Annotated in this window: 50 protein-coding genes and 1 tRNA gene; 32 read left to right on the plus strand and 19 right to left on the minus strand. The window is 64.1% G+C overall.

The window, feature by feature from the left end:
• The first annotated feature begins 221 nt into the window (after positions 1-221).
• Positions 222-599: a copper homeostasis periplasmic binding protein CopC gene (gene copC / locus BMW76_RS12820; RefSeq protein ID WP_090865512.1), complete on the plus strand. Its 378-nt coding sequence runs from the start codon at positions 222-224 to the stop codon at positions 597-599.
• A complete protein-coding gene (locus tag BMW76_RS12825) occupies positions 596-1525 on the plus strand; it encodes a CopD family protein (protein ID WP_090865513.1) in 930 nt (309 codons plus the stop codon). The genes copC and BMW76_RS12825 overlap by 4 nt, the downstream gene beginning before the upstream one ends.
• A gap of 117 nt (positions 1526-1642) precedes the next feature.
• On the opposite strand, the gene BMW76_RS12830 is transcribed toward BMW76_RS12825, so the two are convergent.
• Positions 1643-1945: a hypothetical protein gene (locus BMW76_RS12830; RefSeq protein WP_090865514.1), complete on the minus strand. Its 303-nt coding sequence runs from the start codon at positions 1943-1945 to the stop codon at positions 1643-1645.
• Positions 1946-2249: 304 nt separating this feature from the next.
• Positions 2250-3398, minus strand: a complete 1149-nt coding sequence (gene dgoD / locus BMW76_RS12835; RefSeq protein ID WP_090865515.1) for a galactonate dehydratase — start codon at positions 3396-3398, stop codon at positions 2250-2252.
• 262 nt (positions 3399-3660) lie between these two features.
• Here dgoD and BMW76_RS12840 point away from each other — a divergent pair, with 262 nt between their 5' ends.
• The gene (locus BMW76_RS12840; RefSeq protein ID WP_090865516.1) at positions 3661-4353 is read left to right on the plus strand and encodes a FadR/GntR family transcriptional regulator; all 693 of its coding nucleotides are present in this window, start codon (positions 3661-3663) and stop codon (positions 4351-4353) included.
• A gap of 34 nt (positions 4354-4387) precedes the next feature.
• Here the strand turns inward: BMW76_RS12840 and BMW76_RS12845 are convergent, their stop codons facing one another.
• Positions 4388-5926, minus strand: coding sequence for a DHA2 family efflux MFS transporter permease subunit (locus tag BMW76_RS12845; RefSeq protein WP_090865517.1), 1539 nt, complete (start codon positions 5924-5926; stop codon positions 4388-4390).
• 136 nt (positions 5927-6062) lie between these two features.
• On the opposite strand from BMW76_RS12845, the gene BMW76_RS12850 reads away from it, so the two are divergent.
• On the plus strand, positions 6063-6506 hold the full coding sequence (locus BMW76_RS12850; protein WP_090865518.1) for a MarR family winged helix-turn-helix transcriptional regulator: 444 nt from the start codon (positions 6063-6065) through the stop codon (positions 6504-6506).
• Between the two features lie 101 nt (positions 6507-6607).
• Here the strand turns inward: BMW76_RS12850 and BMW76_RS12855 are convergent.
• The 4 genes from BMW76_RS12855 to BMW76_RS12870 all read right to left on the minus strand — a co-directional run bounded on the left by BMW76_RS12855 (position 6608) and on the right by BMW76_RS12870 (position 11003).
• Positions 6608-6684: transfer RNA gene (locus BMW76_RS12855), tRNA-Met, on the minus strand.
• Positions 6685-6767: 83 nt separating this feature from the next.
• The gene (locus tag BMW76_RS12860) at positions 6768-8426 is read right to left on the minus strand and encodes an MFS transporter (RefSeq protein WP_090865519.1); all 1659 of its coding nucleotides are present in this window, start codon (positions 8424-8426) and stop codon (positions 6768-6770) included.
• Between the two features lie 228 nt (positions 8427-8654).
• Entirely contained in the window at positions 8655-10202 is a 1548-nt protein-coding gene (locus tag BMW76_RS12865; RefSeq protein ID WP_090865520.1) for a sensor histidine kinase, read from the minus strand.
• Positions 10203-10211: 9 nt separating this feature from the next.
• Entirely contained in the window at positions 10212-11003 is a 792-nt protein-coding gene (locus BMW76_RS12870; RefSeq protein WP_090865521.1) for a response regulator transcription factor, read from the minus strand.
• Between the two features lie 248 nt (positions 11004-11251).
• Here BMW76_RS12870 and recA point away from each other — a divergent pair, with 248 nt between their 5' ends.
• From recA to BMW76_RS12910, 8 genes are all read left to right on the plus strand, one after another.
• Positions 11252-12331: a recombinase RecA gene (gene recA, locus BMW76_RS12875; protein ID WP_090865522.1), complete on the plus strand. Its 1080-nt coding sequence runs from the start codon at positions 11252-11254 to the stop codon at positions 12329-12331.
• Positions 12332-12338: 7 nt separating this feature from the next.
• The gene (recX, locus tag BMW76_RS12880; RefSeq protein ID WP_090865756.1) at positions 12339-13148 is read left to right on the plus strand and encodes a recombination regulator RecX; all 810 of its coding nucleotides are present in this window, start codon (positions 12339-12341) and stop codon (positions 13146-13148) included.
• A gap of 170 nt (positions 13149-13318) precedes the next feature.
• Positions 13319-14068: a DUF2889 domain-containing protein gene (locus BMW76_RS12885; RefSeq protein WP_090865523.1), complete on the plus strand. Its 750-nt coding sequence runs from the start codon at positions 13319-13321 to the stop codon at positions 14066-14068.
• A gap of 55 nt (positions 14069-14123) precedes the next feature.
• Positions 14124-15293: an ADP-forming succinate--CoA ligase subunit beta gene (gene sucC, locus BMW76_RS12890; RefSeq protein ID WP_090865524.1), complete on the plus strand. Its 1170-nt coding sequence runs from the start codon at positions 14124-14126 to the stop codon at positions 15291-15293.
• 113 nt (positions 15294-15406) lie between these two features.
• Positions 15407-16288 (plus strand): succinate--CoA ligase subunit alpha, encoded by an 882-nt coding sequence (sucD, locus tag BMW76_RS12895; RefSeq protein WP_090865525.1) that lies wholly within the window; start codon positions 15407-15409, stop codon positions 16286-16288.
• Positions 16289-16447: 159 nt separating this feature from the next.
• Complete coding sequence (locus BMW76_RS12900) at positions 16448-17170, plus strand: TerC family protein (RefSeq protein WP_090865526.1); 723 nt, start codon at positions 16448-16450, stop codon at positions 17168-17170.
• A 138-nt stretch (positions 17171-17308) separates the two neighbouring features.
• A complete protein-coding gene (locus BMW76_RS12905) occupies positions 17309-17926 on the plus strand; it encodes a pilin (protein ID WP_090865527.1) in 618 nt (205 codons plus the stop codon).
• 181 nt (positions 17927-18107) lie between these two features.
• The gene (locus BMW76_RS12910) at positions 18108-19901 is read left to right on the plus strand and encodes a PglL family O-oligosaccharyltransferase (protein ID WP_090865528.1); all 1794 of its coding nucleotides are present in this window, start codon (positions 18108-18110) and stop codon (positions 19899-19901) included.
• A 50-nt stretch (positions 19902-19951) separates the two neighbouring features.
• Here BMW76_RS12910 and moaC read toward each other — a convergent pair whose 3' ends face one another.
• The gene (moaC, locus tag BMW76_RS12915) at positions 19952-20428 is read right to left on the minus strand and encodes a cyclic pyranopterin monophosphate synthase MoaC (RefSeq protein ID WP_090865529.1); all 477 of its coding nucleotides are present in this window, start codon (positions 20426-20428) and stop codon (positions 19952-19954) included.
• A gap of 232 nt (positions 20429-20660) precedes the next feature.
• Here moaC and BMW76_RS12920 point away from each other — a divergent pair, with 232 nt between their 5' ends.
• Positions 20661-22349 (plus strand): M48 family metalloprotease, encoded by a 1689-nt coding sequence (locus BMW76_RS12920; protein ID WP_090865530.1) that lies wholly within the window; start codon positions 20661-20663, stop codon positions 22347-22349.
• Here BMW76_RS12920 and BMW76_RS12925 read toward each other — a convergent pair.
• The 6 genes from BMW76_RS12925 to BMW76_RS12950 form a co-directional block, all read right to left on the minus strand.
• On the minus strand, positions 22346-22960 hold the full coding sequence (locus BMW76_RS12925) for a DUF2946 family protein (RefSeq protein ID WP_090865531.1): 615 nt from the start codon (positions 22958-22960) through the stop codon (positions 22346-22348). The genes BMW76_RS12920 and BMW76_RS12925 overlap by 4 nt on opposite strands.
• Positions 22953-24038 (minus strand): hydrolase, encoded by a 1086-nt coding sequence (locus BMW76_RS12930; RefSeq protein ID WP_177200369.1) that lies wholly within the window; start codon positions 24036-24038, stop codon positions 22953-22955. The genes BMW76_RS12925 and BMW76_RS12930 overlap by 8 nt, the downstream gene beginning before the upstream one ends.
• Positions 24039-24104: 66 nt before the next feature.
• A complete protein-coding gene (locus BMW76_RS12935; RefSeq protein ID WP_090865533.1) occupies positions 24105-24551 on the minus strand; it encodes a nuclear transport factor 2 family protein in 447 nt (148 codons plus the stop codon).
• Positions 24552-24956: 405 nt separating this feature from the next.
• Positions 24957-25982: a lipopolysaccharide heptosyltransferase II gene (gene waaF, locus BMW76_RS12940; protein ID WP_090865534.1), complete on the minus strand. Its 1026-nt coding sequence runs from the start codon at positions 25980-25982 to the stop codon at positions 24957-24959.
• 188 nt (positions 25983-26170) lie between these two features.
• Positions 26171-26365, minus strand: coding sequence for a zinc-finger domain-containing protein (locus tag BMW76_RS12945; RefSeq protein WP_007590092.1), 195 nt, complete (start codon positions 26363-26365; stop codon positions 26171-26173).
• A gap of 80 nt (positions 26366-26445) precedes the next feature.
• A complete protein-coding gene (locus BMW76_RS12950; RefSeq protein ID WP_090865535.1) occupies positions 26446-27369 on the minus strand; it encodes a branched-chain amino acid transaminase in 924 nt (307 codons plus the stop codon).
• A gap of 284 nt (positions 27370-27653) precedes the next feature.
• Between BMW76_RS12950 and BMW76_RS12955 the strand changes: the two genes are divergently transcribed.
• The 9 genes from BMW76_RS12955 (at position 27654) to BMW76_RS12995 (ending at position 37363) form a co-directional block, all read left to right on the plus strand.
• Entirely contained in the window at positions 27654-28400 is a 747-nt protein-coding gene (locus BMW76_RS12955; RefSeq protein ID WP_090865536.1) for an AzlC family ABC transporter permease, read from the plus strand.
• Positions 28397-28720, plus strand: a complete 324-nt coding sequence (locus BMW76_RS12960) for an AzlD domain-containing protein (protein WP_090865537.1) — start codon at positions 28397-28399, stop codon at positions 28718-28720. The genes BMW76_RS12955 and BMW76_RS12960 overlap by 4 nt, the downstream gene beginning before the upstream one ends.
• 205 nt (positions 28721-28925) lie before the next feature.
• Complete coding sequence (locus BMW76_RS12965) at positions 28926-30119, plus strand: phosphoglycerate kinase (protein WP_090865538.1); 1194 nt, start codon at positions 28926-28928, stop codon at positions 30117-30119.
• 539 nt (positions 30120-30658) lie between these two features.
• Positions 30659-32095 (plus strand): pyruvate kinase, encoded by a 1437-nt coding sequence (gene pyk / locus BMW76_RS12970; protein ID WP_090865758.1) that lies wholly within the window; start codon positions 30659-30661, stop codon positions 32093-32095.
• A gap of 239 nt (positions 32096-32334) precedes the next feature.
• A complete protein-coding gene (gene fba, locus BMW76_RS12975; protein WP_090865539.1) occupies positions 32335-33399 on the plus strand; it encodes a class II fructose-bisphosphate aldolase in 1065 nt (354 codons plus the stop codon).
• A 165-nt stretch (positions 33400-33564) separates the two neighbouring features.
• Positions 33565-34455: a phosphoribosylaminoimidazolesuccinocarboxamide synthase gene (locus BMW76_RS12980; protein WP_090865540.1), complete on the plus strand. Its 891-nt coding sequence runs from the start codon at positions 33565-33567 to the stop codon at positions 34453-34455.
• Positions 34456-34483: 28 nt separating this feature from the next.
• Positions 34484-35002, plus strand: coding sequence for a 5-(carboxyamino)imidazole ribonucleotide mutase (gene purE / locus BMW76_RS12985; protein ID WP_090865541.1), 519 nt, complete (start codon positions 34484-34486; stop codon positions 35000-35002).
• Between the two features lie 96 nt (positions 35003-35098).
• Positions 35099-36307, plus strand: a complete 1209-nt coding sequence (locus tag BMW76_RS12990; protein ID WP_090865542.1) for a 5-(carboxyamino)imidazole ribonucleotide synthase — start codon at positions 35099-35101, stop codon at positions 36305-36307.
• 12 nt (positions 36308-36319) lie between these two features.
• A complete protein-coding gene (locus tag BMW76_RS12995) occupies positions 36320-37363 on the plus strand; it encodes an L-threonylcarbamoyladenylate synthase (RefSeq protein WP_090865543.1) in 1044 nt (347 codons plus the stop codon).
• Positions 37364-37536: 173 nt separating this feature from the next.
• On the opposite strand, the gene BMW76_RS13000 is transcribed toward BMW76_RS12995, so the two are convergent.
• The 3 genes from BMW76_RS13000 to dacB all read right to left on the minus strand — a co-directional run bounded on the left by BMW76_RS13000 (position 37537) and on the right by dacB (position 41637).
• Positions 37537-38739: an SGNH/GDSL hydrolase family protein gene (locus BMW76_RS13000; RefSeq protein ID WP_090865544.1), complete on the minus strand. Its 1203-nt coding sequence runs from the start codon at positions 38737-38739 to the stop codon at positions 37537-37539.
• 137 nt (positions 38740-38876) lie between these two features.
• Positions 38877-39797: a sterol desaturase family protein gene (locus tag BMW76_RS13005; RefSeq protein WP_090865545.1), complete on the minus strand. Its 921-nt coding sequence runs from the start codon at positions 39795-39797 to the stop codon at positions 38877-38879.
• Between the two features lie 214 nt (positions 39798-40011).
• Complete coding sequence (dacB, locus tag BMW76_RS13010; RefSeq protein WP_090865546.1) at positions 40012-41637, minus strand: D-alanyl-D-alanine carboxypeptidase/D-alanyl-D-alanine endopeptidase; 1626 nt, start codon at positions 41635-41637, stop codon at positions 40012-40014.
• A gap of 399 nt (positions 41638-42036) precedes the next feature.
• On the opposite strand from dacB, the gene BMW76_RS13015 reads away from it, so the two are divergent.
• From BMW76_RS13015 to BMW76_RS13040, 6 genes are all read left to right on the plus strand, one after another.
• Positions 42037-42699 (plus strand): response regulator, encoded by a 663-nt coding sequence (locus BMW76_RS13015; protein ID WP_090865547.1) that lies wholly within the window; start codon positions 42037-42039, stop codon positions 42697-42699.
• 4 nt (positions 42700-42703) lie between these two features.
• Positions 42704-44005, plus strand: coding sequence for an ATP-binding protein (locus BMW76_RS13020; RefSeq protein ID WP_090865548.1), 1302 nt, complete (start codon positions 42704-42706; stop codon positions 44003-44005).
• Positions 44006-44119: 114 nt separating this feature from the next.
• The gene (locus BMW76_RS13025) at positions 44120-45634 is read left to right on the plus strand and encodes a DegQ family serine endoprotease (RefSeq protein ID WP_090865549.1); all 1515 of its coding nucleotides are present in this window, start codon (positions 44120-44122) and stop codon (positions 45632-45634) included.
• A gap of 225 nt (positions 45635-45859) precedes the next feature.
• Positions 45860-46354, plus strand: coding sequence for a hypothetical protein (locus BMW76_RS13030; RefSeq protein ID WP_090865550.1), 495 nt, complete (start codon positions 45860-45862; stop codon positions 46352-46354).
• A 407-nt stretch (positions 46355-46761) separates the two neighbouring features.
• Complete coding sequence (locus tag BMW76_RS13035; protein ID WP_090865551.1) at positions 46762-47226, plus strand: DUF427 domain-containing protein; 465 nt, start codon at positions 46762-46764, stop codon at positions 47224-47226.
• Positions 47227-47259: 33 nt separating this feature from the next.
• The gene (locus tag BMW76_RS13040; protein WP_090865552.1) at positions 47260-48006 is read left to right on the plus strand and encodes a CoxG family protein; all 747 of its coding nucleotides are present in this window, start codon (positions 47260-47262) and stop codon (positions 48004-48006) included.
• 62 nt (positions 48007-48068) lie between these two features.
• Here BMW76_RS13040 and BMW76_RS13045 read toward each other — a convergent pair whose 3' ends face one another.
• The gene (locus tag BMW76_RS13045; protein WP_245763206.1) at positions 48069-49121 is read right to left on the minus strand and encodes a helix-turn-helix domain-containing protein; all 1053 of its coding nucleotides are present in this window, start codon (positions 49119-49121) and stop codon (positions 48069-48071) included.
• 148 nt (positions 49122-49269) lie between these two features.
• Between BMW76_RS13045 and BMW76_RS13050 the strand changes: the two genes are divergently transcribed.
• A complete protein-coding gene (locus tag BMW76_RS13050; RefSeq protein ID WP_090865554.1) occupies positions 49270-49899 on the plus strand; it encodes a cysteine hydrolase family protein in 630 nt (209 codons plus the stop codon).
• 105 nt (positions 49900-50004) lie between these two features.
• Here the strand turns inward: BMW76_RS13050 and BMW76_RS13055 are convergent, their stop codons facing one another.
• Positions 50005-50640, minus strand: a complete 636-nt coding sequence (locus tag BMW76_RS13055; protein WP_090865555.1) for a TetR family transcriptional regulator — start codon at positions 50638-50640, stop codon at positions 50005-50007.
• Positions 50641-51069: 429 nt separating this feature from the next.
• On the opposite strand from BMW76_RS13055, the gene BMW76_RS13060 reads away from it, so the two are divergent.
• Genes BMW76_RS13060 through BMW76_RS13070 form a run of 3 tightly spaced genes read left to right on the plus strand, consistent with a single transcriptional unit; the run spans position 51070 to position 57061 of the window.
• Positions 51070-52320 (plus strand): efflux RND transporter periplasmic adaptor subunit, encoded by a 1251-nt coding sequence (locus tag BMW76_RS13060; RefSeq protein ID WP_090865556.1) that lies wholly within the window; start codon positions 51070-51072, stop codon positions 52318-52320.
• Positions 52321-52338: 18 nt separating this feature from the next.
• Positions 52339-55533: an efflux RND transporter permease subunit gene (locus BMW76_RS13065; RefSeq protein ID WP_090865557.1), complete on the plus strand. Its 3195-nt coding sequence runs from the start codon at positions 52339-52341 to the stop codon at positions 55531-55533.
• Between the two features lie 10 nt (positions 55534-55543).
• Positions 55544-57061, plus strand: a complete 1518-nt coding sequence (locus tag BMW76_RS13070) for an efflux transporter outer membrane subunit (RefSeq protein WP_090865558.1) — start codon at positions 55544-55546, stop codon at positions 57059-57061.
• Positions 57062-57190 lie beyond the last annotated feature (129 nt).

A 57190-nucleotide genomic window follows, 5' to 3' on the forward strand; every position in this document is an offset into this window, starting at 1 on the left:
CGCATTTGCATCGGTGGCGGTCGCTTGCCTGCGATGTCTCGAGCGCTTCGCTTTCACGATATTCACGCGCGGCGCTTCGTTCGCGAAGTGATGCTGATGCACCGCGGCGCGATGAACGGCGCGGCATCGTTGAACTGAGTCAGCCGTGAGATATCGAAGCGTACTGTTTCGACCGTCCTTGCCGTCCTTGCATTTTCCAGCGTTCCACTCATAGCCACCTTATGACTCTTTCCCTGCCATTGCGCTCGCCACTTCGCTGGCGTGCAGCGTGCGGCGTGTCGCTCGTCGTCGCGTCGAACGCCTTCGCTCATGCAACGCCGACGTCGCGCGAACCCGCGCTCAATGCCGAGATCGCAGCGCCTTCCGCGGTGACGATCCACTTCAGCGAGCCGCTCGAACCGGCGTTCAGCACGATCGCGCTCGTCGATGCGCATGGCAAGCCGGCGGCATCCTCTGCTTCCGAAGTCGATGCAGCGGACACCAAGACCATCCATCTCGCGTTGCAGCCGCTTGCACCGGGGCGTTATACGGTGAAATGGACGGCTGTCGCCGAAGACGGACATCGCACCAAAGGCAGCTACGCCTTCAGCGTCAAATGAGAGTCGACGGATTGTGGATCGGGCAGGTCGCGATGGCCGCGCTCATGAACATCGCGTTTGCGTTCGCTGTCGGATCGGCGTTGCTCGGCGCGTGGCTCGCGAACGATGCGCAGGCGAAGATCGCGCCCGCGCGCCCCGCCTGGTTGCGCGCGCAGCGATCGATGCAGGCTGCCGCGATCGTGCTCGTGCTGGCCGATCTCGGCTGGCTGCTCTATCAGGCGGCGGAGATGGCGGGCGTCAGCTTGCCTGAGGCAATCGGCGTCGTGCCGACGATGCTGTCGCAGACGCATGTCGGTTTCGGCTGGAGCATCGCGTTCGTCGGCGCGCTCGTGCTCGCGCTCGTATCGTTTGCACGGCAGACCAACATGCTGCGCAATGCGCTGCTGTGGCTCGCCGTGATCGCGGTTGCGGGCGGCAAGGCATCGCTCGGTCATGCGGCGGATGCGGGTGTTGCATCTGCCGCGATCGGCATGCAAACGCTGCACGTGCTCACGACTTCCGTGTGGGGCGGCCTCGTGCTCGCGGCGGGCTTCTCGGTGCTGCCGGCTCTCGGCACGTCGATCGCGCGCGGCGTGATGATACGCACGGCGTCGCAGTTGTCGAACGTATCGCTCGTCGCTGTCGTGTTCGTGCTGCTCTCGGGCGCGTTCAATGCCGCGCGCGGTGCGGGCGGATCATTCGACGCGATCACGGGAAGCACGTGGGGTCATGTGCTCACGCTCAAGCTTGTGCTCGTTGCGCTCGCGCTTGCGTTGGGCGGACTCAACCGGTTTGCAGCACTGCCGAGATTGCGCCGCACCGCCGCGACGATGGATGCGCATACGTTCTCGAATGTGCTGTATCTCGAGGCGCTTGCGATGCTCGGCATCTTTGCGGCTGCGGCTGTGTTGTCGCACAGCGTGCCGGGGTATGTCGCGTTGGGTTGAACGCTTGAAATGCTAGAAGCGCTTAAGGGCGTTGAAGCAGTTGAAGCGCGCCGGATCATCACGCACGAATGCGCTGCACGACCCGACGTGCGGCGCCGTTGCAAGCCGATCCACGTATCACTCGTAGCCCAGCTTGTGCCCGACGATAGGCGCACAAAAAAGTCCGATCGCGCAGCCCGCCGCCTTGCCTTCGAGTTCTGCCGCTGCTGCATGTGAGCTTGTCATGTACATCAGCAGATCGAAGGGTTGCGGAATGCAATAAAGAAACGCTGCAGCGAGGAAACACTTTTCGACCGTCGCAATGCGCCAGCCGCGCTCAAATGCGATCGCCGCGCCGATCACGCGCAACACGCCGAATACCACCAGTGCGCCGACGGCCGCCTGTTCGCGGATCAGATAGTCGGGAAGAAATTCGCCCATTGCGTCCTCTGCTTGAACGGATGTTTGCGTCACATTCAGCAAGGAGTGAGCCAGAGGTCGCGAAATTTGGTTTTGCGGAGCAAGGAGCCTTGTCCTTCAAGGGGCTTCGCGACGGTTGCGACGCGCGCGAAGGACTGCAACGCGCTTGTATGGCCAGTTATGTAACGTTACTGAAACGCTGTATGTGGCGACCCTCGACGTAACGTCGGTGACGAAACGAACGGTTGTCAAATGACAAGCGCGATGACAAACGCCGCCCGAAGGCGGCGTCTGCTTTTTCATTCGCGATACAGCGCGAGCTTGCTTACCACTCGGCGACGCTGCCGTCGGCGTGACGCCAAACCGGATTGCGCCAGCGATGGCCGATCTTCGCCATTTCGCGCACCTTGTCCTCGTTCACTTCGATGCCGAGCCCCGGACCTTGCGGGATCGACACGAAGCCTTCGTCGTATTTGAAGACTTCAGGGTTCTTGATGTAGTCGAGCAGATCGTTGCCCTGATTGTAGTGGATGCCGAGGCTCTGTTCCTGGATGAACGCGTTGTAGCTCACGGCGTCGATCTGCAGGCAGGTCGCGAGCGCAATCGGTCCGAGCGGGCAGTGCAATGCGAGCGCGACGTCGTAGGCTTCCGCCATCGACGCGATCTTGCGGCATTCCGTGATGCCGCCCGCGTGCGATGCGTCCGGCTGGATGATGTCGACATAACCGCCCGCGAGAATGTGCTTGAAGTCCCAGCGCGAGTACAGACGCTCGCCGAGCGCTATGGGCGTGCTCGTCTGGTTGACGATGTCGCGCAGCGCCTCGACGTTCTCCGACAGCACAGGCTCTTCGATGAACATTAGCTTGAACGGATCGAGTTCCTTCGCGAGCACCTTCGCCATCGGCTTGTGAACGCGGCCGTGGAAGTCCACGCCGATGCCGACGTTCGGCCCGACGGCTTCGCGCACGGCCGCGACGTTGTTGATGACACCTTGCACCTTGTCGAACGTATCGATGATCTGCAGCTCTTCGGAGCCGTTCATCTTCACGGCCTTGAAGCCGCGCTCGACGACGGCGCGCGCGTTGTTCGCGACATCGCTCGGACGGTCGCCGCCGATCCACGAATACACCTTGATACGGTCGCGCACCTGGCCGCCGAGCAGCGTATGCACAGGCACGCCGTGAAATTTGCCCTTGATGTCCCACAGCGCCTGATCGACGCCCGCGATCGCGCTCATCGAAATCGGGCCGCCGCGATAGAAGCCCGCGCGATACATGACCTGCCAGTGGTCCTCGATGTTGCGCGGGTCTTTGCCGAGCAGATAGTCGGAGAGCTCGTCGACGGCTGCCGCGACGGTATGCGCGCGTCCTTCGACGACGGGCTCGCCCCAGCCGACGAGGCCTTCGTCCGTCTCGATCTTCACGAAACACCAGCGCGGAGGAACGATGAATGTTTCGATTCGGGTGATCTTCATGGGGTGTCTCCTTTGCTGGCAAGGCCGGTTGCAGTTGATGGGCGCCTCGTTCCACCGACGGCTTGAACGCGGCGCGGCAGTCGAGGAGCCACATGCTACAGCAAAATCGCGTTAAAGTAGTATTAATAGTATTATTTGGCGCAAGTTTTTATCGACGAGACGGGATTCGCGTTGGGTTTCGCGGGCCCGATCGCCGATAATCGCGGGCGGTCCGCGCCGCTTCCTCACGCGATGCCGCGTAACGGACCCACCGACAATCCGCATCAGGAGAACCGACATTCAGCGAGATCTGCACGGCCGCGTCGCGTATTTGCTGGCGACGGCCATTCTGCGCGGCGACTATGCGCCGGAATCCATTCTGCCGCGCGAAGCCGACCTGATGGAGACGTTCGGCGTGAGCCGCACCGTGCTTCGTGAAGCGCTGCGCACGTTGACGTCGAAAGGGTTGATCGAGTCGAGGCCGCGCGTCGGTACGCGTGTGCGCCGGAAGACCGCGTGGAATCTGCTGGATGCGGATCTGCTCGACTGGTATTCGCGCGTCGCGCCCGCGATGGATTTCGCGTTGAAGTTGCAGGAAATGCGCGAGATGATCGAGCCCTACGCGGCCGCGCTCGCGGCGGCGTCGCACAGCGACGAATCGTTCAGTGCGCTCGATGCCGCGCATTCGGCGATGGCCGCGGCGCGCAACGTCGACGAATGGGTGCGCGCCGACCTGCAGTTCCATCTGAGCGTGCTCGCCGCGTGCAGCAACGAATTGCTGATACCGCTCGGCACGTTGATCGAGCGCACGCTCGAAGCGCAGTTGCGTCTGAATGCGAAACGCGCCGACGTGTTCAATGCGTCGCTAGGCGAGCATACGGCCGTGTACGAAGCGATCCGCGACCGGGATGCGCCGCGCGCGCGTCACGCGATGGCGTCGCTGCTCGGCGTGACGCGAGGGCGGATCGAAGGCTGACGTGGGTGACGGCTGACATTTTCCGTACGCGCGCTCAGTCCATGGCCGCATGCGCGGCGGATTCGCTGCCTGCTCCGCGCGACGGGCGAATCAGCAGCACGAGGGGAATGACGGCCAGCGTCGCGACGAACATCAGCTTGAAGTCGTTCAGATAGGCGATCATCGCGGCCTGCTGCGTGATCGAGGCATCGAGCACGGCGACATCGACGCGCGAACCCGTGGCGAGTATCGGCTGCACGATGGGATTGAACAGGTTCACGTTCGCCGCGAGGTCCGAATGCGCGACCTGCGTATTGCGCGTGAGCAGTGTCTGCACGATCGAGATGCCGATACTGCTGCCGATGTTGCGCATCAGGCTATAGGTCGCGGTGCCGTCGGCGCGCAGCGAGGGCGTTAGCGTCGAGAAAGTGAGCGCGCTCAGCGGCACGAACACGAGTCCGAGACCGAAGCCCTGGATCACGCCCGGCCACACGATGTCCGATGCCGACAACACGATCGTGTAGTGCATCATCTGCCAGAGCGCGAATGCCGACACGACGAAGCCGGTGAGCAACAACACGCGCGCGTCGATGTACTTGAGCAGCCGCCCCGCGAGCAGCATCGCGAGCATCGTGCCGGCGCCGCTCGGCGCGGTCACAAGGCCCGTCGTCGCGACGGGGTAGTTCATCAGGTTTTGCAGCATCGGCGGCAGCAGCGCGCGCGTCGCGTACATCACCGCGCCGATGATGAAGATGAAGAACGTGCCCGTCGCGAAGTTGCGGTCCTTCAGCAACTCGTACTTGAAGAACGACGACTTGCCGACAGTTGCCGTATGCGCCATGAAGAACGCGAAGCTGATCGACGCGATCAGCGCCTCCGCGACGATTTCATGCGAGCCGAACCAGTCGAGCTGCTCGCCGCGGTCGAGCATTGCCTGCAGCGCGCCGATCGCGAGGCCGAGCGTCGCGAACCCGAAGGCGTCGAACTTCGTGTCGTGCTTCGGTTCGCGCGACGGCAGAAAAGTCAGCACGCCAAAGAGCGCGAATGCGCCGATCGGCAGATTGATGAAGAAGACCCAGCGCCAGTTGTAGCTATCGGTAAGCCAGCCGCCGAGCGTCGGGCCGAGAATCGGGCCGACCATCACGCCCATCCCCCAGACGGCCATCGCCTGTCCTTGTTTCTCGCGAGGATTGATGTCGAGCAGGATCGACTGCGACAGCGGCACGAGCGATGCGCCGAAGATGCCCTGCAAGAGACGCGACGCGACGATCTGCGTCAGCGTTTCGGACAGCCCGCAAAGCGCCGACGCGACCGTGAACCCGCCGATCGCGAACATCAGCAGACGCTTGACGCTCAACCGGTCGGACAGCCAGCCGGTGAGTGGCGTCGCAATCGCGGCCGCGACGATGTACGACGTGAGCACCCAGGTGATCTCATCCTGCGACGCCGACAGACTGCCTTGCATGTGCGGCAGCGCGACGTTGGCGATGGTGCTGTCGAGCGTCTGCATCAGCGTCGCGAGCATGATCGCGATCGTGATCATCGGACGGTTTAATGCGACGGCGGGCTTTGCTGCCGGCAAATCGGGGGCCATAAAGCGATAATTTTGAGATAGTAAGCATGCTTATTGTATAGTCGGCCGCTTTTTATGGAAACGCTGAATCTCCCGGACACTTGGTTCGCGGGACGTTTCGGGCCGGCTGAGCGGCGCCTCTTCGTATAATCGCGCGATGAAAACCCATTTCGACGAGCGCTTCGGCTTTCTCATTTCCGATGTCGGCAGGCTGGTCGGCAAGCGGTTCGACGACCTTGCGCGGCTGTCGATAGACCTGACGCGCGCTCAATGCCGGGCGCTCGCGTATCTGTCGCACTACGGCGATATCAATCAGGCGCGGCTCGCGGATCTGCTGGAAGTCGCGCCCATTTCGGCCGGCCGGCTGCTCGACCGGATGGAGGAGGGTGGATGGATCGAGCGCATTGGCAATCCACGCGATCGGCGCGAGAAACAGATTCGTTTGACCGAGAAGGCCGAGCAGACGCTGGACGATGCGAAGAAAGTCGGCGATCAGATCGCGGCGGAGGGGCTGAGCGGTCTGACCGATGACGAGGTGAAGCAACTCATCACGCTGCTGCAGAAGGTGCGGGGGAATCTGACGAGGATCGTGGAGCGGTGATAGCGCACACAGCCCAATTGGTTGCGCGGCCATCGATCCGTTAGATCGACGCTGGAAATGAAAAAGCCGCTGTTTCGTGAGAAACAGCGGCTTTTTGCATTTGGTGGCGAATCAGGGACTCGAACCCCGGACCTGCGGATTATGATTCCGTCGCTCTAACCGACTGAGCTAATTCGCCGAAAGAAGCGAAATTATGAAGATGCCGACGGAGGCTGTCAACCCCCGCCGGCATCTTTTTGCGACCCCTCGTCTACGCGGCGCTCAGTCCTGCGCGTAGATATTGGAGTCCTTGGTCTCCCGCACGAAAAGCAGGCCGATCACGAAGGTGCCCAGCGCAATGATGATCGGATACCACAGCCCCGAGTAGATGTTGCCCTTGGCCGCAACGATCGCGAACGCGGTCGCCGGCAGGAAGCCGCCGAACCAGCCATTGCCGATGTGATACGGCAGCGACATCGACGTATAGCGGATGCGCGTCGGGAACATCTCGACCAGCATCGCCGCGATCGGCCCGTACACCATCGTCACGTAGATCACGAGGATCGTCAGGATCACAACCGTCATCGGCCAGTTGATCTGCGACGGGTCGGCCTTTGGCGGATAACCGGCAGTCTTCAAGGCGGTGCTCAGGGTCTTGTCGAACGTCGCACCAGCTTCCTTGGCGCCCGCGGCCTTGCCGTCATACGTGTCGATCGTCGTGTCGCCGACTTTGATCTGCGCAAGCGTGCCCGCCGGCGCAGCCACGTTGTCGTAGTTCAGGCCGGCCTTCGACAGCGCGCTCTTCGCGATATCGCAGGACGTCGTGAACTTGGCCGTGCCAACCGGGTTGAACTGGAACGAGCACTCGTCCGGATTCGCAATCACGACGATGGGCGCCTTTTGCGTCGCGGCTTCGAGAGCCGGGTTCGCGTAGTGCGTCAGCGCCTTGAACAGCGGGAAGTACGTCAGTGCCGCGATCAGGCAGCCCGCCATGATGATCGGCTTGCGGCCGACGCGATCGGATAGCGAACCGAAGAACAGGAAGAACGGCGTGCCGATCAGCAGTGCGAGCGCGATCAGAATGTTCGCGCTCGCGCCATCGACTTTCAGCGTTTGCGTCAGGAAGAAGAGCGCATAGAACTGACCCGTGTACCAGACAACTGCCTGGCCGGCCGTTACGCCGATCAGAGCCAGAATCACGATCTTCAGATTCTTCCATTGACCGAACGCTTCTGAGAGCGGCGCCTTCGACGTCTTGCCTTCAGCTTTAATCCGCTCGAATGCCGGCGACTCTCGCAGCTGCAGACGGATCCACACCGAAACGCCCAGCAGGAACAGCGATGCAATGAACGGAATGCGCCAGCCCCAGCTGCCGAACGCTTCTTCGCCCATCGCCGTACGTACGCCGAGGATCACGAGCAGCGACAGGAACAGGCCGAGCGTCGCCGTCGTCTGGATCCACGCGGTGTAGAAGCCGCGCCGGTTGGCAGGCGCGTGTTCGGCGACATAGGTCGCCGCGCCGCCGTACTCGCCGCCGAGGGCAAGGCCTTGCAGCAGACGCATCGCGATGAAGATCACCGGTGATGCGAAGCCGATCGCTGCATAGCCGGGCAGGAAGCCGACCACGCAGGTCGACAGACCCATGATGACGATTGTGATCAGGAACGTGTACTTGCGGCCGACCATGTCGCCGAGCCGTCCGAACACCAGCGCGCCGAACGGCCGAACCGCGAAACCGGCCGCGAAGCCGAGGAGGGTAAAGATGAAGGCGGCCGTCGGATTGACGCCGGAGAAGAAGCTCTTGCTGATAAAGGCGGCCAGCGAACCGGCCAGGTAAAAGTCGTACCACTCGAAAACCGTGCCCAACGACGACGCGAAAATCACCCGTTTCTCGTCTTTCGTCATCGGCGCGTGCGAGATTTGCCCGCTTACGCTAGCCATATGTCGTCTCCATATTGATATCAGTCGCGGTCCGCCTGGACAGACGTACCCCGTGTAGCGATTATTGGAGCGGAAACTTACGGCGTTCTGACTCGGAGTGTATGTTTTTGAGAACGCTTGGATGCGGCTAACGTAGGCCAAGTACAGCCTAATTGCGTCTATTTATATGCGAACTGCTTGAAAACCGTCCGCATTCGATTGCTGACGGAAACGAGCGAAACTGATGCATTAGGGTAAGTCCCGTGCACGATCTATCATCCGCAGGCTGACACGGACGAGCGTCCCGGCGAGGCGCGGTGACGTCTGATACACGTTGTCGTCGATGCTGAGCTTCCCGCCATGCATCGTCGCGATTTCGCGGACGATCGCGAGACCGAGGCCGCTGCCGTCTCCTTCGCGGCCGAGAATCCGATAGAAGCGCTCGAGCACGCGCTCGCGCTCGGCGGGGGGAATGCCCATGCCCGTGTCTTCGACTTCCAGGTGGGCCATCCCCGCGATATCGTCGCGCCGCACCCGCACGGTGATGCGTCCGCCCGCGGGTGTGTAGCGGATCGCGTTGTCGATCAGATTGGACAGCATCTCGCGCAGCATGACCGGGTTGCCTTCCACCTCGATCGCTTCTTCGGGCGTTTCCGGTCCCTCGTAGCCGAGATCCATCTGCTTCGCGAGCGCCGCCTGGACCCAGTCGCGCACGGCGCTGCGGGCGACGTCGCCGATCTCGACGGGCGTGAAGATCTGCCCGGACATGCGGTTCTCCGCGCGCGCCAGCGCTAGCAGCTGCGTGACGAGCCGGGCGGCGTGTTCGGAACTGGTTGCGATCTGTTCGAGCGAACGATGCACTTCCGCCGACGCATCCTGCCGCAGCGCCAGTTCGGCCTGAGTGCGCAAGCCGGCGAGCGGCGTCTTCATCTGGTGCGCGGCGTCGGCGATGAAGCGCTTTTGCAGCTCCATGTTCTGTTCAAGGCGCGTCAGCAGGTCGTTGAACGATGTGACGAGCGGCTCGATTTCGGGCGGCGCGCGGCGCGCTTCGAGTGGCGACAGGTCGTCGGGGCGGCGCGCGCGGATATGCGCCTGCAGCGCATGCAGCGGCGCGAGGCCGCGCGACAGCCCAAACCACACGAGCAAAATTGCGAGCGGCAGGATCACGAACTGCGGCAGGATCACGCCCTTGATGATGTCGTTGGCGAGCGCGCTGCGTTTGTCGAGCGTCTCGGCCACCTGCACGAGCACGGGCTGCGCGCCGGGCGTCTGCGGAAACTCGACGGTCGTATAGGCCACGCGGATGTCGTTGCCGCGCAGCAGGTCGTCGCGAAACTCTACGATGCCGGGCTGCGGCCGGTCCTCTTCACGCGGAAGCGGCATGTCGCGATCGCCGGCGACCAGTTCGCCGCGCGTGCCTAGCACCTGATAGAACACGCTGTCGATGTTGTCGGCGCGCAGGAAATCGCGCGTCGACTCGGGCAGCGTCAGTTCGGCGACGCCGTTGACGGGATGAATCTGTCGCGCGAGCACGTACGCGTCGGTTTCCAGCGCGCGGTCGAACGGCCCGTTCGCAATCGACTTCGCGACCAGATACGTGACGGCAAGACTCATCGGCCACAGCAGCAGCAGGGGCGCGAGCATCCAGTCGAGGATTTCGCCGAACAACGAACGCGGACGCGTCTCCGCCGCCGCTTCGGTTTCGTCGGGCGGCGCGAACGGATTCGCGTAACGGGCATCGCGGACTTCGTCGATATCCGCCGCGTGCGCCGTGGCGCGTGGTGCGCGGACGGACATGGAGCGCCTTTACTTGAAATGGCGGCTGGCGGGCATCGCCGCCGACGCGGTCGCCTCGGATTGCTGTGGCGCCTGCGTTTGCGGCGATGCCTGCTCGCCAGCCGTTTGTGGTTGCGTTTGCGCCTGCGGCGACGGCGCGGCTTTCTCGAGACAATAGCCAAGCCCACGCACGGTGATGATGCGTACGCCGCTCGGTTCGATCTTCTTGCGCAGCCGGTGCACGTACACCTCGATCGCGTTATTGCTGACTTCCTCGCCCCATTCGCACAGGTGATCGACGAGCTGTTCCTTCGATACCAGCCGCCCGATCCGCTGCAACAGGACTTCGAGCAATCCTAGCTCACGCGCGGACAGATCGATAACCTGATCATTGGCATAGGCAATTCGACCTACCTGATCGAACGACAGCGATCCGTGCCTGACGACGGTCGGTCCGCCGCCCGCGCCGCGCCGGGTCAGCGCGCGCACGCGGGCTTCGAGTTCGTTGAGCGCGAAGGGCTTGGCCATGTAGTCGTCGGCGCCGAGGTCCAGTCCCTTGACGCGCTCGTCGACGCTGTCGGCTGCCGTGAGGATCAGCACGGGCAGGTTCGAATTGCGCGCGCGCAGGCGCCGCAGCACTTCGAGACCGGACATTTTCGGCAGCCCGAGATCGAGAATCAGGAGGTCGAAAGTCTGCATCGACAGCGCGGTATCCGCTTCCGCGCCCGTCTTCACATGGTCAACGGCGTATGCCGATTGGCGGAGTGATCGGACGAGACCGTCCGCGAGTATGCTGTCGTCTTCGGCAATGAGAATTCGCATGATGCGCCCTGCCCGGCCGGCACCGGGGCGCTCCGGCGCACAGCGTCTCCGAAAATTTTTTGTGGGTAGCGAGTGTGGCCCGCTTCGCACATGTGGACGTCCGCATGTGATTCGGGCTTGCCAAAACTACTGTTTTTTTATACAGTGTCTGCGTTTAGCGTGCTGGCTGTTCATACCGTGTTCAAAGCGGTGTCGAATCAGCCGGTGCACCTGCCTCAGACGCCGTTCATCATAGCAAAGGACGATTCATGGAAGAAAGCAAGAAAGGCTCGGCTGGACTGACTGCGGAAAAGAGCAAGGCACTTGCTGCCGCGCTTGCGCAGATCGAAAAGCAGTTCGGCAAGGGGTCGGTCATGCGGCTCGGCCAAGGTGAGGCAGTTGAAGATATTCAGGTGGTCTCGACGGGATCACTGGGCCTCGACATCGCGCTGGGCGTCGGCGGTCTGCCGCGTGGCCGTGTGGTGGAAATCTACGGGCCGGAGTCGTCGGGCAAGACCACGCTGACGCTGCAGGTCGTCGCCGAAATGCAAAAGCTCGGCGGCACGGCGGCGTTCATCGACGCGGAACACGCGCTCGACATCCAGTACGCGCAAAAGCTCGGCGTGAACGTGAGCGACCTGCTGGTCTCGCAGCCGGACACGGGCGAACAGGCGCTCGAAATTGCGGACGCACTGGTGCGTTCGGGTTCGATCGACATGATCGTGATCGACTCGGTTGCGGCGCTCGTGCCGAAGGCTGAAATCGAAGGCGAAATGGGCGATTCGTTGCCGGGCCTGCAGGCGCGTCTGATGTCGCAGGCGCTGCGCAAGCTGACGGGCACGATCAAGCGCACGAACTGCCTCGTCATCTTCATCAACCAGATCCGCATGAAGATCGGCGTGATGTTCGGCAACCCGGAAACCACGACGGGCGGCAACGCGCTGAAGTTCTACGCGTCGGTGCGTCTGGACATTCGCCGTATCGGTTCGATCAAGAAGAACGACGAAGTGATCGGCAATGAAACGCGTGTGAAGGTCGTCAAGAACAAGGTGTCGCCACCGTTCCGCGAAGCGATCTTCGACATCCTGTATGGCGAAGGCATCTCGCGTCAGGGCGAAATCATCGATCTCGGCGTGCAGGCGAAGATCGTCGACAAGGCCGGTGCCTGGTACAGCTACAACGGCGAGCGTATCGGCCAGGGCAAGGACAACGCGCGTGAATTCCTGCGTGAAAATCCCGAGATCGCACGCGAAATCGAAAACCGTATCCGCGAATCGCTCGGCGTGAATGCGATGCCGACGGATGCCGCAGTGAGTGCGGACGCAGAAGTCGCGGGCGAAGAAGAATAATCGTCGCGTGATACGCAAGGGCCGCCCCGTTTCTTCGCGCCCTGCTTCCACCAGGGATGCAGGACACGATGCGGGCGGCCCGCGTGACGACGAGGTATTCGAATCGACGTCACGCTCATCTTCATCGTCGTCAGTTTCATCTGCGTCTGTGGCCTCGTCGCGTACACACGAGTCATCATTGGACGATTTCGACCCATTCGAATCGTTCGATGCCCACGATCGTGCCGCGGGGCTCGGTCCGTCTACCCGTCCGTCTCTTCCGAACCGTTCAGGCGACGGCAGCGGCGAGACCACCTACACACGATCACGTCGCCAGCCTGGCGAACCGAAATCCGCCGATACGACAAGTCGCGTATCACAACGTCCCGCACGTTCGCTCAAAGGCCGCGCGCTCGGCTACCTTTCGCGCCGCGAATACAGTCGTGCGGAGTTGTCGCGCAAGCTCGCGCCCTACGCGGAGGAGGGCGAATCCATCGACGGGCTGATGGATTCGCTCGAAAGTGAAGGCTGGCTGTCCGATTCGCGTTTCGCGGAAAGCCTGATCAACCGGCGCGCGTCGCGCATGGGCGCGGGCCGTATTGTCGGCGAACTCAAGCGCCATTCGGTCGGGCAGGCGCTAGTCGAAGAAGTCAGCGCGCAATTGCGCGAAACAGAACTGGCGCGCGCTCAAGCCGTGTGGCGCAAGAAGTTTGGCCAACTCCCCGAGACGCCCAATGAGCGAGCGAAGCAGGCGCGCTTCCTTGCTGCGCGTGGTTTTTCGCAGGCGATCATCGGGAAGATTCTCAAGGGTATCGACGAAGACTGGGCGTCGGAATAGGGCGAGTAAATCGCGCGCCCCAAGATAGTCAAGCCGGACGAAACACTCGTGAGATCTGTACTGCAACTCCGCGCAAGGCACGTCGCAACAAGCCCCGGCGGGCTTCGGCCAGTCTCAAATACCCAGTATGCTAAAATTCAACGGTTCTTCAATCCGGCCTTTTTTCTCGCATGCCGCTCTCCCCGCCAGTGTCCCGACAATTGCGCCATCGCCGCGCAATCCGAGTGGACGCATACGAGCGTGAAGATGGCCTGTGGGATATCGAGGCGTGCCTCACCGACGAAAAGCCACGTGACGTGGCGCTTCCGTCGGGTGTCCGGCCGAACGGCCTGCCGATCCATGAACTCTGGCTCCGCATCACGATCGATCGCAAGCTCAATGTCGTCGACGCCGAAGCGTCGTCCGACTGGGTGCCGTATCCCGGTCTGTGTGAAGCCTCCAATCCCGCCTATCGGGCCCTCATCGGGCTCAATCTGTTCCGCAACTTTCGCCGTGATGCCGCCCGCTTGCTGGCGGGCACGGCTGGTTGCACGCATCTCACCGAGTTGTGCGCGGTCCTGCCGACGGCAGCCATCCAGGCGTTCGCCGGCGATGTGTGGGACACCGCGAGGGGAAAGCCGGGCGATGGGCGGCAAGCAGGTTCGCAAAACGGATCGGCAGACGGTTCGAGCCAGCGCGCACAAGGCGGCAACGGACAGGACGCGCAAAACAACGCTTCGGACGAACACGCGAGCGGTCAGGCAAGCGAGCAATCAAACGACAAACCGCCATTCCAGTTGGGCCGCTGCCATGCGCTGCGATTCGACGGCGAGGCGGTGCGCCAGTTTTATCCGCGCTGGTATGGCCACGCGCCGCGTTCAGCGGATCGCGCGGACGCCGCATCCGACGGACATGCCGTGAAGACGGTCCGTCCCGAGTAAGCGGCCCAGGCGGAAGCGAAGTTCAATCCAACTCTCAGACTGAAGGGAATCACGCATGAAGATTCACGAGTACCAGGGTAAGGAAATCCTGCGGAAATTCGGAGTCGCGGTACCGCGCGGCAAGCCGGTCTTCTCGGTGGATGATGCGGTCAAGGCCGCTGAAGAGCTCGGCGGCCCGGTGTGGGTCGTGAAGGCTCAGATTCACGCGGGTGGCCGTGGCAAGGGCGGCGGCGTGAAGGTCGCGAAGTCGCTCGACCAGGTCCGCGAATACGCGAACCAGATTCTCGGCATGCAGCTGGTCACGCACCAGACGGGCCCGGAAGGCCAGAAGGTGAATCGTCTGCTGATCGAAGAAGGCGCTGACATCAAGAAGGAACTGTATGTCGGTCTCGTGATCGATCGCGTGTCGCAGAAGGTCGTCGTGATGGCCTCGAGCGAAGGCGGCATGGACATCGAAGAAGTCGCTGAGAAGACGCCGGAAGCGATCCACAAGGTGGCCGTCGATCCGTCGAAGGGTCTGCAGGATTCCGAAGCCGACGATCTCGCGAAGAAGATCGGCGTGCCCGACGCATCGATTCCGCAAGCGCGCGCAATCCTTCAGGGCCTGTACAAGGCATTCTGGGAAACGGACGCATCGCTGGCCGAAATCAACCCGCTGATCCTGACGGGCGAAGGCAAGGTGATCGCGCTGGACGCCAAGTTCAACTTCGACTCGAACGCACTCTTCCGTCATCCGGAAATCGTCGCTTACCGAGATCTGGACGAAGAAGATCCCGCTGAAGTCGAAGCATCGAAGTTCGACCTCGCATACATCTCGCTCGACGGCAACATCGGCTGTCTCGTGAACGGCGCGGGCCTCGCGATGGCGACGATGGACACGATCAAGCTGTTCGGCGGCGAGCCCGCGAACTTCCTCGACGTCGGCGGCGGCGCGACCACGGAGAAGGTCACGGAAGCCTTCAAGCTGATGCTGAAGAACCCGAACCTGACGGCGATTCTCGTCAACATCTTCGGCGGCATCATGCGCTGCGACGTGATCGCGGAAGGCGTGATCGCGGCTTCGAAGGCGGTCGATCTGCAAGTGCCGCTCGTCGTGCGCATGAAGGGCACGAACGAAGACCTCGGCAAGAAGATGCTGGCTGACTCCGGCCTGCCGATCATCTCGGCGGACAGCATGGAAGAAGCTGCGCAGAAGGTCGTCGCGGCTGCCGCAGGCAAGGCCTGATCGCCCCGGCGCTTATCACCGGATTACGAATGGCGGCGTGCGAGCGGCGCGGGTAGAGAGTGTTTGCCGCAAGACGCTAAAGCGCATGTCGCCAAACGAACAGAGGTCAATACATGTCGATTCTGATCAACAAAGACACCAAGGTCATCACGCAGGGCATCACCGGCAAGACCGGTCAGTTCCACACGCGCGCATGCCGTGAATACGCAAACGGCCGCGAAGCGTTCGTCGCGGGCGTGAACCCGAAGAAGGCTGGCGAAGACTTCGAAGGCATTCCGATCTACGCGAGCGTCAAGGAAGCGAAGGCAGAAACGGGCGCGACCGTCTCGGTCATCTACGTGCCGCCCGCAGGCGCTGCTGCTGCAATCTGGGAAGCCGTCGAAGCCGATCTCGATCTCGCGATCTGCATCACGGAAGGCATCCCCGTTCGCGACATGATCGAAGTGAAGGACCGCATGCGCCGCGAAGGCCGCAAGACGCTGCTGCTCGGACCGAACTGCCCGGGCACGATCACGCCGGACGAACTGAAAATCGGCATCATGCCGGGCCACATCCACAGGAAAGGCCGCATCGGCGTCGTGTCGCGTTCGGGCACGCTGACGTACGAAGCAGTCGGCCAGCTGACGGCGCTGGGCCTCGGCCAGTCGTCGGCAGTCGGTATCGGCGGCGACCCGATCAACGGTCTGAAGCACATCGACGTGATGAAGATGTTCAACGACGATCCGGATACGGACGCCGTCATCATGATCGGTGAAATCGGCGGCCCGGACGAAGCGAATGCGGCGTACTGGATCAAGGACAACATGAAGAAGCCGGTGGTCGGCTTCATCGCCGGCGTCACGGCGCCTCCGGGCAAGCGCATGGGCCACGCCGGCGCGCTGATCTCGGGCGGTGCGGACACGGCCGAAGCGAAGCTGGAAATCATGGACGCCTGCGGTATCAAGGTTACGAAGAACCCGTCGGAAATGGCCCGCCTGCTGAAGTCGGTCCTGTAAGACGTATGGCCATGGCGCCGGAAACGCCGGCTGGCTGCGGCGTTTTTTGATACTCTTACGAAATTCTTTCGTAAGACGCAGTTCAAAGCGAGGGAGCGAGCGATTGCTCCCTCGCTTTTTTGTTGCCTGCAGCTTTCGCCACCTTTTATTCTGCTTTCCATGCTCGAGTTCCTCACCACGCTCCATTGGGGCGCCGTTTTTCAGATCATCGTCATCGACATCCTTCTGGGTGGCGATAACGCGGTTGTGATCGCGCTCGCCTGCCGCAATCTGCCGGCGGCGCAGCGCACGAAGGGCGTGCTGTGGGGCACGCTGGGCGCGATCCTGCTGCGCGTGGTGCTGATTGCGTTCGCCGTCGCGCTGCTCGACGTGCCGCTGCTCAAGTTCGCGGGCGGCATGTTGCTGCTGTGGATCGGCGTGCGTCTGCTCGCGCCCGCACCCGACGCGCACGCGAATGTCAAACCCGCCGACAAGCTGATCACGGCGATCAAGACGATCATCATCGCCGATGCCGTGATGAGCCTCGACAACGTGATCGCGATCGCGGGCGCGGCCGAAGCCGCCGAGCCGCATCACCGGATTGCCCTCGTCGTGTTCGGGCTGTTCGTCAGCATTCCGCTGATCGTGTGGGGCAGCCAGCTCGTTCTGAAGCTGCTGGACCGCTACCCGGTCGTTGTCACGATCGGCGGCGCGCTGCTCGGCTGGATCGCGGGCGGCCTCATCGTCAACGATCCGGCAGGCGACCGCTGGCCGATCCTCGACACACCCATTGCCGAGTACGGCATGCGGATCGGCCTTGCGCTGTTCGTCGTGATAGCCGGCTACGCGCTGAAGCGGCGAAACGCGGCGCGTATCACGGGCACGCCGCCGGGCATGCACTGACGCCGTTCACTGTACCGATGCATTCGCCAACGCACCATTAGCCATTCGGCTGACTGCCGGCGCCATTCACGGCTCGCTACGATCGAAGCGCCTGTCCTGATTCCCGGGGCAGGCGCTTTCGTTTTGAGGAGTCTGCCGATGATTGCTACTGTTGCCGTTGCTTCGTTGTCCACGTTTCATGTCCCCGGACGGCGCGCCCGTTCGATGCGCCCATGGTCCGCCGCGCTCGCGCGCATTGGCCGATTCTGGGGCTTCACGCTGATCGAGCTGATGATCGTGCTGGCGATTGTCGGCGTGATCGCGGCGTATGCCATTCCCGCCTATCAGGACTACCTCGCGCGCAGCCGCGTCGGCGAGGGGATGTCGCTGGCGGCGGCTGCCCAGCTGACCGTAGGCGAGAACGCCGGCAGCGGCAACGCGTTCGGCAGCGGTTATGCTTCGCCGCCTGCCACGCGCAATGTCCAGTCGATCCACATCGACGACGACACGGGGCAGATCACCGTCGCGTTCACCACACGCGTCGCCGAAGACGGCGCGAATACGATCGTGTTCGTACCGTCCGCGCCCGACAACGCGGACACACCGACTGCGCGCGTCGCACTTGCGAAGGGCGCGGTGCAGAAGGGCACGATTACGTGGGAATGCTTCGCGGGCGGCAAGGCCGCATCGTCGCTGCCCGCGCCTGGCGCCGGACCCGTGCCCGTGGACGCTCCGACGCTAGCGTCGAATCTCGCGCCGCCGGAGTGCCGCGGCTGACGGGAACTCGATGATGGGAACTCAATGACAGGCGGCGCGTCCCGAATCTGTTGAACACCGTAAAGCGTCACGGCAAATGCTTTCGCGCCGTGGCCCGATTCGAGGTTATTTCGGCCGGCCGGCGCACAGCGCAAGGATTTTTTTGTATAGTGCGCCGGTTGCTGAGATCCCCCGGTCACTCATGTCCAACCCCTTTGCGCGTTACCTGTCCTTATTCCTGTTGGCCTGTGCGTTGATCCTGCCGTATGCCGTAGTCAACCACACGTACCCGATCCCGACGTTCTATGCCGAATTCACGGCGCTGTCGCTCTATCTGCTGCTGGGTGCGGGCGTCGCCTTTCTGGTGTCGACGGCGCGGCCGCGCGTGGCGTTCGCGTCTCCCGTGGTGGCGCTGGTGCCTCTGGCGTTCGGGCTCGTGCTGATCGCGCAGTCGATCGTGCTGCCCGTCGCGCAGCCGTCGATGAACTGGCTGGGCGCGGGCTTCCTGCTTGCTGCGTTCATGGCCGTGCATGCGGGCTATGGATTCAGCCGGGCGAACCTGTCGGAAACCGTGGTGACAGTGGCCGCCTTCGCGCTGGTGGTCGGCGGGCTTTTTGCCGTCTTCTGCCAGGTGATCCAGTTGTTCCACCTGGAGGTGAAGGTGACGCCGCTCGTCGTCGCGTACAACGTGACGTCGGAGCGCCGGCCGTTCGGCAACATGGCGCAGGCCAATCACCTTGCAAGCTACATCGCGTTCGCGACGGCGGGCGCGATGTACCTCGTACAGACGCGGCGTATCAACGTGTTCATCTGGCTGCTCGTTTCGGCTATTTACTCGGGCGGGCTTGCGTTGACCGTGTCGCGCGGTCCGTGGCTGCAGATGGGCGTGATCGTCGTCGCGGGCTTCTGGATGGCGTTCGCCGAGCAGCGCCGCAATGCGTCCCGACGCCGCGCCAGTAGCGAGTGGCTCTTGCCCGTGGTGCTCGCCGTGTTGTTCTTCATGGTGAATGCGGCAATTCGCTGGGCGAACCTGCATTACGATCTCGGTCTCGCCCAGTCCGCGGCGGAGCGCATGAAGGACGCGAGCCAGATCGCGCCGCGTATCGCGCTGTGGAAATACGGCTTGACGATGTTCCGCACGCACCCGTTGCTCGGCGTCGGCTGGGGCGAATTTCCGCGCTATCAGTTCGATCTGGCAAAAGCGCTAGGCGGCGTCGAGATCGCGAACAACTCGCATGACATTTTTATCGATCTGCTCGCCAAGACGGGTCTGATCGGTCTCGGCATCGTGCTGCTCGGGCTGGGCGCGTGGTTCGTGCGCGTCGTGCGCGTACCGCACACTGCTGCGCGTGTGTTCGGGCTCGCGATGATCGGCGTGCTCGTGATGCATGCGCTCGTCGAATATCCGCAGCAGTACATGTTCTTCCTGTTGCCCGCGATGTTCGTGTTCGGCCTGCTCGATACGAAGCCGCTGCGTCTGATTCCGGGCGGCGTGTCGTTCGGCGCCTTCGTCGTGATCGTGTTCGGCGGACTGGCTGCGCTCTATCCCGTCTATCGGGATTACGCGCGTTCGGAGGTGCTGTACTACGGCTCGCGTCCGTTCGACCAGTATCGCGAGGACCCGTCGTTCCTGTTCGGCGCGTGGGGCGAGTACGGCATGGCGACGCTGCTGCCGATGAACGCGCAGGATCTGCCGCACAAGCTCGCGATGCATCGTCAGGCGATCGCGTTGCTGCCGGGCGAAACGGTGTTGCGTCGCTATGCGGTGCTGCAGGCGCTCGCCGGCGACACGAACGGCGCATTCGATACCGTCGAGCGCCTGAAGATTTTCGCGGAAGAGTTGCACGACTGGCCTTCGCAACTCGCGTATCTGTACGATCTGTGCGATCAGCAGAAGACGCTGGCCGCGTTCAAGGCGGAGCTGCTGAAAAAGTATGGAACGCCGCCGAAGGGCATCAACGACAATGACCAGGACGATGGCGACGACGAAAGTTGAGTCGCCCGTTCCAGTGTCGTAGAAACGCGAGCGGCGCGCTCAGCGCGCCGTCACTGCGCCACCCAATCCCCCGACTTCCCGCCATGCTTCTCCATCACCTTCACATCGGTGATGGTCATCCCGCGATCCACCGCCTTGCACATGTCGTAAACAGTCAGAAGGCCGACCTGGACGGCCGTCAGCGCTTCCATCTCGACACCCGTGCGCCCTAGCGTCTCGACCTGCACGCGGCAATGCACGGCGGGCACCGTCTCGTCGAGTTCGAAATCGACGGCGACGCGAGTGAGCGCGAGCGGATGGCAGAGCGGAATCAGATCGGCAGTGCGCTTGGCGCCCTGGATCGCGGCAATGCGCGCGATGCCGATCACATCGCCTTTCTTCGCTTCGCCTTTGCGGATCAGTTCGAACGTCGCGGGCAGCATGCGGATCGAACCGCGCGCGACCGCGATGCGTTTCGTTTCCGCTTTGCCGCCGACATCCACCATATGCGCCTGGCCGGCCGCGTCGAAATGAGTGAGTTCGGACATGGTTGGCTCCTTCAGAGGGCGCCTATCATAGCAGCGCAGGATGCCGCCGGGCTCCCGGGCGCGGATTACCATCAGCTCACGATAACCCACATCGCGTAGCCGCGCTCGATCGCGCGTGAGCCGCCGCTCAGGCGTTTCAGGAAGCCTGTGCATCCGTTGCACTCGGTACAATCGCAACAGGCCCGTTCCTTCCGGCTCCTTACGCCGCTTTCGATTTCGCCCATCGTCCGCAATGCGTCTGAAACGGTTTATCGCTGCGTTGTTGTCCGTCACGCTCGCCGTTCCGCCCGCGATCATCGCGCAGCCGTCGAATTCCTCTGAGCTGCCGCTCGTCACGGGGCCGCTCGACGCGTATGGCGATGCGTCCGTGCCGCACGACATCGCGCAAGGCGTGTTCGGCATGTACGGCGGCGCGCAGGCGCGCCTCTCGGGCAGCCCCGGCGGCAATGCGAGCCTGCGCGCGCCGATGTCGACCCAACAGCTGCCGGACCTCGGCGACGGCTCAGGCGGAACGCTCACGCCTCAGGCCGAGCGCAAGCTCGGCGAGCGCGTGATGCGCGAAATCCGCGCCGATCCCGACTATCTCGACGACTGGCTGGTGCGCGACTATCTGAACTCGATCGCCGCGAAGCTCGCCGCGGCGGCGGCCGCGCAGTACGTCGGCGGCTATCGTCCGGACTTCGATCTGTTCGCGATGCGCGATGCGCAGGTCAACGCGTTCTCGCTGCCGGGCGGCTTTATCGGCGTGAACACGGGTCTGGTCGTCGCGACGCAGACGGAATCGGAGCTCGCATCGGTGCTCGGTCACGAAATGGGCCACGTTTTACAGCGGCACATCGCGCGCATGATCACGGCGGGCGAGCACAGCGGCTACGCGGCGCTGGCGGGCATGCTGCTCGGCGTGCTGGCAGGCGTGCTCGCGCACAGCGGCGATCTGGGTAGCGCGATCGCCGTCGGCGGGCAGGCCTACGCGGTCGACAACCAGTTGCGCTTCTCGCGCGCGGCCGAGCACGAAGCGGACCGCGTCGGCTTTCAGCTGCTCGCGGGCGCGGGCTACGATCCTTACGGGATGGTCGCTTTCTTCGAGCGGCTCGATCGCGCGTCGATGAGCGACGCCGGCGCGCCGGCCTACGCACGCACGCACCCGCTGACGGGCGAGCGTATCGCCGACATGTCCGACCGCGCGCGCCGCTCGCCGTATCGGCAGCCCCGCCAGTCGTCGGAATACGCGTTCGTGCGCGCGCGGGCACGCGTGCTGCAGGACCGCTCGCGCAGCGAGTACGCGGACGGCATTTCGCGCATGCGCTCGGAGATCGAGGACCGGACCGCGATCAACGTGGCGGGCAACTGGTACGGCATCGCCTACGCGCAGACGCTGCTCGAACGTTACGACGACGCAGTCGCATCGCTCGCGAATGCGCGCGCGGCGTTCGAGTCGGCCGAGCGCGCGGAGGGCGACACGACGCGCAGTTCGCCGAGCCTCGACGTGCTGGCCATCGATATCGCGCGGCGCGCCGGTCGCAACGACGAAGCCGTGCGCCTCGCGGAAATCGCGCAAAAACGCTGGCCGCAATCGCACGCGGCTATCGACATGCATCTGCAAACGCTCCTCACCGCGCGCCGTTTCAGCGAGGCGCAAACGCAGGCGCTGCGCGAGACGCGGGCCGATCCGCAGCAGCCCGTCTGGTGGCGCTATCTCGCGCAGGCGAGCGTCGGCACGGGCGATGCGCTGACGCAGCATCGCGCGCTCGCGGAGAAGTTCGCGCTGGAAGGGGCGTGGCCGTCGGCGATCCGGCAGCTCAAGGAAGCGCGCGACATCAAGTCGGTCGGCTATTACGACCTGTCGACCATCGACGCGCGTCTGCATGAACTGGAAGCGCGCTACAAGGAAGAACGCGAAGACGAAAAGAACAGCAGCTAGCGCGCGGACTTGTCCAAAGCAGCGGCTGTCTCTGCCGCCGCGCGTGCGGCGGGACTTGCGACGAATCCAAAGCGCTTCTCGACTTCAGCCTTGCGCACCGGCTCTAGCTGAAACGCGATGTCGTCGCGCCAGAGGAACTGGCCGCTGAGGCCGTCGCCGCCGAGTTCCGCATGTTCGGAGAACAGGTCGAGATCGTGATCGTGCAGGACCGCGATGCGCGCGGGCGCTGATTTGTCCGCGAAAACAATGCCGCCTTCGTCGTCGAGATACGCGGCGGCGGGTTCGAACGCTGCGCCCGCCTGATTGGTCAGCGTGAGCGTGCCGGTCGCGTCGTCGGTGGCGAGCCGCACGACGAACGGCGTGTAGACGAGTTCGACGTACACGCGCTGCGGGCCGTTCTGGAAGAACCATTGGCCCTGGTCGTCGGCTTCGTAGTTGCGGTTGATGAAGCCGAGTAGCGCCGTATGGCGGATCGGCTCGCCGAGCGCGCCCGCCGCTTGCGCCGCTTCGTCGCGCATGCGCCAGTTGCCGCGCCTGTCGAGCAGCAGCCAGCCGGTGCAATGCGGCACGTTCGGCCATTTGGCGAGTGCCTGCCTGACGATGTCATCCATGATGCGTGAACGGATCGAAGTAGCCGAAGACGCGGCGCGAAAGCCAGTCGATACGGCCGGGGAAAGGGCCCGTCATGAAGCCGACGTGTCCGCCATGCTCCGGTTGATCGAGTTGCACCGCCGATGATACCTCGCTGCGCGACGGCAGCACGGCGCCCGGCAGGAAAGGGTCGTTGCGCGCATTCAGCACGAGCGTCGGCACCGTGATTTCCGGCAGCAGCGGGCGAGTGGTCGCGCGGGTCCAGTAGTCGTCGGCATTGCGGAAGCCGTGCAAGGGCGCCGTCACGACGTCGTCGAACTCATACATCGTGCGGCTCGCGAGCACATCGTCGAGATCGAACAGGCCCGGGTACTGCGCAAGCTTTTGCTGCGCCTTCTGCTTGAGCGTCTTCAGGAAGCCGCGCGTATAGATCATGCCCAGGCCTTGCGACAGCGCGCGGCCCCCGGCGTGCACGTCGAGCGGCGCTGAGATCGCCGCGGCCGCCGCGATGATCGACGCGTCCTCGCGGCGCTCGCCGAGCCAGCGCAGCAGAACGTTGCCGCCCAGCGATACGCCCGCCGCCACGATCGGGCCCGTGTGCATCTCCCGCAGACGGCGCAGCACCCAGTCGACTTCATTGCTGTCGGCGAGATGATAGAAGCGCGGCAACAGGTTCATCGAACCGCTGCAACTGCGAAAGTGCGGCACGACGCCAAGCCAGCCACGCGCGTAGGCGGCCGCCATCAGCGTGCGCGCGTAATGCGAGTCCGAGCTGCCTTCGAGTCCGTGAAACAGCACGAAAAGCGGCGCGTCAGCGCGCGCGCGATAGCCAGTGCGAGGATCGGGCGCGAGCCAGTCCAGATCGATGAAATCGCCGTCGGGCGTTTCCCAGCGCTCGCGCCGGTACGCGACCACGGGACGGCGGCCGAACAGGGCGGGAACGATCGTCTGGATATGGCTGTTGGGCAGCCAGAGCGGGGCGCGGTAGAGCAGGTCGACGGTCGCCTCGACGGGCGCTCCCATCGCAGCCTCCAGGGCCGCCGCTGCTGCATCGAGGGCCGGTCTGGAGGAAGCTTTCTTGTCGTGGGTCGTGCTCATGCCAACACCGGTATTCAAGCGAAGCCCAGAGGCGTGGCTTCGGCAAAGCGGGTCTCGCGGCGCGCGTCAGTGCAGCGCGCCCTGACCATGTCTCATTTTGGCAGCAAACTGCGTGGCCGTTTCGTTCGGCATCGCACTCGCGTGGATATGCGCGATCTTCCACTCGCCGCGCTCGTGGACCATCACATAGGTCGTGAAGATCATCGACGGAATGGCTGCCGGGTCCGCCGGACGATGCGCTTCGGCAATCGCATAGACGACGGTGCCCAGGCTGTCGTAGACGCGGATGTCGAGCGGTTCGATCGACACGGGCTGTGCTTCGAGCTGAAGCGTGAGGCCCGCGCGAATCGCGTCGAGGCCGTGCAGATGCGAGCCATCGGCGCAGATGCAGCTGACGAATTCCTCGTCGATCCACAGGCCCATCAAGCTGTCGATATTGACCTCCGCGACCGCCTGGTAGTAAGCGTTCAACGTGTCCGCAGCGGCTTCGAAGATGTGGGCAAAACGTGGCATGGCTCGTCAGTCTCTTGCGCGCAAGGCGCGCGGTTGCGGGTCAGTGGTCGGCATCTCGTGCCGTCGGCGGCAACGTTCGCGCAGGCTGGCTCGTGGCGCGGATGCACAGGCTTTTTCCACGCCTTCTCCAGAACAGTTCCGGGCCGCTTCCGGGTAGATACCAAGTCGATTCCAGGTCAACTTCCCGGCCTGTTTTCAGGCGATTTTCCGGGCCTTTCCCAGCGCGCCTGCAAGGCCATCCGCCAGCATGCCCGCGCTGCAAGACGCGAGCATGACGCGAGCATGACGCATCGAGCGGACGCGGCGCGCTTCGCACAAGACACGACCAATGGCCGCCGACCTGCCCGCGACGCTTTCCAGCCGAACACACAACAGGCGTTTCGACAGGCGGCGCGGCCCGAACGCTCAGCGCTGCGCGAGCAGCATGCCGCGCAGATCGTCGAATACCTGTTCGGCGCTCAGTTGCCGCAGGCAGTTCAGATGACCCAGCGGGCATTCGCGCTGGAAGCACGGACTGCACTCGAGATGCAGCCATTGTACCTTTGCGAGGTCCGACAAGGGCGGCGTGTGGCGCGGATCGGTCGATCCGTACACGGCGACGAGCGGACGGCGCAGCGCCGCTGCGACGTGCATCAGCCCTGAGTCGTTGGTCACGATGGCGCTCGCCCGCGAGATCAGCGCGCTCGCTTCGCCGAGCGCCGTCTGGCCGCACAAGTTGCGCACGTTCGGCGCACGGTCGGCAATCGCCTGCGCGATGGGCGCGTCTTTCGGCGAGCCGAGCGCGACAATCTTCGTGTACGGAAACGACTGGCCGACCATCTGCGCGAGCGCCGCGAAATGCTCGGGCGGCCAGCGCTTCGCGGGGCCGTACTCGGCGCCGGGACAGAACACCAGCAGCGGCACGCGCGTGTCCAGGTTGAAGCGGCTCGAGACGCGCGCCGCTTCGTTCAGGTCGGCATCGAGCCGGGGCTGCGTCAGGTCGTCGGGCACTTTTGCGCCGGGCGCGTAGGCGAGCGCCGCGTACTTGCCGACCATCGGCGGACGCTCGTCCTTGCGCGGGTTTCCGTGCCGCACGTTCAGCAGACCGTAGCGGCTTTCGCCCGTATAGCCGATGCGCAGCGGAATGCCCGCCATCCACGGAATCAGCGCGGACTTCAGCGAATTCGGCAGCACGTACGCAGCGTCATAGCCGACGTCGCGCAGATCGCTCGCCAGTTGCCATCGGCGCAACATCTGCAGCTTGCCGTGCGCGAGATCGGTCGCGTAGACGTCGCGGATTTCAGGCATCCGTTCGAGGATGGGCGCGACCCAGCTGGGCGCGACCGCGTCGATCGCGATACGCGGATGCAATTTCACGAGGCGCGCGAACAAAGGCTGCGCCATCAATGCGTCACCGATCCAGTTCGGTGCGATAACCAACGCGCGACGCATCAGGGGGAGTTTCCGATGTCGAAAATAAAGCGCCGCGCGCACGAGGCGCGCGGGGCCGGGATTGTCAGGAACAGTGGACTGCGGCTCAGGCTATTTCGGCATGCGTGACGGGAAGTCCGGCTTCCCGCGCGGATTGCCGAACGACGCGTGACGCCGCAGCCCGTGCCGCAGACGAAGCGGCGCGCGAATCAGTGACCTTTGATCACTTCGCCGTCGCGCAGCTTGTAGCGCGTGCTGCAGTAAGGGCAGCGTGCTTCGCCGTGCGTCACGTCGATAAAGACGCGCGGATGGTTGCTCCAGCGCGGCATCGACGGGTTCGGGCAGTACGCAGGAAGATCCTTCGCCGACAGTTCGACCAGCGGCATTTCCTTGATTTCACTCATAGGGACTTTCTCGTTGTATGCAAAAAGCAGGCGCGGCTGGCGTTTGCCTTCACGTGTGGCTGCCGCCGCGCCTGCGGAATTCAGATCTTCGTGAGCCAGTGTGCGTACTTCTGGCTCTTGCCGTTCACGATGTCGAAGAACGCCGATTGCAGCTTTTCCGTGATCGGGCCGCGCGCGCCCGAGCCGATCGTGCGGTTGTCGAGTTCGCGGATGGGCGTGACTTCGGCGGCCGTGCCGGTGAAGAACGCTTCGTCGGCCGTATAGACTTCGTCGCGCGTGATGCGCTTTTCGATCACTTCGATGCCCGCGTCCTTCGCCAGCGTGATGACGGTGTCGCGCGTGATGCCGTCGAGGCACGACGACAGGTCGGGCGTGTACAGCTTGCCGTTGTTCACGAGGAAGAAGTTCTCGCCCGAGCCTTCCGACACATAGCCGTCGACGTCGAGCAGCAGCGCTTCGTCGTAGCCGTCGGCGGTGGCTTCCTGGTTCGCGAGGATCGAGTTGACGTACCAGCCCGACGCCTTCGCGCGGACCATCGACACGTTCACGTGATGGCGCGTGAACGACGACGTCTTCACGCGGATGCCCTTCTTGATGCCGTCTTCGCCCAGATACGCGCCCCACGGCCATGCGGCGATCGCGACGTGAATGGTATTGCCTTTCGCCGACACGCCCAGCTTTTCCGAGCCGACCCAGATGATCGGGCGCAGATAGCACGACTCGAGCTTGTTCTCGCGCACGACTTCGCGCTGCGCCGCGGCGAGCGTTTCGTGGTCGAACGGAACGTCCATCTGGAAGATCTTGGCCGAGTTGAGCAGGCGCTTCGTGTGCTCTTTCAGACGGAAGATCGACGTGCCGCCGTCGACCGTCTTGTACGCGCGCACGCCCTCGAAGACGCCCATACCATAGTGCAGCGTATGGGTGAGGACGTGGATTTTGGCGTCGCGCCATTCGATGAGCTTGCCATCCATCCAGATCTTGCCGTCGCGGTCGGCCATTGACATACGGTTCTCCAGGCAGTGCGGGTTCGGGTTCTAACGTTCCAACGTGTACGGACTTGTTGTGACGCGCGATGCGCGTGGCGCGCCGACTACACAATGCGCCGGGGACACGCGGCAAACGCGATATTTTACCGTCATTTGCACAGGCAACGGGCATTCGCGGGCACCCTGGACGCTATAATCCGGCGGTCGCTGAAAACAAAACCGCATGCGCCAGCGGCTGCTTCACGATCTGGCGCTGACCTACAGCCGTCGCGGCGTTCCTCGCGCCGCATTGCCTTCGCCTCATGCTCGCTCGTCTGTCCGATCCCGATCGCCGTGCCTTCCGTGATGGCATGCGCGCCTACTCGCCGACCTTGATGGCGATCTTCTCCTGGGGCCTCGTGACGGGCATCGCGATGAGCAAATCGGTGATGACGGTGCCGCAATCGCTCGGCATGTCGCTGCTGGTCTATGCGGGCTCGTCGCAACTGGCCGTGCTGCCGCTGATGCTCGCCAAGCTGCCCGTCTGGACCATTCTGCTGACGGCCGCGATGGTCAACACGCGTTTCATTATCTTCAGCGCCGGCCTCGCGCCGCATTTTTCGTATCTGCCGCTGCACCGGCGGCTGCTCGTCGGCTATTTCAACGGCGATGTCATCTATCTGCTGTTCCAGAAGAAGGCTTTCCAGACGGGCTACGTGCCCGGCAAGGAAGCGTATTTCTGGGGCATGGCCGTCTCGAGCTGGCTGTCGTGGCAGGTGTCGTCGATCGTCGGCATTCTGCTCGCGAGCCTCTTTCCCGATAACTGGGGCCTTTCGCTCGCGGGCACGCTCGCGCTGATTCCCGTGATGGTGTCGGCGATCTCGTCGCGCTCGACGCTCGCGGCCGTGAGCGTCGCGGGCATCGTCGCGCTGATCGCGTTCGACCTGCCGTACCGGCTCGCGCTGCCGCTCGCCGTCCTGACGGCGATCGTCGCCGGCAGCGCCGCCGATGCGATGGTCGAGCGCGCCGACTTGCGCCGCATCCGCAACAGCACGGAGAACCCGCGATGACCACGCTGCAGATCTGGCTCGCGATCATCGGCATGACGTTTGTCACAGCGCTGACACGCGCGCTGTTTCTGATCGGGGGTGAGCGCACGGTATTGCCCGAGCGCGCGCAACGGATGCTGCGCTACGCGCCCGCCGCGGCGCTCGCGGCCGTCGTCGTGCCGGACGTGCTGGTGACGGACGGCGGCGTGTCCGTCGCGCTGTCGAACCACGAGCTGTACGGCACGCTCGCGGGCCTCGCGTGGTTCCTCTGGCGGCGCACGATGCTGGGCACGATCGTCGTCGGAATGCTCGTGTTCACGGCGTTGCGGCTGATCTTCTGACGCGCGCGGGGATGTTGCGGTGCAATAACGTGCCGGGCCCCGCTGGCGCCGCCAAATACCGGGATTCTCGCGCCACGGGTTAGATCGGTCTGTCGATCGGTTAAAATAGCCGTCTCCCGGAACACGCGCGAAGCCGCCGGCACCGTTCGCGAGAGGCCGTTCGCGCAGCGTCCGCACCGCCTTCCAATCAACTCGCATACGAATCATGAAACAGGTATTGCGTCTCTCCGATCTGATCGCCGAAGGCAAGCTATCCGGCAAACGCGTCTTCATCCGCGCCGACCTGAACGTGCCACAGGACGACGCCGGCAACATCACCGAAGACACCCGTATCCGCGCATCAGTACCCGCCATCAAGTCCGCGCTGGACGCTGGCGCGGCCGTCATGGTCACGTCGCACCTGGGCCGCCCGACGGAAGGCGATTTCAAGCCCGAAGACTCGCTCGCGCCCGTTGCGAAGCGCCTGACCGAACTGCTCGGCCGCGATGTGCCGCTCGTGTCGCAGTGGGTCGAGAACGGCGTGAACGTCGCGCCGGGCCAGGTCGTGCTGCTCGAAAACTGCCGCGTGAACAAAGGCGAAAAGAAGGATTCCGACGAGCTCGCGCAGAAAATGGCGAAGCTCTGCGACGTCTACGTGAACGACGCGTTCGGCACCGCGCACCGCGCCGAAGCGACGACGCACGGCATCGCGAAATACGCGCCCATCGCGTGCGCGGGCCCGCTGCTCGCCGCCGAACTCGAAGCGCTCGGCAAAGCGCTTGGTTCGCCGAAGCGTCCGCTCGTGGCGATCGTCGCGGGCTCGAAGGTGTCGACCAAGCTGACCATCCTGAAGTCGCTGGCCGACAAGGTCGACCAGCTGATCGTCGGCGGCGGCATTGCGAACACGTTCATGCTCGCGGCCGGTCTGAAGATCGGCAAGTCGCTCGTCGAAGCGGATCTCGTCGACGAAGCGAAGGCGATCATCGAATCGGCGAAGGCGCGTGGCGCGTCGGTGCCGATTCCGAGCGACGTGGTCACGGCCAAGGAGTTTTCGCCGACGGCCAAGGCCGAAATCAAGAAGGTCGCCGATGTGCAAGACGACGACATGATCCTCGACATCGGACCGGAAACGGCAAAGGCGCTCGCGTTGCAGCTGGAAACGGCGGCGACGATTGTCTGGAACGGCCCTGTCGGCGTGTTCGAGTTCGACCAGTTCGGCAACGGCACGAAGACGCTGGCCGACGCGATCGCGAAGTCGTCGGCGTACTCGATCGCGGGCGGCGGCGATACGCTCGCGGCCATCGCCAAGTACGGCATCCACGACAAGGTCAGCTATATCTCGACGGGCGGCGGCGCATTCCTCGAGTTCCTCGAGGGCAAGAAGCTGCCGGCAGTCGCTGTGCTGGAATCGCGGGCCTGATAATGGCGACGCGCTCCCCCAACAAGCCTCAGAAGACGCGCAACGCGTCGCGCACGGCAGCGGCAGGGGGGCGCGCAGCGCGCTCCGCAAAAGCGCTGCAACCCGAGGCCGCCGCGCGGGCGGCTTCGCAACCTTCCGCGAGCGCGCCAGCGGCACAGGACGCAGCCGTTGCCGCAGAACGCCCAGATCGCGCAGATCGAGCGGAACAGAATACGGAACTGGCCACGGAAGCCGTCGCCGCAAACGCAGCGACAGACGCGCAAGCAGAGGCCGGTTCGAGTGCAACGGTGTCTCCCGCCTCGCGCACCGAAGCCGATGATGAGTCTTTGTCCGCGGCCGATCAGCCGTCGCCGCGGGTTTATGCGCAAGTTCATGCGCAGGTTCATGATTTCGCAGCAGTCCCCCACGATACGACGCCGGGCCTTCAAGGTTCGAAGGGAACGAACGGCGCACCACCCCATGTAGCACCTGTCGTTGCGCAGCCTCCGCATCCGACTCCTGACGTTCATCCCAGCGATCTCATCCAAACGAGGAGACTCATGCATCGCGCCACCAAGATTGTCGCAACCATCGGGCCGGCTTCCAGCACGCAGGAAATCCTGCAGCAAATGATCGAAGCGGGCGCCGACGTGGTGCGCCTCAACTTTTCTCACGGCACTGCTGACGATCACCGTCAGCGCGCGGAGTTCGTGCGTGCAGCGGCCCGGCAGGCAGGCCGTGAAGTCGGCATCATGGCCGACCTGCAAGGTCCGAAAATCCGCGTCGGCAAATTCGAAAACGGCAAGGCGACGCTGGTCGTCGGCAACACCTTCATCCTCGACGCCGACTGTGAGCTCGGCAACGAAGAGCGTGTCGGCCTCGACTACAAGGACCTCCCGCGCGACCTGAAGGCCGGCGACACGCTGCTTCTGAACGACGGCCTGATCGTGCTGAGCGTGCAGCGCGTGATCGGCAACGAGATTCATACCGTCGTGAAGATCGGCGGCGACCTGTCGAACAACAAGGGCATCAACCGCCAGGGCGGCGGCCTGACCGCGCCCGCGCTGACCGCGAAGGACATGGAGGATATCCGCACGGCGATGTCGCTGGGCGCGGACTATGTCGCCGTGTCGTTCCCGAAGAACGCGACGGACATGGAAATGGCACGCCAGCTCGCAAACATCGCGGGCGCGCCGTACGGCATCAAGCCGAAGATGATCGCGAAGATCGAGCGCGCCGAGGCGATTCCGGCGTTGCAAGGCATTCTCGAAGCATCGGACGGCATCATGGTCGCGCGCGGCGACCTCGCCGTCGAAGTCGGCAACGCGGCCGTGCCCGCGCTGCAAAAGCGCATGATCAAGATGGCGCGCGAGGCGAACAAGTTCGTCATCACGGCCACGCAGATGATGGAATCGATGATCAACGCGCCCGTGCCGACGCGCGCCGAAGTCTCCGACGTCGCGAACGCGGTGCTGGACGGCACGGACGCCGTGATGCTGTCGGCGGAATCGGCGGCGGGCAAGTACCCGGTGCAGACGATCGAAACGATGGCCGCGATCTGCGTCGAAGCCGAAAAGTCCGAGCACGTCGAACTGGACAAGGACTTCCTCGACCGAACCTTCACGCGCATCGACCAGTCGATTGCAATGGGCGCGCTCTTCACCGCGTATCACCTGGGCGCGAAAGCGATCGTCGCGCTGACGGAGTCGGGCTCGACGGCGCTGTGGATGTCGCGTCACTGGACGCACGTGCCCATCTTCGCGCTCACGCCGCGCGAGGGCAGCGAGCGCGCGATGCAGATCTACCGCAACGTGAATCCGCTGCATCTCGACACCAGCAGCGACCGCGACATCGCGCTCCAGCAGGCGCTCGAAGTGGTCGTCGGCAAGGGCTATGCGGCGCGCGGCGACATGGTCGTGCTGACGGTCGGCGAGCCGATGGGCCAGGCGGGCGGCACGAACACGCTGAAGATCGTGCGCGTCGGCGAGCCGGTCTGATTTTTACTGGCACGCTGTAAAAGCGAGGAAACACGAGCCGTAGCGGAACCATGATGGAACCGCGACGGCGAGCCGAACGGCGCGCGTGAAGCAGAGCGCCGTGTCCCCGGAAGAGAGGCGGCGCACGTAGTTTGGGAAGGGTGCGCTCGGGACACGTTCTGCTTCACGATAAAATTGCATGAAATTGCATAAATAGATGCCGCCGGCACAGGATTCGTTTCAATCTAAGGAGTACATCAATGCCTCTCGTATCAATGCGTCAACTGCTGGACCATGCCGCCGAACACGGTTATGGCCTTCCGGCATTCAACGTAAACAACCTGGAGCAGGTGCAGGCGATCATGGCGGCGGCCGATCAGGTCAACGCGCCCGTGATCATGCAGGCATCGGCTGGCGCGCGTAAGTACGCCGGCGAGCCGTTCCTGCGCCATCTGATCGAAGCGGCCATCGAATCGTATCCGCACATTCCCGTCGTGATGCACCAGGACCACGGCCAGTCGCCGGCCGTCTGCATGGCCGCGATCCGCAGCGGCTTCACGAGCGTGATGATGGACGGCTCGCTCGAAGCCGACGGCAAAACGGTGGCGTCGTACGAGTACAACGTCGACGTGTCGCGCAAGGTCGTCGAAGCGGCGCACTCGATCGGCGTGACAGTGGAAGCGGAACTGGGCGTGCTCGGTTCGCTGGAAACGATGAAGGGCGACAAGGAAGACGGCCACGGCGCGGAAGGCACGATGACGCGCGAGCAGCTTCTGACCGACGTCGAGCAGGCAGCGGACTTCGTGAAGCTCACGCAGTGCGACGCACTGGCGATCGCGATCGGTACGTCGCACGGCGCGTACAAGTTCTCGAAGAAGCCGACGGGCGATATCCTGTCGATTCAGCGCATCAAGGAAATTCACCAGCGCATTCCGAATACGCACCTGGTGATGCACGGTTCGTCGTCGGTGCCGCAGGAACTGCTTGCGGAAATCCGCGAATTCGGCGGCGACATGAAGGAAACCTACGGCGTGCCCGTCGAGGAAATCCAGGACGGTATTAAGAACGGCGTGCGCAAGGTCAACATCGACACCGATCTGCGCCTTGCGATCACGGGCGCGATCCGCCGCTACATGGCCGAGAACCGTTCGAAGTTCGATCCGCGCGACTACCTGAAGCCGGCTCGCGAAGCCGCGAAGAAGGTCTGCGTGGACCGTTATCTGGCGTTCGGCTGCGAAGGCCAGGCGTCGAAGATCAAGCCCATCTCGCTGGACAAGATGGCCGAGAAGTACAAGGCGGGCGAGCTCGCGCAAGTCGTCCGCTAAGCGGCAGACGGGCGGGGGTTGGCCCCGCTCGCGCGCCGCACGAGCATCAGGCGTCTGGCCATCTGGCCAGGTTGTCGTCCGATCGCCGTTCCCGCATGATCCGGGGAACGGCGTTTCCCTTTTGTTCCGGGCCGTTTTTCAGCCCCCTTTTTGCGAATCACGACGATGTCTACCCTTTACGAATCCACGCTTCGCTCGCTGCAGCTGCTCGGCCGCGGCAAAGTCCGCGACAACTACGCGGTGGGCAACGACCAGTTGCTGATTGTCACGACGGACCGTCTGTCCGCGTTCGACGTGGTCATGGGCGAGCCGATTCCGGGCAAAGGGCGCGTGCTGAACCAGATGGCCAACTTCTGGTTCGACAAGCTCAAGCACGTCGTGCCGAATCACTTGACGGGCGTCGCGCCGGAAACCGTCGTCGCGCCCCATGAAGTCGAGCAGGTGAAGGGCCGCGCGGTCGTCGTGAAGCGCCTCGAGCCGATTCTCGTCGAAGCCGTCGTGCGCGGCTATCTGGCGGGAAGCGGCTGGAAGGACTATCAGGCAACGGGCGCCGTGTGCGGCGTGACGCTGCCCGAGGGCCTGCAAAACGCGCAGAAGCTGCCCGAGCCGATCTTCACGCCGGCCGCGAAGGCCGAGATGGGCCACCACGACGAAAACATCACGTACGAAGAGATGGAGCGCCGCATCGGCACGGAACTGTCGGCGACGATCCGCGATATTTCCATCCGTCTGTACAAGGAAGCCGCCGATTACGCAGCGACGCGCGGCATCATCATCGCGGACACGAAGTTCGAATTCGGTCTCGACGACAAGGGCCAGCTCTATCTGATGGACGAAGCGTTGACGGCTGATTCGTCGCGCTTCTGGCCGGCCGATCAATACCAGGTCGGCACGAACCCGCCGTCGTTCGACAAGCAGTTCGTGCGCGACTGGCTCGAAACGCAGCCGTGGAAGAAGGAGCCGCCCGCGCCGAAGCTGCCGGACGAAGTCGTCGAGAAGACGGCGCAGAAGTATCAGGAAGCGCTCGAGCGTCTGACGGGCCAGAAGCTCGCTTGAGCGCCACGCACACGGAACAAGCAACATCATGAGTGAAGTTCAGACAGCACATACGCATGACGCGCCGCTCGTCGGCGTGCTGATGGGTTCCAGTTCCGACTGGGAAGTCATGAAGAACGCGGTCGCCGTTCTGCAGGAATTCGGCGTGCCGTACGAAGCGAAGGTCGTCTCGGCACACCGCATGCCGGACGAAATGTTCGCCTATGCTGAAAGCGCGCGCGAACGCGGCGTGCGGGCGATCATCGCGGGCGCCGGCGGCGCGGCGCATCTGCCCGGCATGCTGGCCGCGAAGACGACGGTGCCCGTGCTCGGCGTGCCTGTGGCGAGCAAGTATCTGAAGGGCGTCGATTCGCTGCACTCGATCGTGCAGATGCCCAAAGGCGTGCCCGTCGCGACGTTCGCGATCGGCGAAGCAGGCGCGGCGAATGCGGCGCTGTTCGCGGTGTCGATGTTGAGCGGCACGTTGCCGGAATATGCGCAGAAGCTCGCCGCATTCCGCGTACGCCAGAACGAAGCGGCTCACGCGATGACGCTGCCGCCACTGTAAGCACTATAGATGCGCAGCGCCTAGCACCCGAAGAAGTTCAACGCAGTCCAACGCTTTGACCGGCCGATCCCACATCGGCCGCGACAGACCACCAAGATGAATCCAGACAACACTCCGGTATCACCGATTCTGCCCGGCGCATGGCTCGGCATGGTCGGTGGCGGCCAGCTCGGCCGTATGTTCTGCTTCGCCGCGCAGGCGATGGGCTATCGCGTCGCCGTGCTCGATCCGGATGAAAACAGTCCGGCTGGCGCCGTCGCGGATCGTCATCTGCGCGCGGCCTATGGCGACGAAGCGGCCCTCACCGAACTCGCGCGGCTGTGCGCGGCGGTGTCGACCGAGTTCGAGAACGTGCCGGCGGCATGTCTCGATTTCCTCGCGCGCACGACGTTCGTGAGTCCCGCAGGGCGCTGCGTCGCCGTCGCGCAGGACCGCATCGCGGAGAAGCGCTTCATCGCGTCGTCGGGCGTGCCTGTTGCGCCGCATGTCGTGATCGAATCATCGGATGCGCTTGCCGCGCTCGACGATGCCGCGCTCGAAGCCGTGCTGCCCGGCATCCTGAAGACGGCCCGGCTCGGCTACGACGGCAAAGGCCAGGTGCGCGTCGGCAACGCAGCGGAGGTGCGCGCGGCGCATGCGTCGCTGGGCGGCGTCGCTTGCGTGCTCGAAAAGCGCTTGCCGTTGAAGTTCGAAGTGTCGGCGCTGATCGCGCGCGGCACGAACGGCTCGTCGGCCGTTTATCCGCTCGCGCAGAACACGCATCGTCATGGCGTGCTGTCGCATACCATCGTGCCCGCACCCGACGCCAACGCAACGCTCGTCGAACAGGCGCAACTGGCCGCGCTGCAGATCGCGGACAAACTGGGTTATGTCGGCGTGCTGTGCGTCGAGTTCTTCATTCTCGAAGACAGCACGCTGGTCGCGAACGAAATGGCGCCGCGTCCGCACAACTCCGGCCACTACACGGTCGACGCCTGCGCGACGAGCCAGTTCGAGCAGCAGGTGCGCGCGATGACGGGCATGCCGCTCGGCGACACGCGCCAGCATTCGCCCGCCGTCATGCTGAACATCCTCGGCGACGTGTGGTTTCCCGTCAACGCGAAGGGCGAAAGGCCGAGCGCCGCTGTCACGCCGCCGTGGCACGAAGTCGCCGCGATGCCGGAAGCGCGTCTGCATCTGTATGGGAAAGAAGATGCGCGTCCTGGCCGAAAGATGGGCCATGTGAACTTCACGGCCGCGACGCTCGAACATGCGCGCGCGGCGGCCCGCGACTGCGCGCGTCTGCTGCATATCCCGACTAGCTGAGCGGTAGCCCTCATGCCGGATCAAACGAAACCTGCCGACACCGCGTCGCACGTCGGCGCCGATGAGATCGCGTACTCAGCGGCGCTGCTCGATGCGGGACAACTCGTAGCGTTTCCTACGGAAACGGTCTATGGGCTGGGTGGCGATGCGGAGAGTCCCGAGGCCGTCGCGCGCATTTACGCGGCGAAGGGAAGGCCGGCGAATCATCCCGTCATCGTGCATCTCGCGCCGAACGGCGATCCTCATTATTGGGTAGAGCAACTGCCATCAGATGCCCAGCGTCTGATCGATGCGTTCTGGCCGGGTCCGCTTACGCTGATTCTCAAGCGCGCCGCGCACATTCCGGCTGCCGTGAGCGGCGGCCAGGATTCGGTCGGGCTGCGCTGTCCGTCGCATCCTGTCGCACAGGCGTTGCTCCAAGCATTCAGCGCGCTGCGCAGCGGACATGGCGGCGTGGCCGCGCCGTCCGCGAACCGTTTCGGGCATGTCAGCCCAACCACCGCGCAGCATGTGCGCGACGAGTTCGGCGATACGATTCATGTGCTCGATGGCGGATCGTCGGATGTGGGTATCGAATCGACGATCATCGATCTGTCGCGCGGTTTTCCTGCGCTGCTGCGCCCGGGTCACGTGACGCCGCAAGACATCGCCGACGTGCTCGGCGAGATGCCGCGTTTGCCGGATGGAACGGATGCGAGCGCGCCGCGCGCATCCGGCACGCTGAAGGCGCACTATGCGCCGCGCACGCCGCTCGCATTGCTGTCATTCGACGTGCTCGAGCCGATGCTCGCCGCGCGAGCACCCGACGAGCGCGTCGCGCTGGTCGCGCGTGTCTCGCGTGCGGGGCGCTGGGCCGAGGCGGACGGCGTGCATTTCGTCGCCGCGCCGGAAGATCCGCATCTCTATGCGCGCGACCTGTACGGCTTGCTGCGTGCGCTGGATCGCGCCAATGTGTCGCGCATCCTGATCGAGAAGTTGCCCGATACGATCGAATGGATCGCCGTCAACGATCGGCTCGGCAGGGCGGCGGCCGCATTCGAGGCGCACGGGTCCTGACCGTTCAACGCTTCGTTTCCGACGCTTCGCGTGCAATGCCCGGAGCGAACGCGCAAACAAAATCAACGCTCAAAAACATAAGCCCGACTCGCAACGAGCCGGGCTTCTTCGTATCGAACCAAACGGGAGGACGTCAGCGGGAGGCGTGCTCCCGCCAGACGCCGGATGTCCGCTTACTTGCCTAAACCCGTCGCCGCGATCTGCTGTTCGACAAACGTGGCGAACGCAGCATACGCGTGCGTCGTCGGATGGAGCTGATCGGCGAAAACGTACGACTGGTCCGCGCCCGCGACGGTCAACGTCTGCGGCGAGCAGAACAGCGACGAGCCGAATTGCTGGCCGTACTGCTGCGCTGTCATGCCGCCGACCAGCACCGACGGGTTCGCCGTCGCATAAGCCGTCGCGTTCTGTTCCATCTGCGTGATGTTGCAGGCCGTGCCTGTCGCGTTGGTGAATCCTTGCGACTGATAGCTGCCGAGCAACTGATGCAGCCAGTTAAACGAACTGACCTTGATCACCTTCGTATCGATGCCCGCCGTCGCCAGGCCATTTGCAACCAGCGTGTTGTATGCGGACACGATGCCCGTGATCAGCGCCGGCAATTGCGGAGCGTTGTTCGCTGCCGCTTCGCCCGTCGCAAGCGGCGTCAGGCCGATGTCGGGCACATCGATCACGACGACGTGCGTCGCACCGTTCGACAGCGTGGTGCCGACCAGGCCCACGAAGCTCGCGATCGCCGTCTGAAGCTGCGTTCCGACCGCCGTCCCGATTATCAGCTGTTGTTGCTGTACTGTGGTCGCCGTCGCGAGCTGGGTCTGGAGGTTGGTCATGAACTGCGTGTTCTGCAGCAGCTGCAAGATGTCGTTTGCGCCGCCGTTGATCAGCACGAGCTGATTCGAGTTGAAGCTGCCGTGATCCGTCAGGTATTGCTTGACCTGCGACGCGACGGGCACGGTCGTGGCCGCCATGTTGTTGGGTGCGAATCCGATGCCCGCCGGGTTCGCCACATCGGAGCCGCCTTGCGCGTAGCCGAACCCGCCATTGGCCTTCAGCGGCTGGCCGAAGCCGCCGACGTAGGCGGGCGTCAACGTGTCGCCGTAATACTCGGCGACCTTCTGCGTCCACACTTCACCGGGATTCGTCGTGAAGCGCCCGCCGCCGAAGTTCGCTGCGATCACGGGCGTGTACGTACCGGCGTCCGACAGACTGTCCCCGAACGACACCACCTGCAGCTTGACCCCGCCCGCCGGCGTGCTGCTCGCGTTGTTATTGTTGTTGTCACTGCCGCCGCATGCGACGAGCGTCGCGAATGCTGCGCACGCGACCGCGATCCGTGCCAGGCGCACGATGCCAGTGTTGTTCGATGCTTGCTTCATAAGGTCTTTATCTCCTCGTATGTACTTGGCCTCGAGCGATCCGTCTCTTGAGCCATCTGATGCAGGCAGTGGCCAACGTCGTGTGGACGCGGCGACGCCTTTGCAAAAACCTTCCCTGGTTATTCGATTCGCTGCGGCTAGACGGCCGCGTTGTTGTTCCGCTGCGTGTGTCCGGCCGTGTCAAAAGCGCTTTGTCCGACACGAACGCTCGCGTGATACTGCGCGGCCCACGCAGGCGGCGCGAACAGCGCGTTCAACCGGTTGCGCCAGCCGCGCACCCGCGCGACATCGCATGCCATCGACGCCCATTCATGAAACGTCGCCTTCAACGGGTTATAGGTGTGCAGCGGCTCGACGATACCGTACACGGGCACCTCGTTGGCGTCTTCGCCGACGTAGCTGCCGAACAGCCGGTCCCAGATCACGAGCACGCCCGCGTAGTTGCGATCGATATAACAAGCGTTGCGCGCGTGATGGACGCGATGGATCGACGGCGTATTGAGCACGTATTCGAGCCAGCCGAGCTTGCCGATCGCCTGCGTATGCACGAAGAACTGAAACGCCAGATTGATCAGCACGATGCCGACGATCTGCTTCGGCGGAAAGCCGAGCAATGCAAGCGGAATCCAGAAGAGCCACATGCCCGCGACGGGATACATGAGGCTCTGCCGGAACGCCGTCGAAAAGTTCATCCGTTCCGATGAGTGATGCACGACATGCGCGGCCCACAGCCAGCGCACCCGATGGCTGCAGCGATGGAATACGTAGTAGAGCAGGTCCTGCGCGGCGAACAGCACGGCGAACGACCACCAGCCCGCGCGCCAGTCGAAGAGACGGTAGTTCGCGTAGCACCACGCATAGACGGGAATGACGAACAGCCAGGCGAGCTTGTCGGCGCCTTGATGCATCAGCGCGAGCGCGGTGTTGCACAACGTGTCGCGCCAGTTGTAGATGCGCGCTTCGGGATGCGTGCGCCGCACGTGCCACGCTTCCCAGCCGATGCACCCGAGAAAGACGGGCGCCATGGCGAGCAGGAGCAATTCGGCATCGAATTGCATTGACGTCTCCCTCCGAGGGTCCCTGCGGCCTCGTTCAGGAGGCCGGCATTGTCTTTATTGTTTGAATGCGGCGTCGTTCGACGAGCGGCACGCATCGTGTGCGGCTTGCGCGCGATCATGCATGTTGTGCCTCGCTGCCGACGCCATTTTCATACTGCCCGACAGCGTACAACGCCTCGCGACGCGCCGCGCAGCGCTTCGCTAGAAGGAATCCTCAGTGCGCGCCGCGCCGCTGAGGGTTTGTCCTGGTCTTGCGATGCGGCGCCGCGCTGCGTTCGGCGGCGGCGGGAGCGGCCGTCTGCGCGAGCATCATCGAAGGCCCCTGGTACACCCATTCGAGCAGCTCGTCATGTGCGGCGCGCGCCGCTTCCGCATGCGGATCGTTGATCAGGCTAACGACCACGTAGCTCTCGCCATCGGCGGATGCAACGTAGCCCGCGATCGCGCGCACGTCGCGCAGCGTGCCCGTCTTGATGTGCGCATTGCCGTTGACGGGCTTCGACGTCAGACGGTTGCGCATCGTGCCGTCCACGCCGACTACGGGCAGCGAATCGACGAACACCTGCGCGACGGGACTCGTGTTCGCGCTTTGCAGCAGATCGGCGAGCGCGAGCGCCGTAATGTGCTCGTTGCGCGAGAGGCCCGAGCCGTTGTCGAGCGACAGGTATTCCATCGGCATCGCGCTGCGATGCAGGAACGATTGGATGGCCGCCGCCGACTTCGCGGGCGTCGCGGGCGGCTTGTTCGTGACGGCGCCGATCGTCAGGAACAGATTGCGCGCCATCGTGTTGTTGCTGAACTTGTTGATGTCGTGAACGATGTCCGACAGCACCGGGCCCTGGTGTGTCGCGACGAGCTTCGCATCGATGGGCACGGCGCCTTCGCGTGTCGTGCCGTTGAACATGCCGCCCGTCTGCTGCCACAGCGCGAGGAAGCCGCCCGCGAAGAACGTCGTGTGATCGAGCACGGCCACGTTGACGGTGCGCTCACCACAGCGCAGCGGATAGTCGCCGATGAACGACGCATTGACGACACCATTCGATGCAGGCGTGACGGCCGGCGTCACCAGTTCGCCGCGGCACGGACCGCGCGTCGCGCGCAGTTCGTTGTCGACCTGCAATTGCGCGAGCGCGGGCAACACATCGATCTGCACTTTGCCGTCGTCGTTCGGCGACATCGTGAACGACAGCGACTTGAACGCATACAGCAGCGGATCGGGGCCGACGTTGTACGGCGCGTTGACGTCGTCGTCGAAGGCGGGCAGGTCGCGCGTCGACGGATCGAAGAAGCGCTTGTCGAGCACGAGCGCGCCGTCGATGCCCGTGATGCCCGCCTTGTGGATCTTCTGGACGAGGTCGATCAGTTCTTCGGGCACGAGCTTCGGATCGCCCGTGCCCTGAATGTACAGATTGCCATGCAGAACGCCGTTGCCGTCGACGTCGCCTTGCGCATAGGCGGTGGTCTTCCAGCGGTAATCCGGGCCGAGCATCGACAGGCCTGCGTAGGTCGTGACGAGCTTCATCGTCGACGCGGGCATCATCGGCTGGCCCGCGTTCAGCGCGAGGACGGGCGTGCGGTCGCCGACCTTCTCGACGACGACGCTGATCGCGGACAGCGGCACATGCGCGCGCTGCAAGCCCGCCATGACGGGCGCGGGCAATACCGTGCTGACGTTGACCGACGGATGCTGCGCTTTCTTGCGAGCCTGCGCGGGCGCGGCGACGGCGAGCGCGGAACAGGCGAACAGCACGACGGCGGCGCGCGAGACCGTCAACGATCTGAAACGGCGCCCGAGCGAACGGGCATACGACGAAGCGGGTGAAGCGAAGGCGAGCGGCATGTAGAAGGATTTCGGCGAATGATCAGCTGCGCAAGTCGGGTGTCGCGGCGCACCGGCGGACGACGCAAAGGCAGTGCGGCAAGCACCATGACAGCAGCCTGGAACGAACGGCCCGGAAAGGCAAATGCAAGCACCGGCAAGCGAAAGAGCCCGCACGCGCGATGCAAAAGCGCTCATTGTAGAGAGTTGCCGTGACGCCGAGAACAAAATGATGAGGCGCGCGCAGTGCGGCGCGCAGTGTGGCGTTTAGCGCGCGCCACGCCGTGTCCGGCCGCGCATCGCAAGGACATGCGGCCTGCATGCATCGGATATCTCGACAGCGCTCGGGCGCTAGAATGCTGGCATCGGAAAACCATCCCGGAATGCAACGGCCGGAACAGCCGGAACGGATACAAAGCGATGCGCATACTTCTCGTTGAAGACGACCGGATGATCGCCGAAGGCGTCCGCAAGGCGCTGCGGGGCGAAGGCTTCGCGGTCGACTGGGTGCAGGATGGCGAGTCCGCGTTGAGCGCGGCGGCGGGCGAGCCCTACGATCTCGTGCTGCTCGACCTCGGCTTGCCAAAGCGGGACGGCCTCGACGTGTTGCGCACGCTGCGCTCGCGCGGCCATCAGTTGCCCGTGCTGATCGTCACCGCGCGCGATGCCGTCGCGGACCGCGTGAAGGGACTCGACGCGGGCGCCGACGATTACCTCGTCAAGCCGTTCGATCTCGACGAACTCGGCGCCCGGATGCGCGCGCTGATCCGCCGTCAGTCGGGACGCAGCGAATCGACGATCCGCCACGGCAATCTGACGCTCGACCCCGCGTCGCATCAGGTGACGCTCGATGGGTCGCCCGTCGCGCTGTCCGCGCGCGAGTTCGCGCTGCTGGCGGCATTGCTCGCGCGGCCGGGCGCCGTGTTGTCGAAGAGCCAGCTCGAAGAGAAGATGTACGGCTGGGGCGAAGAGATCGGCAGCAATACCGTCGAGGTCTATATCCACGCGCTGCGCAAGAAGCTCGGCGCAGAGCTGATACGCAACGTGCGCGGTCTCGGCTACATGATCGCGAAGGAAGCCTGACACGATGCGTTCGATTCGCCGTCAATTGCTGTTCTGGCTGCTCGCTATCGTGTTGCTCGGCGTCGGCATTGCGGGCTGGCTGATTTACCGTCAGGCGCTCGCCGAAGCCAACGAACTGTTCGATTACCAGCTGCAGGAAATCGCCGCCGCGCTGCCGGCCGAACCGTTCTCGCAAGTGCTCAGCTCGCGCGATACGGGCGACGAAGGCATCGTGCTGCAGATCTGGAATCGCAACGGCGTGCTCATGTATTACTCGCATCCGCGCGCGCCGCTCGCGCCGCGCGCCGAGCTCGGCTTTTCGACGGAGCGCACCGAGCGCGGCGACTGGCGCGTGTATGGCGCAATCGTCGGCGATAACGTCGTGCAGCTGGCGCAGCCCGTATCGGTGCGCAACCGGCTCGCGGCGAACGTCGCGTTGCGCACGTTGTGGCCGCTGATCGTTCTGCTGCCGCTGTTGGGCATGGCCGTATGGGGCGTCGTCGGGCGCGGGCTCGCGCCTTTGCGGCGCGTCACGGGCGCGCTCGACACGCGCCACCCGGAGGCGCTCGACCCGCTGCCCGATTCGCGTCTGCCGCTCGAAGTGCAGCCGCTCGTGCGCGCATTGAACGGTCTGCTCGAGCGGCTGGCGGGCGCGCTGGATACGCAAAAAGCCTTTGTTGCCGATGCCGCGCACGAACTGCGCACGCCGCTCGCCGCCGTGCAGATTCAGGCGCAACTGGTGGCGCGCGCGCACGACGAAACGGAGCGCCGCGAAGCGCTCGACGATTTGCAGGCGGGCGTCACGCGCGCGACGCGTCTTGCCGAGCAACTGCTCGCGCTCGCGCGCTCCGAGCCGGACGGACACGCAGCAACGACCACCGTCGATCTCGACGCGCTGGTCCACGAATGCGTGACGGCCTATCTGCCGCTCGCGCAGGAACGCCGCGTCGATCTCGGCATCGAGGCGAGCGAGCCGGCTACCGTCCCCGGCGATGCCGAAGCGCTGCGCGTGATGCTCAACAACCTGATCGATAACGCAACCAAATACACGCCGTGCGGCGGGCGCGTCGATGTGTGTCTGCGCGTCGAAAACGGCAGGCCCGTCGTGCAGATCGCCGACAGCGGTCCCGGCATTCCTCCCGGCGAGCGGGAGCGCGTGTTCGACCGTTTTTATCGCGTCGGCGCAGGTGCGAATCGCGCGCGTACGGATGTGTCGGGCAGCGGTCTCGGGCTCGCGATCGTGCGGCGCATCGCGCTTCAGCATCACGCGTCCGTCACGCTCGACGATGCGCCCGCGGGTGGACTGCAAGTCAACGTGCGCTTCTGAATTTGCCGCCCGCGTAGTGCTTTCATCCCGTTAGCGTTGTTTAAGATTGATTTAAGCGACGCCACGTACTCTTCGAGACATCAGAGTCCAATCTCTCCCAGTCAGGAGTACGCGATGAAACCAAGAATGCTGACCCGTAGTGCCGTTGCAGCGGCCGTCGTGATTGCCTTGTCGGCGGGCTACGTCGCCGGCCACCGCAACGTGCCCGCTCCGCAGGTGATCTCGCCCGCGCAGGCCGCCGCGATGATGCCCGCCGAGGCCGCGGCGAAAACGGGCATTCCCGATTTTTCGGGCCTCGTCGAAACGTATGGTCCCGCCGTCGTCAACATCAGCGCGAAGCACGTCGTGAAGCAGGCGTCGATGCGCGGCAACGGCAATGGCAACGGGCAGTTGCCCATCGATCCGAGCGACCCGTTCTATCAGTTCTACCGCCACTTCTTCGGCCAGATGCCGGGCATGCAAGGCCCGAACGGTGGTGGCGACGACGGCGGCGACCAGCCGAGCGCGAGCCTTGGTTCCGGCTTTATCGTCAGCAGCGACGGGTACATCCTGACGAATGCGCACGTCGTCGACGGCGCTAACGTCGTCACCGTGAAGCTTACCGACAAGCGCGAGTTCAAGGCGAAGGTGGTCGGCTCGGACAAGCAGTCGGACGTCGCAGTCCTGAAGATCGACGCGAAGGATCTCCCGACCGTGAAGATCGGCGATCCGCGCGCAAGCAAGGTCGGCCAGTGGGTCGTCGCGATCGGCTCGCCGTATGGCTTCGACAACACGGTGACGTCGGGCATCATCAGCGCGAAGTCGCGCTCGCTGCCAAACGAGAACTACACGCCGTTCATCCAGACCGACGTGCCCGTGAATCCGGGCAACTCGGGCGGGCCGCTCTTCAATCTGCAAGGCGAAGTGATTGGTATCAACTCGATGATCTATTCGCAGACGGGCGGCTTCCAGGGCCTTTCGTTCGCTATCCCGATCAACGAGGCGATCAAGGTCAAGGACGATCTCGTGAAGACGGGTCATGTGAGCCGCGGACGTCTCGGCGTCGCCGTGCAGAGCATGAACCAGACGCTCGCCGATTCGTTCGGCATGAAGAAGCCGCAAGGCGCGCTCGTCAGCTCCGTCGATCCGGGCGGTCCTGCCGCGAAGGCGGGCTTGCAGCCGGGTGACGTGATCCTGTCGGTGAATGGCACGGAGGTGACGAATTCGTCGGATCTGCCGTCGCAGATCGCGGGCCTCAAGCCGGGCACGCAGGCGGACGTCCAGGTGTGGCGCGACAAGTCGACGAAGGACTTGAAGGTGACGATCGGCTCGCTGTCGGATGCGAAGATCGCGTCGAACAACGAAAGCGGCCCGGCGCAGATGCAAGGGCGCCTCGGCGTCGCCGTGCGCCCGCTGACGCCGCAGGAAAAGAGCAGCGCATCCGTCTCCCACGGTTTGCTGGTGCAGGACGCGGGCGGCGCGGCGGCGAGCGCGGGCATCCAGCCGGGCGACGTGATTCTGGCCGTCAACGGACGCCCTGTGTCGAACGTCGATCAGTTGAAGCAGGCGGTGACTGCCGCGGGCAACAGCCTCGCGCTGCTGATCCAGCGCGACAACGCGCAGATCTTCGTGCCCGTCGATCTCGGCTGATGGTCGTTTGATGCTGGACTGACGATCGGCTGTAACGGGTAAAAGCTGCCGTTCCTGGAAAAGGACGGCAGCTTTTTTCATGGGGCCTGGCGCAGCGCATGCTGTGAGACGAATCCAATCTGCGGCGCTGCAAGGCGAAAGCGGGAATGGCAAACGAACGGGCATGCAGATTGCGTCCGTACGCTCGCCAGGACTGTTTGGGGATCGCCCAAAAGGAGCCACGCAATGATTCATCGTCGTATCGTCGCACGCGCCGTGACGGCTGCCGCGACAGTTCTCACGCTCGGTCTCTCAGGCGGCGCCTTTGCGCAGCAGGCGAGCGAAACCACGGGCGGCAGCACCACGGATAACACGAGCGCGGGCAACGTCAACGGCGGCGGCCTGCCGCAGGTGCAGCAGCAGGGCGACGTGTCGTACACGTCGGGCGGCGTCGGTCTCGACGAATCGAAGGCGCTGCTCGCGGCGCAAAGCCAGTGGCCGTTGTCGCTGCGCTTCACGGGCCCCGGTTCCGACTACCTCGCGGACATCAAGGTGAAGATCGTCGATGCGCATAGCGCCGACGTGCTCGACGCGACTTCGCGCGGACCGTACATGCTGGTCCGGCTGCGTCCCGGCCGCTATACCGTGCACGCGTCCTACAAGGATAGCGACCAGTCGAAGGCCGTCACGGTGCCGGCGAGCGGCACGGCCAAGGCGGGGTTCTACTTCGCCACGCAGTAAGCGGGCCGAAATCTCCCGCGAAGCTCGTTGGAACGACGGCAGGCGAGTGGGCTGCGAGGCTTTGCAACGCGCGGCCCGACGCATGCCCGAAGGCTCGCCTGAAATCGCATCAAACGCCCTTTTCGCGCGCAGCGTGGGCGCGGCGCAACACGTGCGCGTCGGCAATCGCGTCTGCAATCGGTAGAGACCCCATCCCGCCAACGAAGGTCGCGCAATCCCGCTGCGTTTGGTCAATAATGAAGCCACGAACACGCTCGTGGCTTCGCCGTATCGAAGCCGGCGCGGCGTGGTCGAGGGAGACGCGCACCGCAGAATCACAACGAAGCGGCGCGTGCCCGCGAGTGCCCGGCTGACACCTCAGCCGGTCGGACAGGACAAGCACACGTGCCATCAGCGGAGCGGACGACATGAACGATGCCCCAGCTAGCGGAAGCGCCAACGGCGCGGACGGCGCCGATGCCCTAGGAGGCGGCCGCCCCGACGATGCATCCGGTGGTGCGCCAGCGCACGGCGGGCACGGGCAGGCGCCCCATACGATCCGTATTACGACCAACCGGCACCGGGTGCGCGTGATCCACCAGGGCGTGACGTTCGCGGATACGTTCGGCGCGCTCACGCTGAGCGAAACCGGCTACCCCGACGTGTTTTATTTTCCCCGCGCCGACGTGAACATGGCGCGGCTCGAACGGTCGACTCATACGTCGCGCTGCCCGTTCAAGGGTGAAGCGACGTACTTTCATCTTCGCACCGAAGAGGACGTCATCGAGAACGCAGTCTGGAGTTATGAGAACCCGTTAGACGAGGTCAAGCAGATCGCGGGTTATCTGGCGTTTTACGCATCGCGCGTCGACCGCATCGATCAGACGTCCTGATCCCGCAGTCGCGCGTATTTCGGGGAGGCTGCCATGGAATTGAACGACGCGTTGAGGGTGCCGCTCGCGCCGTCCGAAGTCTGGGACGCGCTGCAGGATCTCGCGTTGTTGCGCGCGAGTCTCGACAACTGCGAGTCGCTGCGCCGGCTCCAGGGCGGCGAATATCTGCTGACGATGACCGTGCCGCTCGGACCGTTGCGCGCGCATTACCAGATTCGCGCGCATGTCGCGAGCGAGGACGGCCCGGATAGCGACAAGCCGCACCGCACGCTGAATTTCAAGGCGCGTGCGGAGGGCGTCGGCTCGCTGCGCGGACAGATCGACGTATCGCTGCGCACCGACGATGCGCTTCATTTGCCGGGTCGCGGCCCGAGCACGCGCATCGACTATTCGGTGTGGGCGACCGCGACCGGGCCGCTGTCGGAACTGCCCGCGCGCCAGATCGAAAATGCGCTGCACGAGCTCGCCGACGATTTCTTCACCGAGTTCTGCGCGGTCGTTCAGGCGAAGCACGGCAAGGGCCCGAATCGCGCGACGGCCACGCAGGGGCGCCGCCAGCATGTGTTTCTGCGTCCGATCAGTCTGAGCGGTGTCGCGCGCCGCGCGCGGCTGCACGACCAGCAGCACGGCGGCACGCTGACGGGCCGCGCCGCGCATTCGCTGCTGCACGGCCTGCATCACGAACACGATCCGCATGTGCTGCCCAACTGGGCATGGGCCGCGATGATTTTCTTCGTCGCGCTGCTGCTCTACATTGCGCGGTACTTCACTCAGGGCTGACGGCCTTCGTGGTTGTCGGCTCGCGCGAATCACGCGCGACGGACCCGACTCGCCCGGCTCGCTCACACGCCGCGAAATTCCCGCCGCCATGCGGACGGCGATGTCCTGAACGCGTCGGTGAAATGCTGACGCAGCGAAGCCGTCGAACCGAATCCCGCCATCCCCGCAATCGATTCGATCGACTCGTCGGTGCTCTCGAGCAGTTGCTGCGCGCGGGCAAGCCGTTGCGCCAGCAGCCACGCACCGACGGTCGTGCCCGTCGCGGCCTTGAAGTGACGCGTGAACGTGCGACGGCTCATCGCTGCGCGGCCGGCGAGCGAATCGAGCGTATGTGGCGCGTCGAGCTTGCCGTGCACCCAATCGAGCAGCGCGGCGAGACGATTGCCGCGCACGTCGTGCGGCATCGGCTGCTGCACGTATTGCGCCTGTCCTCCCTGACGATGCGGCGGCACGACGAGGCGCCGCGCGACATAGTTCGCGCTTTGCGCGCCGCACAGCTTGCGCACGACGTGGAGGCAACAGTCGAGCCCCGCCGCCGTGCCCGCCGACGTGAGGATGTCGCCGTCGTCGACATACAGGACTTGCGGATCGACCTTCACTTTCGGGAAGCGGTGCGCGAAGTCGCTGGCCCATGCCCAGTGCGTCGTCGCGGGACGCCCGTCGAGCAGGCCCGCGGCGGCGAGCACGAACGCGCCGAGGCACAGGCCGACCAGTTGCGCGCCGCGCGCGTGAGCGGCGCGCAATGCGTCGAGCAGCGCTTCGGGCGGATCTTCGTGCGGATCGCGCCACGTGGGCACGATGATCGTGTCGGCATCGGCGAGCGCTTCGAGGCCATGCGTCGCGGCGATCGAGAAACCGGCTGTCGTCGACAGCGGTCCCGGCTCGATCGAGCAGACGCGAAAATCGAAAACGGGAACGCCGCCGTCGCTGCGGTCCTCGCCGAACACGACGCAAGGCACGGACAGATGAAACGGGCTGATGCCGTCGAACGCGATCGCAGCGACGACATGCCTCCGCGGCTTTTTCGCCGTGGCGTTGCGGTTGGCGGTCTTGACGCGGCGGGGCGTTGAGACCACAGCGTGACGAGGATCTGAACGGGAAGCATGGCGGGCCATTCGCGGCCTCCGGAGCGAAAATGCGAATGGCCCAATCCTAGCGAAAATTGTCATTCGGGTCACTGTCGCTCGATGGCCGGAAAGCGAAGAATGCGGGCATCGCGGCTGCAATCGCCAGTCGCCCAACGCCAACTTGAGGAGACCCGCCATGTCGACGCCCCGTCGCGCCCTGATCGTCATCGACGTCCAGAACGAATACGTCACGGGCGATCTGCCGATCGAATACCCCGACGTGCAGACGTCGCTCGCGAACATCGGCCGCGCAATCGACGCGGCGCACGCCGCGCGCATTCCCGTTGTCGTCGTTCAGAACCTCACGCCGCCCGGCTCGCCGATCTTCGCGCGCGGCAGCGACGGCGCGGCGCTGCATCCCGTGGTGGCGTCGCGCGAGCGCGATCATTTCGTCGAAAAAGCGCTGCCGAGCGCGTTCACGAACACGGACCTTGCCGACTGGCTCGCCGCGCGCGACATCGACACGTTGACGGTAGTCGGCTACATGACGCACAACTGCGACGCATCGACGATCATTCACGCGCTGCACATGGGACTGGCCGTCGAGTTTCTGCACGATGCGACGGGCTCTGTGCCGTACGAGAACAGCGCGGGTTTTGCGAGCGCCGAGGAGATTCATCGCGTGTTCAGCGTCGTGTTGCAGTCGCGTTTTGCGGCGGTGGCGAGCACGCAGCAGTGGATCGCGGCCGTGGAGTCGGGCGGCCCGCTCGAACGCGGTTCGATCTATGCGTCGAATCAGAAGGCGCGCGCGCGGACGGCGGTCTGAACGAAGTCAAATTGAACATGAGCCGGTGCGTGAGCCGGCTTTTTCATGGCCGGTCAGGAGCGGTTTCAGCCGCCGCCGCAAATGGCCTGTTTGCGGCGCCTGTCCTCAGGCGCCCAGCCGCAACGCCGGACTGCGCAGCCCGTCGATCATGCTTTCGACCATCTGCCGCGCGTAATGGCCGAAATCCAGCGCTTCGGGCACGAACAGCATATCGCGCAACGAGCCGCTGATGAACGCATGCACCATCGACGCGGCAACGGGCACGTTCAAGTCCGCCGGCAGCTGTCCTTTGGAGATCGCGTTGCGCATCGCCACCTGCATGTTGGCGAGACCCTCGCGCATGTTGTTCTGATAGCGCGCCATCACGGGGCCCATTTCCTCGACGAATTCACACTTGTGAAACAGGATTTCGAACACGCGGCGGCGATGCGGATCATTGGCTGTGTCGCGCAGACACACCGTGCAGATGTCGATCAGGCGGCCGAGCGGATCGGCCTCGTTCGGGTCCACCGAGGCCGCCTTCAGTTCGACGAGCGGCAGCAGCACGCGGTCGAACATTTCCGTGAAGAGTTCGCCCTTGTTAGCGAAGTGCCAGTAGATCGCCCCGCGCGTGACGCCCGCCGTTTGCGCGATATCCGCCAGCGAAGTGCGCGACACGCCTTTCTCAAAAAAGACCTTTTCTGCGGCATCGAGGATGCGGTTGCGCGTCTCCTGCGCTTCTTCCTTGGTTCGGCGGACCATTCTTGTGACCTGCTGGTAATTACGGGGTTTCCCTGGCGTTTTTAAACGCGCCTGATAAAGATCATTTCCCATGCCGGTTATTGCCTGGTCGATCTTTCGGGAGAACGCCTTTTTTCGGGCTGAACGCTCTTTTACGTGCATTCATGAATGTATATATAATAGCACCCCATCGATCGGATAGCTCATGTAGGAGTGAACGGTTAATATCCGTCACTGTTGCCTTTTACAGGTGCCTTGCGCTGTCTCAATTATTGGGCGGCGCAGTGCTGCATTTCCCGGCTTCGCGCATTTCGCAATGGGTGCACCCGCAGGAAACGCATTCGTGAGCGTCCGGTCATGGCGTCGTCGTCGAGACGCCGATGTGCGCAGCCTTCTCCGCAGAGAGATGCACGCACTTTTTCCTTCTCAGTCTTTGACAGAGGTCGCTCCATGCGCGTCGAACGGGTTCCATTCCGCTTACTCACTGCCGCGACGGCTGCCGTAATGCTGGCAGCGTGCGGACAAAAACAATCAGCACCTCCGCCACAAACTCCCGAAGTCGGTGTCGTCACGGTTCAGCCGCAGTCCGTGCCCGTCGTCACCGAGCTGCCGGGCCGCACCAGCGCATTCCTCGTCGCGCAGGTACGCGCGCGGGTCGACGGCATCGTGCTGCGCCGCGAGTTCACAGAAGGCACGCAGGTCAAGGCCGGCCAGCGTCTGTACAAGATCGATCCGGCGCCGTTCATTGCGTCGCTGAACAACGCGAAGGCATCGCTCGCGAAGGCGCAGGCGAATCTGGCGTCGACGACCGCGCAGGCGAACCGCTACAAGGTGCTCGTCGCGGCGAACGCGGTGTCGAAGCAGGACTACGACAACGCCGTCGCCGCCGAAGGCCAGGCCGCAGCCGATGTCGCGGCAGGCAAGGCGGCCGTCGACACCGCGCAGATCAATCTCGGCTATACGGATGTCGTTTCGCCCGTGACGGGCCAGGTCGGCATCTCGCAGGTGACGCCGGGCGCGTACGTGCAGGCGAGCCAGGCGACGCTCATGTCGACGGTTCAGCAACTGGACCCCGTCTACGTCGACGTGACGCAATCGAGCCTCGCGGGCCTGAAGCTGCGCCGCGAAATCCAGCAGGGCCGTCTGAAGACGAGCGGTCCGAATGCGGCCAAGGTCGAACTGATTCTCGAAGACGGCCGCGTGTATGCGGAGAAGGGCAAGCTGCAGTTCACCGACGTGACCGTCGATCAGACCACCGGCTCCGTGACGATCCGCGCGATCTTCCCGAACAAGGATCATGTGCTTCTGCCGGGCATGTTCGTGCGCGCGCGAATCGAAGAGGGCATGAACGACAACGCGCTGCTCGTCCCGCAAGTGGGCGTCACGCATGACCAGAAGGGCCAGCCGACGGCGCTCGTGCTCGACAAGGACGACAAGGTCCAGTTGCGCGTGCTGCAGACCTCGGCGACGTATGGCCAGTACTGGGTGGTCGATGGCGGCCTGAATGCGGGTGACCGCGTGGTCGTGCAAGGCACCGACAAGGTCCGTCCCGGCGCACAGGCGAAGGGCGTGCCGGCTCAACTGCCGCCTGCACCCGCCGCGTCGGACGCGGCAGCCGCGGGCACGCAGAGCGCGTCGGCTCCGGGCGGCGCGCAGCCAGCCAGTGGCACGGCCGCAGCCTCCGCGGCATCGGGCGCGTAATTAAAGGGAGCCTGCTTCATGGCAAAGTTTTTTATCGATCGCCCGATCTTTGCATGGGTGATCGCCATCATTCTGATGCTGGCGGGTCTGGCGTCGATCTTCACGCTGCCGGTCGCGCAATACCCGACGATTGCGCCGCCTGCCGTGCAGGTCAGCGCGACGTATCCGGGCGCATCGGCAAAAACGGTTGAAAACACCGTCACGCAGGTGATCGAGCAGCAGATGAGCGGTCTCGACCACTTGCTGTATCTGTCGTCGACTTCGGACGATTCGGGCACGGCGACCATCACGCTGACGTTCGCGCCCGGCACGAACCCGGACATCGCGCAGGTGCAGGTGCAGAACAAGCTGCAGCTCGCGACGCCGCTTCTGCCGCAAGTGGTGCAACAGCTCGGCACGAAGGTGACAAAGTCGAGCAGCAGCTTCCTGCTGGTGCTGGCGTTCGTGTCGACGGACGGCAGCATGAGCAAGTACGACCTCGCGAACTACGTCGCGTCGAACGTGCAGGACCCGGTGAGCCGTATTGACGGCGTGGGTACCGTGACGCTGTTCGGCTCGCAGTACGCGATGCGGATCTGGCTCGACGCGCACAAGCTGACCAACTTTGGGCTCACGCCCGTGGATGTCGAAACCGCGTTGCAGGCGCAGAACGTCCAGGTGGCGGGCGGCTCGCTCGGCGGCACGCCGTCGATTCCGGGCCAGTTGCTGCAGGCGACGATCACGGAAGCGACGCTGCTGAACACGCCCGAGCAGTTCGGCAACGTGCTGCTGAAGGTGAACCAGGACGGCTCGCAGGTCCGCCTCAAGGACGTCGCGCGCGTTGAACTGGGCGGCGAAAACTACAACTTCGACACCAAGTACAACGGCCAGCCGACGGCGGGCTTCGGTATCCAGCTGGCGACGGGCGCGAACGCGCTGGCGACGGCGAAGGCCGTGCGCGACAAGATCGACCAGCTGTCGAAGTACTTCCCGCACGGTCTCGTCGTGAAGTATCCGTACGACACGACGCCGTTCGTGCGCCTGTCGATCGAGGAAGTGGTCAAGACGCTGCTCGAAGGCATCGTGCTGGTGTTCCTCGTGATGTACCTGTTCCTGCAGAACCTGCGCGCGACGCTGATCCCGACGATCGCGGTGCCCGTGGTGCTGCTCGGTACGTTCGCGATCATGAGCGCGGTCGGCTTCTCGATCAACGTGCTGTCGATGTTCGGTCTCGTGCTCGCAATCGGTCTGCTGGTGGACGATGCGATCGTGGTCGTGGAGAACGTCGAGCGGGTGATGTCGGAGGAAGGCCTGTCGCCGCGCGACGCAACCCGCAAGGCGATGGGCCAGATCACGGGCGCGCTGGTCGGCGTTGCGCTCGTGCTCTCCGCCGTGTTCGTGCCCGTGGCGTTCTCGGGCGGCTCGGTCGGCGCGATCTACCGGCAGTTCTCGCTGACGATCGTGGCGGCGATGGTGCTGTCCGTGCTGGTCGCGCTCATTTTGACGCCGGCGCTGTGCGCGACGATCCTCAAGCCGATTCCGCAGGGCCATCACGAAGAGAAGAAGGGCTTCTTCGGCTGGTTCAACCGCACCTTCGACAAGAGCCGCGACAAGTACCACACGGGCGTGCACCACGTGATCAAGCGCTCGGGCCGCTGGCTCATCATCTATCTGGTGGTGATCGTCGCCGTGGGTCTGCTGTTCGTGCGTTTGCCGAAGTCGTTCCTGCCCGACGAAGACCAGGGCACGATGTTCGTGCTGGTGCAGACGCCGTCGGGCTCGACGCAGGAAACCACGGCGCGCGCGCTGAAGGACATCTCCGACTATCTGCTGAACGACGAGAAGTCGATCGTCGAATCGACGTTCACGGTGAACGGCTTCAGCTTCGCGGGCCGTGGCCAGAACTCCGGTCTCGTGTTCGTGCGGATGAAAGACTATGCGGAGCGTCAGCATGCGGATCAGAAGGTGCAGGCGCTGGTCGGCCGGATGTTCATGCACTTCGCGACGTACAAGAACGCGACCGTGTACCCGGTGAATCCGCCTTCGATTCCCGAACTCGGCACGGCGTCGGGCTTCGACTTCGAGTTGCAGGATCGCGCGGGTCTTGGTCACCAAAAATTGATGGAGGCGCGCAACCAGCTGCTCGGCATGGCCTCGAAGGACCCGACGCTCGCACAGGTGCGTCCGAACGGCCTGAACGATACGCCGCAGTTCAAGGTGTCGATCGACCAGGAGAAGGCAGCGGCGCTGGGCGTGAATCTCTCGACGATCGATCAGACGTTCTCGATCGCGTGGGCATCGCAGTTCGTCAACAACTTCCTCGATACGGACAGCCGGATCAAGAAGGTGTATCTGCAAGCCGACGCGCCGTTCCGCATGACGCCGGAGAACCTGAGCGACTGGTACGTGCGCAACACGGCGGGCGGGATGGTGCCGTTCACGTCGTTCGCAAGCGGCCAGTGGACCTACGGTTCGCCGAAGCTCGAGCGCTATAACGGTATTTCGGCGATGGAAATCCAGGGCCAGGCGGCACCGGGCAAGTCGACGGGGCAGGCGATGACGGCGATGGAATCGCTGGCGGCGAAGCTGCCCGCGGGTATCGGCTACGAGTGGACGGGTCTGTCGTTCCAGGAACGTCAGTCTGGCTCGCAGGCGCCGATCCTGTACGGCATCTCGATCCTCGTCGTGTTCCTGTGTCTCGCGGCTCTGTATGAAAGCTGGTCGATTCCGTTCTCGGTGATCATGGTCGTGCCGCTCGGCGTGCTCGGCGCGCTGCTGGCCGCCACACTGCGCGGACTGGAGAACGACGTGTTTTTCCAGGTCGGTCTGCTGACAACGGTGGGCCTGTCCGCGAAGAACGCGATTCTGATCGTGGAATTCGCGCGCGAGCTGCAGCAGGGCGAAGGCATGGGCCCGATCGAAGCGGCGCTCGAAGCGGCGCGTCTGCGGCTGCGTCCGATTCTGATGACGTCGCTCGCGTTCATTCTCGGCGTGCTGCCGCTCGCGATCAGTAACGGTGCGGGCTCGGCGAGCCAGCACGCAATCGGTACGGGCGTGATCGGCGGGATGCTGACGGCGACCTTCCTCGCGATTTTCATGATCCCGATGTTCTTCGTCGTGATTCGCGCGAAGTTCACCGGCGAGAAGGAAGACCCCGACGAGGCGCTGAAACACTACAACGAGCACCATCCGCATGACCCGCAGGGTGGCAGCGGCCCGGGTAACGCCAGCTGAGGACATTGAGATGCATAAATATTCTTTGATGGCAGTGGCCGTCGCGCTCTTCGCCGCGGGCTGCACGATGGAGCCGAAGTACGAGCGGCCGGCGGCGCCTGTGTCGGGCGCGTTCCCAAGCGACGGCGTCTATGCGACGCAGCCTGCGCCCGGCGCGGGCGCGCGTACGGCGAACGGCCAGGCGGCCGTCGAAATCGGCTGGCGCGATTTCTTTGTCGATCAGCGGCTGCAACGGCTGATCGATATCGCGCTGAAGAACAACCGCGATCTGCGCGTGTCGGTGCTGAACATCGAGGCTTCGCGCGCGCAGTATCAGATCGCGCGCGCGGCGCTGATGCCGACGATCGACGCCGTCGCGTCGCAGACGAAGCAGCGCACGCCGAAAGACCTGTCGTTCTTCGGCAAGACGATTTCTAACGAGTACTCGGTCGGTCTGAACGCATCGTGGGAAATCGACTTCTTCGGCCGCATCCGCAGCCTGAAGGACCAGGCGCTCGCGCAATATCTGGCGACGGCGCAAGCGCGCAAGGCCGCGGAGATCGCACTCGTTGCTTCCGTCGCGGATCAGTATCTGACGGTGCTCGCCTTTGACGATTCGTTGAAGGTCACGCAGGACACGCTCAAGACCGCGCAAGAGTCGTATCGCATCACAAAGCTGCAGTACGACACGGGCACGGGTTCTGAACTCGATCTGCGTCAGGCTGAGACGGTTGTCGAACAGGCGAATGCGAATCTGCAGTCACAAGCGCGTCTGCGGGCACAGGCTGAGAATGCGCTCGTGCTGCTGATCGGCGAACCGTTGCCGACTGATATGCCGAGCGGACTCACACTCAACGACCAGGACGTGCTGACCGACATTCCTGCCGGTCTGCCGTCGGATCTGCTCACGCGCCGTCCCGACATCATGGAGGCCGAGCAGAATCTGCTGGCGGCCAACGCGAATATCGGCGCGGCGCGCGCGGCATTCTTCCCGCGCGTTTCGCTGACTGGCAGCTTCGGCACGCTGAGCCCGACGCTCGGCGGGCTGTTCAAGCCGGGTTCGGCGGCGTGGAGCTTCGCGCCGCAGATCACGCTGCCGATTTTCGAAGGCGGCCAGAACCGCGCGAACCTCGATCTCGCGAACGTCGAGAAGAACATCCAGATCGCGCAGTACGAAAAGGCAATCCAGACGGCGTTCCGCGAAGTGGCCGACGGGCTCGCCGCGCGCGGCACGTACGATCAGCAGATCAAGGCGCTCGAACGCGACACGTTCGCGGAACAGCGTCGACTCGATCTGTCGGACCTGCGTTACCGGAACGGCGTCGACAGCTATCTTGCCGTGCTGACGGCGCAGACCGCGCTGTACGACGCGCAGCAGTTGCTGATCACGGCGCGCGTGCAGCGTCTGACGAACCTCGTCGATCTGTACAAGGCGCTCGGCGGCGGATGGATCGAGCACGCGGGCGAGCAGCCGCGTCCCGCCGACGCACCCGTCGACTACGGCGCGGCCAGTGCGCCCGTTGCGGCATCGGCTGCGACGTCGGGCTAAGTTCCCGGCTGCATCGAAAGCAGCCTTTCCCTTGCTTCACGCAAAACGCCACGGCATGCCGTGGCGTTTTTTATTGTCGTCCTACAAACCTTGGCCGGATGGCTAATTCAGGTCTACAGATCGTTTATT

The organism is Paraburkholderia diazotrophica (genome assembly GCF_900108945.1).
Taxonomy (GTDB): Bacteria; Pseudomonadota; Gammaproteobacteria; order Burkholderiales; family Burkholderiaceae; genus Paraburkholderia; species Paraburkholderia diazotrophica.

Bases quoted from the DNA above. Each gene is read 5' to 3' on its own strand.
- copC (WP_090865512.1), top strand. From the start codon at position 222: ATGACTCTTTCCCTGCCATTGCGCTCGCCACTTCGCTGGCGTGCAGCG.
- BMW76_RS12825 (WP_090865513.1), top strand. From the start codon at position 596: ATGAGAGTCGACGGATTGTGGATCGGGCAGGTCGCGATGGCCGCGCTC.
- BMW76_RS12830 (WP_090865514.1), bottom strand. From the start codon at position 1,945: ATGGGCGAATTTCTTCCCGACTATCTGATCCGCGAACAGGCGGCCGTC.
- dgoD (WP_090865515.1), bottom strand. From the start codon at position 3,398: ATGAAGATCACCCGAATCGAAACATTCATCGTTCCTCCGCGCTGGTGT.
- BMW76_RS12845 (WP_090865517.1), bottom strand. From the start codon at position 5,926: ATGGCCCCCGATTTGCCGGCAGCAAAGCCCGCCGTCGCATTAAACCGT.
- BMW76_RS12850 (WP_090865518.1), top strand. From the start codon at position 6,063: ATGAAAACCCATTTCGACGAGCGCTTCGGCTTTCTCATTTCCGATGTC.
- BMW76_RS12860 (WP_090865519.1), bottom strand. From the start codon at position 8,426: ATGGCTAGCGTAAGCGGGCAAATCTCGCACGCGCCGATGACGAAAGAC.
- BMW76_RS12865 (WP_090865520.1), bottom strand. From the start codon at position 10,202: ATGTCCGTCCGCGCACCACGCGCCACGGCGCACGCGGCGGATATCGAC.
- BMW76_RS12870 (WP_090865521.1), bottom strand. From the start codon at position 11,003: ATGCGAATTCTCATTGCCGAAGACGACAGCATACTCGCGGACGGTCTC.
- recA (WP_090865522.1), top strand. From the start codon at position 11,252: ATGGAAGAAAGCAAGAAAGGCTCGGCTGGACTGACTGCGGAAAAGAGC.
- BMW76_RS12885 (WP_090865523.1), top strand. From the start codon at position 13,319: ATGCCGCTCTCCCCGCCAGTGTCCCGACAATTGCGCCATCGCCGCGCA.
- sucC (WP_090865524.1), top strand. From the start codon at position 14,124: ATGAAGATTCACGAGTACCAGGGTAAGGAAATCCTGCGGAAATTCGGA.
- sucD (WP_090865525.1), top strand. From the start codon at position 15,407: ATGTCGATTCTGATCAACAAAGACACCAAGGTCATCACGCAGGGCATC.
- BMW76_RS12900 (WP_090865526.1), top strand. From the start codon at position 16,448: ATGCTCGAGTTCCTCACCACGCTCCATTGGGGCGCCGTTTTTCAGATC.
- BMW76_RS12905 (WP_090865527.1), top strand. From the start codon at position 17,309: ATGATTGCTACTGTTGCCGTTGCTTCGTTGTCCACGTTTCATGTCCCC.
- BMW76_RS12910 (WP_090865528.1), top strand. From the start codon at position 18,108: ATGTCCAACCCCTTTGCGCGTTACCTGTCCTTATTCCTGTTGGCCTGT.
- moaC (WP_090865529.1), bottom strand. From the start codon at position 20,428: ATGTCCGAACTCACTCATTTCGACGCGGCCGGCCAGGCGCATATGGTG.
- BMW76_RS12920 (WP_090865530.1), top strand. From the start codon at position 20,661: ATGCGTCTGAAACGGTTTATCGCTGCGTTGTTGTCCGTCACGCTCGCC.
- BMW76_RS12925 (WP_090865531.1), bottom strand. From the start codon at position 22,960: ATGGATGACATCGTCAGGCAGGCACTCGCCAAATGGCCGAACGTGCCG.
- BMW76_RS12930 (WP_177200369.1), bottom strand. From the start codon at position 24,038: ATGAGCACGACCCACGACAAGAAAGCTTCCTCCAGACCGGCCCTCGAT.
- BMW76_RS12935 (WP_090865533.1), bottom strand. From the start codon at position 24,551: ATGCCACGTTTTGCCCACATCTTCGAAGCCGCTGCGGACACGTTGAAC.
- waaF (WP_090865534.1), bottom strand. From the start codon at position 25,982: ATGCGTCGCGCGTTGGTTATCGCACCGAACTGGATCGGTGACGCATTG.
- BMW76_RS12945 (WP_007590092.1), bottom strand. From the start codon at position 26,365: ATGAGTGAAATCAAGGAAATGCCGCTGGTCGAACTGTCGGCGAAGGAT.
- BMW76_RS12950 (WP_090865535.1), bottom strand. From the start codon at position 27,369: ATGTCAATGGCCGACCGCGACGGCAAGATCTGGATGGATGGCAAGCTC.
- BMW76_RS12955 (WP_090865536.1), top strand. From the start codon at position 27,654: ATGCTCGCTCGTCTGTCCGATCCCGATCGCCGTGCCTTCCGTGATGGC.
- BMW76_RS12960 (WP_090865537.1), top strand. From the start codon at position 28,397: ATGACCACGCTGCAGATCTGGCTCGCGATCATCGGCATGACGTTTGTC.
- BMW76_RS12965 (WP_090865538.1), top strand. From the start codon at position 28,926: ATGAAACAGGTATTGCGTCTCTCCGATCTGATCGCCGAAGGCAAGCTA.
- pyk (WP_090865758.1), top strand. From the start codon at position 30,659: ATGCATCGCGCCACCAAGATTGTCGCAACCATCGGGCCGGCTTCCAGC.
- fba (WP_090865539.1), top strand. From the start codon at position 32,335: ATGCCTCTCGTATCAATGCGTCAACTGCTGGACCATGCCGCCGAACAC.
- BMW76_RS12980 (WP_090865540.1), top strand. From the start codon at position 33,565: ATGTCTACCCTTTACGAATCCACGCTTCGCTCGCTGCAGCTGCTCGGC.
- purE (WP_090865541.1), top strand. From the start codon at position 34,484: ATGAGTGAAGTTCAGACAGCACATACGCATGACGCGCCGCTCGTCGGC.
- BMW76_RS12990 (WP_090865542.1), top strand. From the start codon at position 35,099: ATGAATCCAGACAACACTCCGGTATCACCGATTCTGCCCGGCGCATGG.
- BMW76_RS12995 (WP_090865543.1), top strand. From the start codon at position 36,320: ATGCCGGATCAAACGAAACCTGCCGACACCGCGTCGCACGTCGGCGCC.
- BMW76_RS13000 (WP_090865544.1), bottom strand. From the start codon at position 38,739: ATGAAGCAAGCATCGAACAACACTGGCATCGTGCGCCTGGCACGGATC.
- BMW76_RS13005 (WP_090865545.1), bottom strand. From the start codon at position 39,797: ATGCAATTCGATGCCGAATTGCTCCTGCTCGCCATGGCGCCCGTCTTT.
- dacB (WP_090865546.1), bottom strand. From the start codon at position 41,637: ATGCCGCTCGCCTTCGCTTCACCCGCTTCGTCGTATGCCCGTTCGCTC.
- BMW76_RS13015 (WP_090865547.1), top strand. From the start codon at position 42,037: ATGCGCATACTTCTCGTTGAAGACGACCGGATGATCGCCGAAGGCGTC.
- BMW76_RS13020 (WP_090865548.1), top strand. From the start codon at position 42,704: ATGCGTTCGATTCGCCGTCAATTGCTGTTCTGGCTGCTCGCTATCGTG.
- BMW76_RS13025 (WP_090865549.1), top strand. From the start codon at position 44,120: ATGAAACCAAGAATGCTGACCCGTAGTGCCGTTGCAGCGGCCGTCGTG.
- BMW76_RS13030 (WP_090865550.1), top strand. From the start codon at position 45,860: ATGATTCATCGTCGTATCGTCGCACGCGCCGTGACGGCTGCCGCGACA.
- BMW76_RS13035 (WP_090865551.1), top strand. From the start codon at position 46,762: ATGAACGATGCCCCAGCTAGCGGAAGCGCCAACGGCGCGGACGGCGCC.
- BMW76_RS13040 (WP_090865552.1), top strand. From the start codon at position 47,260: ATGGAATTGAACGACGCGTTGAGGGTGCCGCTCGCGCCGTCCGAAGTC.
- BMW76_RS13045 (WP_245763206.1), bottom strand. From the start codon at position 49,121: ATGGCCCGCCATGCTTCCCGTTCAGATCCTCGTCACGCTGTGGTCTCA.
- BMW76_RS13050 (WP_090865554.1), top strand. From the start codon at position 49,270: ATGTCGACGCCCCGTCGCGCCCTGATCGTCATCGACGTCCAGAACGAA.
- BMW76_RS13055 (WP_090865555.1), bottom strand. From the start codon at position 50,640: ATGGTCCGCCGAACCAAGGAAGAAGCGCAGGAGACGCGCAACCGCATC.
- BMW76_RS13060 (WP_090865556.1), top strand. From the start codon at position 51,070: ATGCGCGTCGAACGGGTTCCATTCCGCTTACTCACTGCCGCGACGGCT.
- BMW76_RS13065 (WP_090865557.1), top strand. From the start codon at position 52,339: ATGGCAAAGTTTTTTATCGATCGCCCGATCTTTGCATGGGTGATCGCC.
- BMW76_RS13070 (WP_090865558.1), top strand. From the start codon at position 55,544: ATGCATAAATATTCTTTGATGGCAGTGGCCGTCGCGCTCTTCGCCGCG.